Source organism: Rhizobium sp. 10N427 (assembly GCF_056394605.1).
In genome coordinates this window covers 111992-167007 of record NZ_JBFTID010000011.1, presented here as the reverse complement: position 1 = coordinate 167007, position 55016 = coordinate 111992, and the positions used below count along the sequence as shown (strand labels likewise).

The window sequence follows — 55016 nt, the reverse complement described above, 5'->3', positions numbered from 1 at the left end:
TTCGCTCGCGTCCTGATTCAGGCCGTCACCCGGCCAATCAGCATCGACGGCTTTGCCGTCGAGGTTGGCGCCAGTGTTGGCTACGAGCGCTGGATCGAGGGCAGCGAGCCGCTCGAAAACGCCGCGCACCGCGCCGATCTTGCCATGTACGAAGCAAAGTCGCGCGGCCCCAACCATGCCCTCGCCTTCGAAGCCTCGATGCAGGACAAGGTCGCCGAACGCGCGGCCCTCGAAGCCAAGCTGCGCACCGCCATCCAGCAAAAGGCCATCCGGCCCTTCTACCAGCCACTGATCGACCTGAAGACCGGTGATATCTGCGGCTTTGAGGCGCTTGCCCGCTGGACCGACGATAGCGGCACCAGCATCCCGCCGCCTGTCTTCATCGGCATTGCCGAAGAGACAGGAATGATCACCGAGCTTTTCGAAAACCTGCTGACCCAGGCCTGCAGCGATGCACTGGCCTGGCATGACCGGATCGTGCTCTCCTTCAACATCTCGCCGGTGCAGATGGAAGACAGATTGCTGGCCTCGCGCGTCCTCAAGGTGCTGGTCGCCTCCGGCCTGCCGCCGGAGCGGCTGGAGATCGAGATCACCGAAAACGCCCTGATTCAGGATCCGGCGGTGGCCGCCGTCATCCTCGACGAACTGCATGCGGCGGGCGTCCAGATCGCTCTTGACGACTTCGGCACCGGCTATTCCAGCCTTGCCCAGCTTGCCCGCTACCGCTTCGACAAGATCAAGATCGACAAGAGCTTCGTTGCCACCTACCAAGACGACGAACGCCAGGAAAAGATCGTCCGCGCCATGCTCGGCCTCGGCCACAGCCTGAACATCAAGACGACGGCCGAGGGCATCGAGGAACACAGCCAGCTCGGCTACCTCACCCGCCTCGGCTGCGATATCGGCCAGGGCTACCTGTTCGGAAAGGCGATGCCTGCAGAACAGGCCAGCGCGTTTATCGCGGAACGGATGCAGACGCTGTCTGCTGCGGGATAGCCGGGGGTATCCTGAAAGCCTACGGGCCCGAATCCGGTGAGCCGATGCAAATCACCACGCTCTCAGGAACCAAACCGCGCAGACCGCGTTGCTTTTCCAGTCTCGTCAACAGAACGTTGGAAGAAGCATGAAGAAAATAATAGTGGCCTGCCTGCTCGCCGGAGACCGTTCGCTATTGGCGTCACGGTGATCTCATTCAAAGACGTGAACGGATTTGCCGGTGATAGCCTGACAGATCGGCCTTCGGATCAACCTATGCCCGTCGCACACCATTGCGGCGGGCATTTTTGGTCAAAACGTCGAGCGCTTGGGAAATGTGGGATGAAGACGCTGAAGGCACAGAACGCATCTGACCAGAATCAAAGCAAGCAGAGCTGCCCAAAAGTCTCATCGCAAAAAGCGATCAGAAGCTTTTCCAAGCCTCACATTAGAATGCGTATTCGGTGATGAAAAATGGTAGCGGGGGGCGGAATTGAACCGCCGACCTCAGGGTTATGAATCCTGCGCTCTCACCAACTGAGCTACCCAGCCACACCATCCGGACAAGACATTCGCAAAGCGGCGGCCTGTCGGATGAGCGGGTTATTAAGAGCGTCTCGGCTTTGTGTCAAGCACGTGAAGGAGAAAAAGGGAGCGCTGCAGCATGGCTTTTCCCAACAATTTCACGCAGCCACCGGCTGGCTCAGAAGTGCTTTCAGCGAAGCTTCCGCTGCGGGCTCGCGTTCCGAGCGTTCGATGAAGCCGCCGCCGAAAACGCGGGCGTCATCGCCCGGCGCCGAATAGAGCGCGCAGGCCTGGCCCGGCGCGATACCGGCTTCGCCGACGGTCAGATCGACATAGATGCCCGATGCGTCGGCGCGCAGCACCGCCGGTTCCGGCACACGGGTGGAGCGCACCTTGGCATAGCAGGCGAAGCCTTCGCCGGCAGCAGCCTGCAACAGCGGTTCGTCGCCCAGCCAGTTGACGTCGCGCAGATAGACGCGGTGGGTTTCCAGCGCTTCCTTGGGGCCGACGATGACGCGGCGCGAGCGCGCGTCGAGATAGACGACATAGAGCGGGTCGCCAGTGGCGACGCCGATGCCGCGGCGCTGGCCGATCGTATAATGCAGGATACCGTCATGACGGCCGAGCACGCGGCCGTCGAGATGAACGATCTCGCCCGCCAGCGCCGCATTTGGCTTCAGCTTGTTGATGACATCGGAATACTTGCCCTGCGGCACGAAACAGATGTCCTGGCTGTCGGCCTTCTTGGCGACGACGAGGCCCATCTCTTCGGCAAGCTTGCGCGTTTCAGACTTCGGCAGACCGCCCAGCGGAAAGCGCAGATAATCGATCTGCTCCTGCGTCGTCGCGAACAGGAAGTAGCTCTGGTCGCGATCGGCATCGGCAGGGCGATAGAGCGCTCTGCGTCCCGGCGCGCCGCTCGCAGGATTGGGCCGCGAGCGGATGTAATGGCCGGTGGCCAAGGCATCGGCCCCGAGCTCCTTGGCGGTTTCCAGCAAATCGGCGAACTTGACGGTCTGGTTGCAGGACACGCAGGGGATCGGCGTTTCACCGGCCACATAGCTTTCCATGAACGGGTTGATCACCGTATCGCGAAAGCGCTTTTCATAATCGAGCACGTAATGCGGAATACCGAGCGTCTCGCAGACGCGGCGCGCATCGTCGATATCCTGACCGGCGCAGCACGAACCGGCGCGGTGAACGGCGGCGCCATGATCGTAAAGCTGCAGGGTGATGCCGAGAACGTCATAGCCCTGGCGTTTCAGAATCCCGGCCACGACGGAACTGTCGACGCCGCCCGACATGGCAACGACGACACGGGTGTCTTCCGGCTTCTTGTCAAAATCCAGTGTATTCACGTCCGACTGCCAAATTCTGCGCGAGTTCCACGATTGATGCCACCGGCATACTTTGCGCTGCAAATACGGCCGGTTTCAATGCGTCCGGCGGGCTCGTCCGCCGGGCTTTCCGTGCCGCTGGATATAGAAAGGATTGGCCGCCCACGCAAGGGGCAGCCGCCACAGCCGGAATTCGGCCAGCGTCGTGACGAGTGAGCGGCCTATGCCGCGCAGAATTCAGTTCTCCAGGCAGGGATCGGCAAAGAGAAAACCTTTCAGCGCGCCGGAGAGCGTCTTGCCGACCACGACCAGCCAGATCATCGCAAGCGCCGCCACCAGCACGCCGCCGAAACTTGTCAGCAGCGGAAAGTCGAGCAGCTGGCCCAGCCGCAGCGTAGTAACCGCATAGACGCCGATCGGAAAGGTGAAGGCCCACCAGCCGAGATTGAACGGCAGCCCTTCGCGCGCATGGCTGACCGTCGTCGCGATGGCGATCGCCAGCCACCAGAGGCCATAGCCCCAGAGCAGAACGGCGCCGAGCAGGCTAGCGCCAGCCATCGCCGTCGCCAGTTCGCCGAGCCCCTTTGTTTCCAGCACACTGCCGCTATTGGCGGCAAAGAGAGCCAGGCCGAAAGCACCGGTGCCGATCGGGCCGAGCGCCAGAAAGCTCGTCGCGCTCATATTGGCAGGCGGCAGCTTGTGCAGCGCCATGCGCAGGAAGAGGATCACCAGAATGCCGAGCGCCAGCGGCACGGAGCAGGCCCAGAGGACATAGCTCGCGAAGAGCATGGTGAATTGCGGCGCACCGGACGGCAGGTGCGCCATCAGCATCGCCCCGCTGCCGGCGGTCACCTCGGAGGCGACGATAGGCAGCAGCCAGACCGCGGTCATCTGATGGATCGCGTGCTCCTGCCGGGTGAACATGGCAAGTGGAATGGAAAGGCCGGCAAGGATCGCCAGCGCCGCATCGAACCACCAGAGCGATTGCGCGATATCGATCGCGAGATCCCCGATCAGCGGCTGCCCGAAGATCACGAAGCCGTTGATGATGGTGGCGAGTCCCATCGGAATGCAGCCAAAGAACATCGAAAGCACCGGATGATCGAAGATCCGGCGCGCATCGCCAGGATAGATGATCCACTTCGCCGCATAGATAAGCGAAAGAGCAATGAAGAGCAGGAGGTTCGCCACCCACAGCGTTTCGCCGAGGCTGTAGAGCGCCGGTGCCGATGGAAACTGCGCCAGGCAGACGGCGAACATCCCGGTGCCCATCGTTGCTGCAAACCAGTTGGGCGTGAAATGCCGGACAAGCCTCAGCCCTTCGCTGGGAACATCACCCGCACCGGTTTTCATCAGAATGGTCATTGCCGCTCGCCTCATCTTTCGGCGTCACCAATAGCCCCTTGAATTAATCGCTTCCAACGAATTGTAATTGTAAAAACGTTCGATAAAATCGATGAAATGACCCTTGAGCAACTCCGCATCTTCGTCGAAGTCGCCGCCCGCCAGCATGTGACCCGCGCCGCCGAATATCTGAACATGACGCAATCGGCCGTCAGCGCCGCAATAACCGCGCTGGAGACCCGCCACGGCGTGACGCTCTTCGACCGCGTCGGCCGCTCGATCGTCCTCAACCGGACGGGCCAGCTGTTTCTCAAGGAAGCACAGCAGGTGCTGGCAAGTACCAAGGCAGCGGAGGCGGCCCTGATGGATCTCTCCGGCCTGATGCATGGCGAACTGTCGATCATCGCCAGCCAGACGGCCGCCGCGCACTGGCTGGCGCCGAAGCTGGCCGCCTATCGCAAGCTCTATCCCGGCATCAAGCTCAATATCGGCATCGGCAACACCGTCGAAACGGCCGACGCCGTGATGAACGGCAAGACGGAAATCGGACTGATCGAATGGCGCGAGGATCGCCGCGGCGTTTCGGCCCGGCAGGTTGCGATCGATGAGATGATCGTCATCGTCGGCCGCGGTCACCCCTGGACGGACGGCAAGCCGCGCAGCATCGGCGACTTCCGGCAAACCCCGTGGGTGATGCGTGAGGCGGGATCGGGCACGCGGCATGCCTTCGAAAGCATGATCGAGGCAGAGGGTCTCAGTCTCGCCGAGCTTGACGTTACCCTGCAATTGCCCGCCAACGAGCCGATCATTAGCGCCGTCGAGGCTGGATTGGGAGCGACCTTGATGTCGCGGATCCTCGCCGACCCCTTACTCAAGAGCGGCACCATCGTCGAAGCGGCCATAAAGCCGCTGCCGCGGCCCTTCTTCCTGCTGCGGCATGAAGAGCGCTATCGCAGCAAGGCAGCAGATGCCTTCGACGCGATGATCTCAACGGTAGCGGGCGCGCCTTAACGGCACATCGCCTTCGATCATCCGCTCGGCGTCGGCCTGTGGCATCGGCTTGCCGAGCAGATAGCCCTGCACTTCCGCGAAGCCTTCCCGCCGTAGCCTCTGCAGCTGCTCCTCCGTCTCGATGCCTTCGGCAAGCGTCACCGCATTGAACCCTGAGCCGATGCCGGCGACGGCACGGATGATTGCCAGATTGCCGGGGTCGCTCTCCATGCCGGCGACGAAACTGCGGTCGAGCTTGATCTTGTCGAAGGGAAAGGCCCTCAGATAGCTGAAAGACGAATAGCCGGTGCCGAAATCGTCGATGGCGATGCGCAGACCGAGCTCCTTCAGGGCCCGAAGCAGCGGCAGGCTCTGTTCGACATCGGCGAGGAAAACGGACTCGGTGATTTCGATCTCCAGCCGCTGCGCCTGCAATCCGCTGTCGCCGAGCGCCGAAACGACGGTCGCGAGCAGCGTGTTGTGGCGGAACTGGCAGACCGAAAGATTGACGGCGATCTTTAGATGTTCGGGCCAGCCGGCTGCAACGCGGCAGGCTTCGCGCAGCACCCATTCGCCGATCGGCACGATCAGCCCGGTTTCTTCGGCGAGCGGAATGAATTCCATCGGCGCCACAAGTCCTCGGCTCGGGTGATGCCAGCGGATCAATGCTTCGAAACCGGCGAGTTCGCCGCTCGCCGCCTGCACGATCGGCTGGTAGTGAAGCTCGAACTGCCGCTTCTCGACGGCATCGCGCAATTCGGCGATGAGCTGATGACGCCGCTCCACTTCAAGGCGCATTTCCGTCTCGTAGAAACGGTAGGTGGAGCGGCCGCTTTCCTTGGCGGCGTAAAGCGCCAGATCGGCATGCCGCATCAGCACGTCGGCATCGCCGGCATGATCCGGCGCCAAGGCGACACCGATGCTGCAGGTCACGTGCTCGTTGCTGCCGTCGAGATCGAAAGGCGCGCTGAGCACCGCGAGCAGCTGCTCGGCAAAGCGTCCAGTCCGGCCGCAATCGCCGGATTTCAACACGATCGCAAACTCGTCGCCGCCTAGGCGCGCCACGAGATCCCCCTCCTCCAGCAGCATCTTCAGCCGCCGCGCCACCTGGCAGAGCAGCGCGTCGCCGGCCGCGTGACCCTTGCTGTCGTTGATCAGCTTGAAGTGATCGACATCGAGGTACAGCAGCGCGATCGGCGTCTGCGCCGTCGCTGCCGCGGCATGGCTCTCGATATGATCGGCAAAAGCCGCGCGGTTCGGCAGCCCGGTGAGGGCATCGTGCATGGCAAGATGCGCAAGGCGCGCTTCGAAAGCGCGCTCCTCGGTCACGTCCTGCGAGATGCCGAGAAGATAACGGCGCTGACGGCCCTCAGATGCTGGAAGCGCACGCTTCACCGTCTTCAGCAGACGGTGGCCGCCGCCTTTCTTGGCAATGACCTCCTCGAAGGTGATCGTGATGTCTTCTTCCAGCACCCGTTTGTCCTGCTCGCGGAAAAACCGCGTCTTGTCGCGAAACACTACGCGGTCGGTCTTGCCGACGATCTCGCGGCCGGGCATTTCGGCAATCGTGGCGCTCTGGCGGTTGAACAGCACATAGCGCCCGTCGTCTTCCATATCCTTGACGAAGACACCGACCGGCAGGTTATCGACGATGCTGTCAAGCAGTGAGCGAGCGTCAGTGACCTGCCGTCTGGCGGCGTTGACCTCGGTTCGGTCCTGAACGATGGCAAGAATGGCATTGCCGCCGTCGAAGCGCACCTCGCGCCCGTAGGTCAGCACTTCGAAGGGCTCGCCGCTGGCCTTCAGATGCGTCCAGCGCTCGGCCCGCTCGATATCGGTCCGGCCCTGAACGGCGCTGACCATCCGCTCCCGCTCGGTCGCGGGCCGGATGTCGAGCACCGTCATCCGCGCGAAGGCCTCGGCGGAATAGCCGTAGAGATCATGGGCCGCATCGTTGACGATCAGGAAACGCAGCGTGACGGGATCATAGACCCACATCGGCGACGGATGGGTCTCGAACAGCGAACGGAAGTCATCGTTCGGGGCGTGGAAATCATCTGGATTCGTCGTGGTGAAGGCCATGAATCTTATCGGACATTGAAATAGGACTCTTCCGTTATAAATAAAAAAGCTAAATAAAATCAGAATCATAGCACGCCTAAACTTTAGGCGAAAGCCCGATGAATAGGCATCGTCGTTCTGTAAAATCTCGGCAAGTGCTTCCCGTCAGCGCGCCGGTGACTATTCTTTTGCCACCGGCGCTGCATGGCCTAGTTCTTCAGCTTGACCTCGCCGTCCTCTTCGCCACTCCAGTAATGGATGCGATCGGCATGGACCTTGATCATCGCTACGCCCTTGGTGTCGATACCATCCTTGAACCAGTCGTCGAGGTCCTTGGTCCAATGTTCCTCAAAGGCCTTCTTGTCGCGCACGACCTCGGCTTTACCCTCGACGGCGATCGAGAAGAACTGCTTCCCCTGGAATGTCAGCGAGACCTTGGGGTTACGCTCGATATCGGAGACCATGCGCGAATCCGACCATGTGAAATAGTAGGAGTCGCCATCGTAATCGACCTCCCGGTTGTTGCTCATCGGCCGGCCGGCGATCGCGCCGCCGTCGGTATGGGTCGATAGCATCGCGACATCGATATCGCGCATCTTCTTGGAAATATCCGCAAGGCTCATCTTCGTCATGACAGGCTCCTCCATTGTCCAGTCGAAGAAACGGCCACGGCGGTTTTAAGTTCAATGATGGTCGTGCATGCATTGGCCGTGATCGGCGAGTATCTCGATGACCCGGCACTGGTCGACGCGCCCGTGGCAGCAGCCCTCCACCATGGTCTCCAGCTCCGCCTTCAGCGCCGTCAGGCTGCGGATACGCTGCTCGACCTCGATGAGACGGGCCTTGGCGATGGCATCGGCGGATGCGCAGGATTGATGCGGATCGTCCTGCAGCGTCAGCAGCGCCCGGATGGCATCGACCTCGAAACCGAGCTCGCGCGCGTGCCGCACGAAGGCCAGCCGCCGGATATCCGACACTTCATACGAGCGCTGGTTGCCCTCGCTACGGCTTGGGGCAGCCAGCAATCCGATGCTTTCGTAATAGCGGATCGTCGGCACCTTGACGCCACTCTGACGCGCGGCATCTCCAATGGTGATTTTTTTCATGATCGCCTCTTGCACCTCTAGTGACTAGAGGATGTAGGAAGAAAACCGGTAGAAGACAAGGAACCGGATCATGGCCGAAACATCCCAGGCAAAATACCGCGTCGGCGGCATGGACTGCGCCTCCTGCGCGGCAAAGATCGACACGGCGGTGCGCCGCGTGCCTGGCGTCGAGGATGTCTCGGTCTCCGTGACGGCTGGTACGATGACGGTGCGCCACAATGGCAGCAGCGATCTCGGCACAATCGAGAAACGCGTCACCGGCCTTGGCTATTCCGTCGTGCCGATGGCGGCGGGCGGCAAGGCTGCAGAAGCATCGCCGGAGAAGGCCGGTCATGATCATGCCGGACATTCGCACGATGAGGCCGAAATCCCCGGCCTGCATGGTCATGATCACACGCTGTCCACCGGTCCCTGGTGGAAAAGCAGCAAGGGCAGGCTCACCATCCTGTCGGGCGCGGCCTTCGTCATAGCCTATGCGGCGGGTCACCTTGTCCCGGCGATCGCGCCTTACGCATTCATGGTCGCGATGCTGATCGGTCTTGTACCCATCGCAAGGCGGGCGGTGATGGCGGCGCTGGCCGGCACGCCCTTTTCTATCGAGATGCTGATGACCATCGCCGCGGTCGGCGCCGTCGTCATCAATGCGGCGGAAGAAGCCGCGGCCGTCGTCTTCCTCTTCCTTGTCGGCGAGTTGCTGGAAGGCGTTGCGGCGGGTAGAGCCCGGGCAAGCATCCAGTCGCTGACCGCGCTCGTGCCGAAAAGCGCATTGCTTGAGGAAAACGGCGCAACCCGCGAAGTCCCGGCCGAGACGCTTGCCGTCGGCGCCATCATTCTGGTGCGCCCCGGCGACCGGATTTCGGCTGACGGCATCATTGTTTCCGGAGAAAGCGCAATCGACGAAGCGCCCGTTACAGGCGAGAGCGTTCCGGTTCGCAAGACGCCTGATGACATCGTCTTTGCCGGAACGGTGAATGGCGATGGCGCATTGCGCATTCGCGTCACCGCCGCATCGGCCGACAACACCATTGCCCGCGTCGTAAAGCTCGTCGAGGAAGCCCAGGAATCGAAGGCGCCGACAGAGCGTTTCATCGACCGTTTCTCGCGCTACTATACGCCCGGTGTCGTCGCAGTTGCCGCACTGGTCGCCATCCTGCCACCTCTCATTACGGGCGGCGCCTGGGACGAATGGATCTACAAGGGGCTGGCGATCCTGCTGATCGGCTGCCCCTGCGCATTGGTGATCTCGACGCCTGCCGCCATCGCCGCCTCGCTCTCGGCAGGTGCGCGCCGCGGGCTGCTGCTGAAGGGTGGCGCCGTGCTGGAAGGCCTCGGCAAGATCACCGCCGTCGCGCTGGACAAGACCGGCACGCTGACCGAAGGCAAGCCGAAGGTCATCGATATCGTCTCCTTCGGCACGTTGACCCAGGCGCAGATCCTGTCGCGCGCTGCCGTGCTCGAGCGCAACTCCAGCCACCCTCTGGCATTGGCAATCCTAAACAGGGCAACAGCCGACAAGCTGCCGGTCCCGCCTGCCCTTGAAGCCTCGGCCGTTGCAGGCAAGGGAATGAGCGGTCGTGCCGGTGGCGAGAAGCTCGACCTCTTTTCCCCCGCCGCCGTGCGCGAGCGGCTGACCGCCGAGCAGGGCGAAGCGATCCAGACACTGAACGACGACGGCAAGACCGTCTCGATCCTTCTCGTCAATGATACGATTGCCGGTCTGATCGCCATGCGCGACGAAGCGCGAGACGACGCGCGGGCCGGCCTCGACGCTCTCAAGGCCCGCGGCGTGAAGATCGTCATGCTGACGGGCGACAATGCCCGCACCGCCCAGGCGATCGGCAAGCAGCTCGGTATCGATGTGCGCGCCGAACTGATGCCCGAAGACAAGCAGCGCGTCGTCGGCGAATTGAAGCGCGAGGGCTTCACTGTTGCCAAGGTCGGTGACGGCATCAACGACGCCCCGGCGCTTGCCGCCGCCGATATCGGCATCGCGATGGGTGGCGGAACCGATGTCGCGCTCGAAACTGCGGATGCGGCGATCCTTCACGGACGTGTCGGCGATGTCGCAGAGATGATCGCACTGTCGCAGCGAACGATGCGCAACATCTTCCAGAACATCACCATCGCGCTCGGTCTCAAGGCGGTTTTCCTGGTCACGACGATCATTGGCGTCACCGGTCTGTGGCCCGCAATCCTGGCCGATACGGGTGCAACTGTGCTGGTAACGATGAACGCCCTTCGCCTGCTCAAGCCGCGCGGCTGAAAATACCGGCGCTACGGAACATTTTTCCGTCTCGTGCATTGAGGCATCCGGGCGGATTGCGCCCTGGCGATTTCAGCGGGAGGACACCATGGATCGCAGGAATCTTACGGCATTGCTGGGCATATTGGCCGTTGCGGGCTATCAGAACCGCGACAAGATTGCAGCCACGCTACGCGAACTGACCGGCGGCGCACAGCCTCAAGCCTCAGGCACCCAGCCTGGCGGAGCCGCGCCGCAAGCGGATGGTGGCGGCCTGGGCGGTCTCCTTGGTGGCATTCTCGGCGGCGGGCAAGATGGCGGCGGCGCGACACAAACCGGCGGCCTCGGCGGTTTGGGTGGCCTTCTCGGCGGTCTTGCCGGTGCAGGCGGCCTTGGCGACCTGCTGAAAGGCGGCTCGGCCGGCGGCATATTGAGCGGCGGCCTTGGCGGTCTGCTCGATCACTTCCAGCAAAACGGCTTCGGCGACACGGCAAATTCCTGGGTTTCCTCTGGCGAGAACAAGCCGATCGACAACGGCCAGCTTTCCCAAGCCCTCGGTCCCGATATTCTCGACGAGCTCGCCAAGGCGACCGGCCTCAACAAAGATGACCTTCTCGCCCGCCTCTCCAAGACCCTGCCGCAGGCGGTCGACGGGCTGACGCCGCAAGGCCGCGTGCCCGATGCCGGCAGCATCAGCGCCTGATCTGATCCCTGACGCGTAAAAAAGCCCGGCGCAGTTTCCCGCGCCGGGCTTTTCCTGTCTTCCTGGGAGGAAAATCAATCGACGGCGAAGACCAGCGGCTTGGCCTGGCGGATTGCTGCATTGGCAGTCAGCTTGGCAAGAACTTCGTCGTTCAGCGGTCCATCAACATAGAGCAGCGCGATCGCATCGCCGCCCTGCTTGTCACGGCCGAGCTGGAAGTTGGCGATATTGACGCCGGCCGAGCCGAGCGTCGTGCCGATGAAGCCGATCATGCCAGGAACGTCGGTGTTGGTGATATAGACCATGTGCGAGCCGACATCAGCGTCGAGGTTGATACCCTTGATCTGGATGAAGCGCGGCTTGCCGTCCGAGAACACTGTACCGGCGATCGAGCGGGTCATGGTGTCGGTCTTGACCGTCAGCTTGATGTAGCCGTCGTAGACACCGGTCTTGTCGCGCTTGACCTCGGAGAGGACGATGCCCTTTTCCTTGATCATAACAGGCGCCGAAACCATGTTGACGTCCGCCACCTGGCTGCGGATCAGACCGGCGAGCGTTGCCGAGGTCAGAGCGCGGGTGTTCATGCCGGCGGTCACGCCGTCATAGAGGATTTCGATTTCCTTGATCGGCTCGTCGGTGACCTGACCGACGAAGGCGCCGAGAACATCAGCCAGCTTGATGAACGGCTTCAGAAGCGGTGCTTCCTCGGCGGTGATCGACGGCATGTTGATGGCGTTGGAAACCGCACCCTTGACGAGGTAATCCGACATCTGTTCGGCAACCTGCAGAGCAACATTTTCCTGGGCTTCGGTGGTCGACGCACCCAGATGCGGTGTGCAGACGACATTCGGAAGGCCGAAGAGCGGGCTTTCCTTGGCAGGCTCGACTTCGAAGACGTCGAAACCGGCACCGGCGACATGGCCTGATTTGATGGCTTCGGCGAGTGCGGCTTCATCGACCAGACCGCCACGGGCGCAGTTGATGATACGAACGCCGGGCTTCGTCTTGGCGAGATTGTCCTTGCCGAGAATGCCGCGGGTCTTGTCGGTCATCGGCACATGCAAAGTGATGAAATCGGCCTGGGCCAGCAGCTCGTCGAGCTCGACCTTGGTGACGCCCATTTCCTGGGCGCGTTCGGCCGACAGGAAGGGATCGTAGGCCAGGACATGCATGCCGAGGCCGATCGCCTTCTTGCAGACGATGCCGCCGATATTGCCGGCACCGATGACGCCGAGCGTCTTGCCGGTGATTTCGACACCCATGAACTTCGACTTTTCCCACTTGCCGGCCTGCGTCGAGGCATCGGCCTGCGGCAGCTGGCGGGCAACGGCAAACATCAGCGCGATGGCGTGCTCGGCGGTGGTGATCGAGTTACCGAAGGGCGTGTTCATGACGATGATACCGCGGCGCGAGGCAGCCGGAATATCGACATTGTCGACGCCGATACCGGCGCGGCCGATGACCTTGAGGTTGGTCGCCGAAGCGATCAGCTTCTCGGTCGCCTTGGTGGCGGAGCGGATGGCGAGACCATCATAATTGCCGATGATTTCGGCGAGCTTGTCCTTGTCCTTGCCGAGCTGCGGCTGGAAATCGACTTCGACGCCGCGGTCGCGGAAAATCTGGACGGCGGTTTCCGACAGTTCGTCGGATACGAGAACGCGAGGTGCCATTGTGGGCTTCCTTCAAAAGTGTTCAGCGATGGATGAAATCAGGGATGCTGGGCTCCGCCATTCCGGCGGGGCCTTATGCGATCAACTCAGGCAGCAGCCTGGGAAAGCGTGGCCTTCTGCGTTTCGAACGCCCAGGAGAGCCATGGCATGAGCTTCTGCATGTCGGAAGCTTCGATGGTGGCACCTGCCCAGATGCGAAGGCCCGACGGGGCGTCGCGGTAAGCGCCGATGTCATAGGCAACGCCTTCCTTCTCGAGGAGAGCGACGAGACCCTTGGCGAAATTCGCCTGGCCATCGGCATCGAGAGCGGTGACATCCTTGTCGACGATCTTCAGGCAGATGGAGGTGTTGGAAGCCGTCTCCGCCTTGACCGCCAGGTTGGCGATCCAGTCATTGGCGGCGATGAAGTCGGCGATGACCTTGGTATTGGCATCGGCGCGCGCCATCAGCGCCTTCAGGCCACCGAGCTTCTGGGCCCAGAGCAGCGCATCGATATAGTCCTCGACGCAGAGCATCGACGGCGTGTTGATCGTCTCGCCGGTGAAGATGCCTTCGATCAGCTTGCCGCCCGAGGTCATGCGGAAGATCTTCGGCAGCGGCCAGGCCGGTGCATAATTCGTCAGGCGTTCGACGGCGCGCGGCGAAAGAATGATAACGCCGTGAGCGCCCTCACCGCCGAGAACCTTCTGCCAGGAGAAGGTGACGACATCGAGCTTCGCGAAGTCCATGTCCTGCGCAAAGGCAGAGGAAGTCGCGTCGCAGATCGTCAGGCCCTTGCGGTCAGCCGGGATGAAATCGGCGTTGGGAACGCGGACACCCGAGGTGGTGCCGTTCCAGGTGAAGACGACGTCGCGGTCGAAATCGATGGTCGAGAGATCGGGCAGCTCGCCGTAACCGGCTTCGATCTTGCGGACGTCCTTCAGCTTCAGCTGCTTGACGACGTCGGTGACCCAACCGGCGCCGAAGCTTTCCCAGGCGACCATGTCGACGCCGCGCTCGCCGAGCAGCGACCAGAGCGCCATTTCGACGGCGCCGGTATCGGAGGCRGGMACGATGCCGATGCGGTAATCCGCGGGCACTTCCAGAATTTCACGGGTAAGATCGATGGCCTGCTTCAGCTTCGTCTTCCCGACTTTCGCGCGGTGCGAACGGCCAAGCGGCGCGTCGGAGAGAGCATCGAGCGACCAACCGGGGCGCTTCGAGCAAGGGCCAGAAGAGAAATGAGTGTTGTTCGGACGGACGTCCGGCTTTGCGGTGGCAGCGGCCATATGTATACCCTTCCAGGTAATTAGCCTCTCGTTGGGGAGAGGTGTCCCGCCGCCGTAAATACAGACCTCGCCCGTCATGGTCAACGGAGAAGTGTCGCACACTGGGGATTTTTTGACGCAGGTGCGACGCGAGGCCTGAAAAGCAAAAAGCCGCCCGAAGGCGGCTTTCGCAAGATCGATAGAGATCCGATTACTTGTAGACAGGCTGCTGCAGCGGAATTTCCGGCTGCGGCTCGTAAGCGACGGGCTGCTCGCAGCCGCCGAAGAGGTAGCGTGCACCGGCGCGGACTTCGTGGACGTTGAAGCCCTTGTCGCGGCCCGGGCCGCCGTTCTCAGCGTAACCGAACATGTTGCCGCCATCGACATGCAGGAAGCGGTAACCGACATCAGCCTTGACGTTGCAGGTGACGTCGATCGATGCACCGGCCATCAGAGCGTAGCTGAAGCGCCAGTCGCCCTTGCCGTTATGCGTGACGGTATCGTCGCAACCAAAACCGCTGCCGCTGGTGTCGCAAGACGTGTTGCGCAGATCTTTCCACTTAACGTAGGAACCACCGATACCGGCACCGACATAAGGCGTGAAGACGCCGTAGGTGCCAAGATCCACATAGGCATTCGCCATCAGCGTCCATGCCGTCAAGGAAGACAGATCGGTAGAAGAGCAGGTGACCTGGCAGGCACCGAAGGCAGAACCGCCGCCGGTCGTCGAGCCGTGGAAGTCGCTCTTGCCGAGATAGTCGAGCGTCAAGTCGGTACGCAGGTAGCTGTTGACCTGATAACCAACACCGCCGCCGACGGTGAAGCTGTCGCGCAGATCGGAGGTCGTGAAGTCCACCTCGTCAGCGGAGCTTCCGCCCTGATAGAACTTGGCACCGCGCAGATCGTTGAAGCCATAACCGACATCGCCGCGCAGATACCAACCGGTCGCTTCGGTAACAGTCACTTCAGGCGGCATTTCCGGAACCGGCTCGACAGGAGCGAGATCGGCCGCCAGTGCATTCGAGGTCATAAGCAGTGCGGCGAAGATGCCGGCCAAGCCTTTTTTCATGATCCACTCCAAAGAAGTTACATTGGCCGAGCGCGAGCCTGCCAATCTGATATGCTTTGTCTGGATAATGAACGGGAAACGTTAAAACCCGCTTAACTACGAATATTTACCGTGTTTGTTCATAGAGCGGACACCATAATTCTTGCGGCAACAAAAAACCGGCGCTTGTGGAGCCGGTTCAATGCAAGACATCGGGCGGATCTTACGCCGCGCTGCGGACGTTCGAGATCGTTCCGATCAGGTCGTTGACGATGCGCTCGATCTGGGCGCGGTCGTCGCCCTCGGCCATGACGCGGATCAGCGGCTCGGTGCCCGACGGGCGAATAACGAGGCGGCCGTTCTTCGAAAGCTCGGCTTCGGCATCGGCAATCGCCTTCTGAACCTGGATATCCTCAAGCGGCTTGCCGCCGGAGATACGCACATTGCGCAGCAGCTGCGGCACGGGCTCGAAGCGGCGGCAGATTTCGCTGACGGTCTTGCCGGTGCGCTTGACGGCAGCCAGTATCTGCAGCGCCGCCACGAGGCCATCACCCGTCGTGCCGTAGTCGGACATGACGATATGGCCAGATTGTTCGCCGCCGACGTTGAAATTGTTCTGGCGCATGTGCTCGACCACATAGCGGTCGCCGACCTTGGTGCGGGCAAGTGTCATGCCCTTGTCACCGAGGAACCGTTCCAGGCCGAGGTTCGACATCACGGTTGCGACAATACCATTGCCGCGCAGCTGCTGGCTTTCGGCCCAGCTCTCGGCAATCACAGCCATGAGCTGGTCGCCATCGACGACGGCACCGTTCTCATCGACGATGATCACACGGTCTGCGTCTCCATCGAGCGCGATGCCGATATCGGCCCGGACTTCATCGACCTTCTTCTGCAGGGCAACCGGGCTGGTCGAGCCGCAATTCAGGTTAATGTTGGTGCCATTCGGCTCGTTGCCGATGGTGACAACCTCGGCGCCGAGCTCCCAGAGAGCGGCGGGCGCAACCTTGTATGCAGCGCCATTGGCGCAGTCGATGGCGATCCTCAGGCCCTGAAGCGTCACGTCGCGCGGCAGTGTGCGCTTGGCATGCTCGATATAGCGGTCATGGACGCCATCGACGCGCTTGGCGCGGCCGATATCGTCGGACTTGGCGAGCTGACTGGACAGGTCTCTTTCAAGAAGGTCCTCGATCTGTTGCTCGATATCATCGGAAAGCTTGTAGCCATCGGGGCCGAAAAGCTTGATGCCGTTGTCTTCATAAGGATTGTGCGAAGCCGAGATCATCACGCCGATATCCGCGCGCAGCGAGCGCGTCAGCATGGCGACGGCCGGTGTCGGGATCGGGCCGAGAACGAAGGCATCGACGCCGGCAGCAGTAAAACCCGCAACCATGGCGTTTTCGAGCATATAGCCGGACAGGCGTGTGTCCTTGCCGATGACCACGCGGTGGCGGTGATTGCCGCGGCGGAAGATGGTACCGACCGCGATGCCGACCCGCATCGCCAGATCCGGCGTCATCGGGAAAATGTTCGACTGGCCGCGAATGCCGTCCGTGCCGAAGTAACGTCTCTTCATATGTACCCCTATGCTTCCGGCGCGCCAAGCAGACGGCGCCATGTGCCAAGCAAATCCCGGCCGCAAGAACGAATCAACTCGTTCGATGTCTCTAACGCGGCCTGCGCATAATAGCGGCATGCCACAAAACGCAGGCGCCATCACGTCAATTACCGCGAAAACCGATTATATCGCGTTACCGATACGAGAAGGCCGGACTTCCTGGGGAAACCCGGCCTCTCTTAAGCTTAGTCTTTCGTACTTTCGGTCAATGCGGCTGCGGCTCGAGGCCACCTTCCGTTTCATCGCCCTTCGATGCCGGGCGTGCGCCCGCCTTCGGAACAGCCGAACCGCGGCTCGGCGGTGAATCGTCGCCGAGATCGCGCGCCGGCTTTTCGCCGCGGATCAGGGCCTTGATCTCTTCACCGGTCAGCGTTTCGTACTCGAGCAGACCTTCAGCAATCGCAACGAACTCGTTGTGATTGTCCGTCAGGATCTGACGTGCCTCGGCATAGGCTTCCTCGATCAGGCGGCGCACTTCGCTGTCGATCTTCTGAGCCGTCGATTCCGAAACATTCTTCGACTGCGAAACCGAATGGCCCAGGAACACTTCCTGCTGGTTCTCGCCGTAAGCGACCTGGCCAAGCACGTCGGAGAAGCCCCACTGGGTCACCATGGCGCGGGCAAGCTTGGTGGCCTGCTCGATGTCGGAGGACGCACCCGAGGTGATGTTCTCCTTGCCGAAGGTCAGCTCTTCCGCGATACGGCCGCCCATCATGATCGTCAGGCGCGAGACCATCCACTTGTAGCTCATCGAGTAGCGGTCGCCCTCGGGGAGCTGCATGACCATGCCGAGAGCACGGCCGCGCGGAATGATCGTTGCCTTGTGCAACGGATCGGCCACGGCAACCTTGAGCGCGGTGATGGCGTGACCGGCCTCATGATAGGCAGTCAGCTTCTTTTCGGCTTCGGTCATGGCGGACGAGCGGCGCTCGGCACCCATCATGATCTTGTCCTTGGCGTCTTCGAACTCCGCCATGGTGACGACGCGCTTGTTGCGACGTGCGGCCATCAGGGCAGCTTCGTTGACGAGGTTCATCAGATCCGCACCAGAGAAACCGGGCGTCCCGCGGGCCAGAACCTTGAGATCGACATTCGGTGCCAGCGGCACGTTGCGGGCGTGAACCTTGAGGATACGCTCGCGGCCGACGATGTCAGGGTTCGGAACCACGACCTGGCGGTCGAAACGGCCCGGACGCAGAAGTGCGGGGTCGAGAACGTCAGGACGGTTAGTCGCGGCAATCAGGATGATGCCTTCGTTGGCTTCGAAGCCGTCCATCTCGACGAGGAGCTGGTTCAGCGTCTGCTCGCGTTCATCGTTACCGCCGCCGAGACCGGCGCCACGATGGCGGCCGACGGCGTCGATTTCGTCGATGAAGATGATGCAGGGCGCGTTCTTCTTGGCCTGTTCGAACATGTCACGGACGCGGCTTGCGCCGACACCGACGAACATTTCGACGAAGTCGGAACCCGAGATCGTGAAGAACGGAACGTTGGCTTCGCCGGCAACCGAGCGGGCGAGCAGCGTCTTACCCGTGCCCGGAGGACCGACGAGCAGCACGCCGCGCGGGATCTTGCCGCCGAGACGCTGGAACTTCTGCGGATCGCGCAGGAATTCAACGATTTCTTCGAGGTCCTGTTTGGCTTCATCGACACCGGCGACATCTTCAAACGTCACGCGGCCATGCGCTTCGGTGAGAAGCTTGGCCTTGGATTTGCCGAAGCCCATCGCGCCCCGCGAGCCGCCCTGCATCTGCCGCATGAAGAACAGCCAGACGCCGAGGATCAGCAGCATCGGCAACAGCGTGCCGAGATAGCTCAGGAAGCCGGAAGAACCGTCGGTCTCCGGGCGGGCCGAAACCAGGACGTTCTTCTGCTGCAGGCGATCGAGCAGGTTGTCATCGATCACAGGAGAATAGGTCTGGAAGGTGGTGCCATTTTCAACATAGCTGCCCGAGACACGGTTGCCCGTGACCACGACTTCCTTCACACGGCCCGCATCAACCTCACGCAGGAACTGCGAGTAAGGGATTTCGCGCGAGCTGGTCTGTGCCGGCGTCGTCTGGAACATGCTGAAAAGAGCGATCAGCAGCAGAGCTATGATCGCCCACAAGGCGAAATTACGTAAGTTAGGGTTCATCGAACTCCCCAGCACTGGAACAGCCGCCTCATGGCGGCCGTCTTATTTGAACTCTAACATAGGGTTGCGCCGTGTCATTGCCAAGGCGATCCGGTCCGTCAGATGGTTTTTCCGTCAATAAGACCTAAAGGTGACCTTGGATAGGGGCGTGTTCCAAAAGCCGCCGCGAGGCGTTGTGCGAACTTGAAGTCGAATCGTGTCAAAAAGCGGTCGAATGGCGCAAAATACGGGATGACCTCCATGTCCCCGGAAAATGCTCCGGACACGATTGCGTCATCTCCCGCAAACACTGCCGGAGCCGCAGCCATTGCGCGCTTGAGAGCAGATCGCGGTAGGCGATCGTCAACGTCATTTTGCGCTGGCATGGCACCCTGCTTTTCGACACGGATTTCCGAGCCGGAATGGTTGGCGATCACAAACCGCCCGTCCCAGATGGCGGAGGCGCCCTGCGCAAGCGCGAGTGGCAAGATGCCGCGGTCCTCGCGCGTCAGGTAAAGACCGTCACGCCGCCAGTCGAAGACCACCCGGCCAGCCGTCACCCTCCCCGGCTCGCCGGTTCCGAGAAATGCAAGGACGCGTTCGAGCGACGAAGACGAGAGCGGAAACGCCTGCCCGCCGAAAACAGCTGCCAGACGGCCGAGCGCATAGCAAAAGGCCGGATCGCCAACATCGATCCCTTGTGGCGAAACGCGCCCGAGGCCGCGGTCGGCGAGAGAGAAATGCCGGTCGAGCCAGTCTGCAGCACTTTCCGCAAGCGCCGCTCTCGTTTCCATGGAAGGCATGTCGAGACGGTCGGCGCTTTGCGCAGCGAGGGCTGCGCGCGTTCGAACGCGCTCATATTTCATGTCCTCGTTGCTCGGATCATCCGACCAGCCGATATGGCTGGCGGTGAGCAGCGCGCGAATGTCCGCTCGGCTGGAGGCAAGCAGAGGGCGGGCGATCCAGATGCTGCGATCGAACAGCATGGCGTCGGCAATCCCGGTCTCGGCTGCGGACGTGGCGCCACGGTCGGCGCGCATCGCCAGCGTTTCGATCTGATCATCGAGCGTGTGGGCGGTAACAACAAGATCTGCGCCGAGTTTCCGCGCGGCGGCGGCGAGCAACTGATAGCGGGCCTCGCGCGCAGCGGCCATGATGCCGGTCTTCGGCTTCGGACCTGTCCAGCGGCAGATGAGATGATCTATGGAAAGAGAATGGCAGAGAGCAGCGGCAGCGCGCGCTTCATCCGCAGAGCCAGGGCGCAGATCGTGATCGACGGTGGCGGCGCAGAGCGAGAATTTCGATTGGAATTTGATGGCTTCGTTGAGGGCGACGAGAAGGCCGGTGGAATCGCTGCCCCCTGAAATCGCGACGAGAATGCGCGTGGGTTCGGCAAGCGATTGGAGAAAGCGGCTGACCGCAGCCTCGGGCGACAGGATGGCTTCCGGAGACAAACCGGAAACCCTTAGCAGGCGAGACGCTTCTGTTCGCTCGCGACCTTGCTTATGACGGCGCGCGATGCCTTCGGGTAGCGCTTCGAGACTTCCTTGAGCGTGGCGCAGGCCGTATCGGTGTTGTCGAGCGCAGCCAGCGACATGCCAAGCTTCAAGAGCATTTCCGGCGCCTTTTCCGACGAGCCGTATTTCTGATGTGCGTTCAGGAAGGTCTTGGCCGCTTCATTGAACTTGCCCTGCGAATAAAGCGCTTCACCGAGCCAGAAATTCGCATCCGCCGCCCGGGCGCTGCCCGGATACTGCGCGATGTACTGGGTGAATTCCTGCTCCGCCGTGCCGTAGTCGCCTGAGAGAACATGGCCGTAGGCAGCCTTGTACTGGTCGGCCTCGCTGCCGAGCGATGCCGTCTGCTGCGGCGAAGCGCCGGAGCCCGGAGGTGGCAGCGGCGCAGAACCGACCTCGGCGCCCGGATTGACCGTGCCGCCGATCGGATTGCCGTTCTGGTCGAAGTCCATCGAACCCAGCTGCTGCGGCGGCTGGCCAAGACCGCTGTTCGACGGCACGTCGTTGGAGGGAGCCGTTTCGGCTCCCTGCGGTGCTTCGATGATCGTCGCGACGTCATCGCCGCCCTGCCCCTGGGAACCGGCCTGCGCCTGGTTCGTCGATGCGGGGGGAACGTCGGCTTCGCTCTTCTTGGTGCCCTTGGTGCTGCCGCCGGTCGAACCGCCGCCTGCGCCGCCACCGCCCTTTTCAAGCTGCTGGAAACGGAACTCGTTGTCCTCCTGCGTCTTGCGCAGCGATTCCTGCATCTGCAGGATCTGATAGCTCATCTCTTCGATGCGGCCGTTCAGCTGGCGCAGCTGATCTTCCAGCTGCTGGACGCGCATTTCCGTGCCGCTGCTCTGCACGTTGACGACGGGAGGCTGCGCCTGCGTCTGCACCGGCTTGCCGCCAAGGTTCAGACCGAGAAACGAGGCGGAATATGCCGCTCGCTCGGTCCCCGTCACAGCCGCGAGGCAGAGCACCCCTGCCACGACATATTTCTTCATAGGTATCGTCCTGTCCCAGTGATTCTTCGCGCCCCGATGGCACGAACAGGAGATTTTGCCAATTGCTTTCAAAAAGCAACGGAGTCTGGCCAAAGTGTGTTCAAAAAGAAAAGGCGGCCCGCGAACAGACCGCCTTTCCAAAATGTAATGCGATTTCCGCGGATTACATGCCTGCGCCACCGAGAACGGTAACGGCGCGGCGGTTCTGCGACCAGCAGGAAATATCGTCGCAGACGGCAACCGGACGTTCCTTGCCGTAGGAGATCGTCTTCAGGCGCTGAGCGGGAACGCCGCGCGAAGCGAGGTAGTCCTTGGTGGCAGCCGCACGGCGTGCACCGAGAGCCAGGTTGTATTCGCGCGTGCCGCGTTCGTCGGCATGGCCTTCGACGGTGATTGCGTAGTTCGGATAGCGGGCGAGCCACTGTGCCTGACGGTCGAGCGTCTGGGCAGCGTCTGCGCGGATCGACGTGGAGTCGGTGTCGAAGAAGATGCGGTCGCCGACGTTGACGGTGAAGTCCTGAGCCGAACCCGGCGTTGCTGCACCGGCGCCAAGGCCGAGATCGCCAGCGCTGTTGGCCATGTTCTTCTTGTTGGCGCAGCCTGCGAGAGCGAGGCCAGCGACGAGCGCGATCATGACGGGGTTGCGGGCGAGGCTCTGCATGCGGCTCATTGCCGGGGTATGAATTCGGCTCATGGCCGGGTCTCCTTGCGACTTCATCAGGGTTGCCGGACTGTAACCGTACGAGGTTAATCGGCGCTCAAGAAGTATGGTTAATGATTTACTGATTTGTCCCTACATTGCCCATTTTCAGGACTTTGCGGCGACATGAAGGCGTATTCCGGGCCGTCCACTACTCCAGCAGCGGCGACCATGCCGGGTCGGAAGCGTAGTTCGGAGTCTTGATGAGCTGTTCGTTGTAGCCCGTCAGGTCGATCGAGTAGAGCTGCGGACCACCGGCACCGGCGGCCTGGCGGAAGAACATCAGCACGCGGCCGTTCGGCGCCCAGGTCGGGCCTTCGTTATGGAAGCCCGTCGTCAGGATACGCTCGCCAGAGCCATCCGGCTTCATCACGCCGATCGAGAACTTGCCGCCCGACTGCTTGGTGAAGGCGATCAGATCGCCACGCGGAGACCAGACCGGCGTCGAATAGTTGCCGTCGCCGAAGGAGATACGCGTCTGGCCGGAACCATCGGCATTCATCACGTAGATCTGCTGGTGGCCGCCACGGTCGCTTTCGAAGACGATACGGCCGCCATCGGGAGCATAGGACGGCGACGTGTCGATCGCCGCCGTCGAGGTCAGGCGCGTCGTGGTGCGCGAGCGCAGGTCCATCGTGTAGATATTGGCGTTGCCTTCCTGCTGAAGGCTCATCACCACCTTCTGGCCGTCAGGCGAGAAGCGCGGGGAGAAGGTCATGCCGGGGAAATTGCCGACCACTTCGCGCTGTCCGGTTTCCAGCTGCAACAGGTAGACGCGCGGCTGCTGGTTGGCGAAGGACATGTAGGTGACTTCCTGGCGGTTCGGCGAGAAGCGCGGCGTCAGGACGAGGTCGCTGCCGTCGGTCAGGGTACGGACGTTGAAGCCGTCCTGGTCCATGATGGCGAGTTGGCGCTTGCGCTGCTGCTTGGTGCCGGATTCCGACACGAAGACGACGCGGGTATCGAAATAGCCTTCTTCGCCGGTGATCTGCTTGTAGATCGCGTCAGCGATGATGTGGGCCACGCGGCGCCAGTTTTCCGGCTGCGTGTAGAACTGCTGACCGGTCATCTGCTGGCCGGCAAACGTATCCCAGAGGCGGAACTCGGCGCGCAGACGGCCGTCGGCCTCCTGCGTCACACGGCCGGTCACCAGCGCTTGCGCATTGATGACCTTCCAGTCCTCGAAGCGCGGAGCGGCATCGGGGTTGGAGATCTTCTCGATGAAGGCGTTCTTGTTGACGGGCGCGAAAAGGCCCGAGCGCTGCAGGTCGGCGGCAATCACCTGAGAAACCTGCGCGCCCATGTCGCCCTGCAGGAAGTCGGTGACGGCGATCGGCAGCGGCTGGACGTTACCCTTGTTGATGTTGATTTCGACGAGCGCGTTCGCAGGCGTCGTAAACGCACCCACGGTGACGAGACCCGCCACCATCATCAAGGCGCGGAGAAGGGAAGACTTTCTCATATGACAAAGGCCTTTCAGCATTTAAATCCCTAGATCGCTGGGATCGAAGTTCACGACGACTTCGTTCCAGGCATCGTATTTATCTTTTGGAAGCGTGGAGAACGGCGCGGACTTCATGATCGCGCGATAGGCACCGCCGGCAAGCGCGCGGCGGGTCGAATCGTTATCGCCGCCGGTTGCTTCGACTTCGGGCTGGCCGATGATGTTGCCGTCTTCATCGAGCTTCATGTGCACCTTGATGCGCACGTCGCCCATGCCTTCCATGCCCGGAATGACGTTCCAGTTGCCGGCGATCGCGCTCTTCAGCGCATCCATCTCGCTCATCGACAGCTTTGAAGCACCTTGCGTCGCCTTCTTGGCGCCGAGCGAGGCTTCCTGGGTCGAACGCTTGGTGCCGCCGGCAGAAGGATCGGTCTTGTTCAGGAGTGCAGCAATGTCGTCGGCGTTGAAGTCGCTCTTCATCGAAGATGCGGATTTCGCCACGTCGCGCTTCTGATCGTCCTTCTTCTTGTCGGTCGGCTTTTCAGCGGTCTTGGGCTGGTCCTGGGGCTTTTCCGGCGGCTTCTCGGCCTGCTTTTCCTCAGGCGGCTTCACCTGTGGCTTGGCGACAGGAGTCGGGACCTTGTCCGGCAGCGCTTCGGCGTCGGGCTTCGGCGCCTCTTCGGGCTTGGCTTCCTCGACCGGCTTCTCCTCCGGCTTCGGCGGGGTCGGCGCGACGTCGGGCTTGGTCTGCGGAATGGAAGCGACTTCCTTCGGCTGCTCGACCTCGGTCTCTTCCTTGTTGACTTCCTTCACCTCGTTCGGGATCGGATCGATCTTCTGCGCCGGCTTCTCGCTCGAATTGGCAGCCGCCGCATCCGTATTGCTCGGCTTGGCGTTCGGCACCGGCGGTGTCTTGAGATCAACCTTGTTGTCGCCGGCATTTTCGCCCTGATCAGGGGTCGGCGGACGCGTCGTCGGCTTCGGCGCCGACGTTTCCTTCATCGGCGCCTTCTTGTCGCCCTGCTGCATCTGGGTGATCGATTCGACCGGCACCAGATCAACCGGCATCGCTTCGAAATCATCAACCTTGAAATGCTCGGGCGAGCCAATGGTCACCAGCGCTGCAGCGAGCACCAGTCCATGCAGAACAGCAGATGTGACGACGCTGGTCTTCATCTTGCTTTCTACTGGTCCTTCTTCTGCTGCGTGACTAGGCCGATATTCTTGAAGCCCGCACCCTGGATGCGCGCCATCACATCAGCGATCACGCCGTAAGGCGCCGTCGCGTCGCCGCGAACGAAGATGCGTTCGTTGTAACCCGTCGTCGCAATCGCCTCGAGCTTCGCGGCAATCTCTTCAGCCGGGATCGTCGTTTCCTGCAGATACACCTGGCCGTCGTTCTTGACCGAGATCGTGATCGGCTGGGTCTCGGAATTCAGCGCCTTGGCCTGCGTTTCCGGCAGGTCGATCGGCACGCCGACCGTCATCATCGGTGCTGCGACCATGAAGATGATCAACAACACCAGCATGACGTCGACAAGCGGCGTCACGTTGATTTCGGAAATTACGTTCTTGTTCCGGCCACCGCGGCGGCGGCGTCCGCCACCGCTCCCGGAATTGCCTCCAACAGCCATACCCATGGTCGTACTCCCGCCGTTCCGTTACTGCGCGGCCTGGCGCGGCTGCAGCTTTTCATCGATCTGGCGCGAAAGGATGGCGGAGAATTCATCCGCGAAGCCTTCCATGCGAGCCGAAAGCTTGCCGGCATCGGCGGAGAACTTGTTATAGGCGATAACCGCCGGAATAGCGGCGACGAGGCCGATAGCCGTCGCAAGAAGCGCTTCGGCGATACCCGGCGCCACAACCGCGAGGTTGGTCGACTTCGAACCGGCGATAGCCTGGAACGAGGTCATGATACCGACAACCGTGCCGAAGAGACCGATGAACGGACCGGCCGAACCGATCGTTGCAAGCGAGCCCAAGCGGGACGAAAGTGTTTCAGATTCACGCGACAGCGTCACGTCCATGGCACGGTCGATACGCATCTGCAGACCGATCGGCGAGCGCGCACCGCGCTCGAAGGACTTTTTCCATTCGCGCATCGCCGCAACGAAGATCGCCGCGAGGCCGGTGTTGTTGCGCTCGGAGAGCGTCCTGTAGAGTTCTTCCAGCGACTGGCCCGACCAGAACACCTGTTCGAACTTGTCGAACTGGCGCCGCGCACGGCCATAAGCCAGATACTTGTCGATGACGATCGCCCACGTCCAGACAGAGGCCGCGAGAAGCCCGAGCATGACGAGCTTGACGACGATGCCTGCCTGCATGAACAGCGACCAGAGGCTGACGTCGGCCGTTGCTGCTGCCAATCCTGCTTGTTCCATTGATCCAAAATCCCCGAATCCAAACGCCCGGTGCTTGACCGGGCGGCACAAAAGTGATCTCGCAAGAAATGTCTGGCGACCGCCGCCCTAAGCCCTGGTCAAGCTTGAAGCTTTTCTTCCGCCTTCCTTGCCGTCAAATTTGGTCAAAGGAAGGCGTGCACCGCACAAACTCTGACATTCAGAGTAAGACACCATTATGGTTAACACATCGTTAGTGTCAGAGTGCGACTGAGTTAGTGTCAGAGTGCGACTGAAAGCTTTAATTCAGCTGGGTTTTTCTAGCCGGTCAGAACTGATCTGAGCTGGTCCGGCGGCGGAACACCGCACATTTCCTGCAGCGCGGAAATTCCTTCACATGAAACTCATGTTTTTGCAAGAGCCGGTTTACAGCCGTTCTACAGCATAAAACGCTTCCTTTTAGCCTGCGTCAGCCGCAATCAGCATCTGCTTCGCCAAGCCCTCCGGCAGGCGGCGCGGCCGGCCCTTGGCGTTGATGACAGCGATGATGACCTTTGCCGCGATCAGCGGCGTTTCGCCGCGGCGGATTTCCTGCGACAGAATCATCTTGGCGCCGCCCGCCTTTTCGGTCCGCGTGACGATTGTCAGGATATCGTCCATCCGCGCCGGGCTCTTGAAGTCGATCTCCATGCGGTGGACGACGAAAACCAGCCCTTCATCATCGGCGGTGATAAGCTCGCGCTGTTCGACACCGAGGCAACGCAGGTAGTCGGTGCGTCCGCGCTCGAGGAAATGCAGGTAGCGGGCGTGATAGACGAGGCCGGAGAAATCGGTGTCTTCATAGTAGACGCGCTGGACCAGCTTGTGGCCCTCGTCCGTCAGCTTGCCCGAAATCGAAAAACTCTCATCCACCATAGCCGTCTCCAGATGGGCATGCCTGCCAAGTCGTCATCGTTCTCCGTCTCCCCCGATAGTGGATGAGCAAGCCGGAGGCAATGCGGCGAGGATTGCAGAGAGGGCTGAATCCGTCACCCTGCCGCGCTGCATCGTTGCGAGACACAAAAGACGCTCGCCCGGCGTTTGCTGCCAAGGCCCGCGCAAGCCTGAAGTTGCAGAAATCATCTCTGACGATATCGGGGGATATGATGCAGGTCGCACAGTCGAATGCGCTGAACATACTGCGCAGCACACCACAACAGTCGATTGCGGCCTACGCAACACCTAGCAGCGATCCGCAGGTCCGGCTGGCCGAGCGCGCCGATCAGGCCCTCGCCGCCCTGCAGCAGGACAAGAAATCGTCTTCCGATATCGCCAAGGAACGCGCCGCGCGCAAACTTGCAGAACTGCAGCAGCAGGTGGAGATGCTGAAGAGCGGCGGGCTCTCGCCCGAAGCCACGGCGCGGCTCGCCGCACAGCTGTCACAGAAGATTGCCTCGGCCGCAGCGCAATTTGCCTCTTCCATCGCTGGTGTGGGCGCAACGCCCGGCGCCGTCACGGCTGCATCTGCCGAGGCGGGCACAGGCGGAGCAGCGGTCGCATCCAGCAGCGCGGATGCGGCACAAGCCGAAGGACCGGCGGATGCTACCGCCGCGGAAAGTGAGCCTGTCGATACCGTTCAGGCCCGCAAGGCCTATGAGGAAACCGCCGCCGATGGCGAACACCAGACATCCGGCATTTCCGATGAGGATCGGAAGACGCTGGAAAAGCTGCAGTCGCTTCTGCGCGAGGTCCGTCAGATCCTCGAAAAGGCGATGGATGAAGTGAGAAACGGCAAGACCGGCGGCGACTACACGCAGGCCATGCCGCTTCCAACCGGTTCGTCGGGCATTCCGTCAAGCATCGTCATCTAGCCGATCAGCAAAGCGAACGCCGCTTTCACGCATTGCATTGGCCCGTCAGCGGTTTATGGTTTGCGGCATGCTCACCGATTTCAAGCAACTTAAGGCGGACCTGCGAACCGAACGGCTCGCCCTTCGCGATGCGATCGCCCCGGAAGCGCGCATCGAGATGGCCCTTGCCATGGCCGACCACGCAGGCGATGCCGTTCGCTTCGATCCCGGCACCGTCATTTCAGGCTTTCTGCCGATCCGCTCGGAGGCCGATCTGCGGCCGCTGATGGCGCGGTTTCAGGCCCGCGGCGCCCGCCTTTGCGTGCCCGCCATTCTCAACAAGCAGACGATCGTGTTTCGCGAACTGGTGCGCGGCGCACCATTGATCGCGACCGGCTTCGGCACGTCGGGCCCAGGGCCGGATGCGCCCGTTCTCGACCCCGACATCATGCTGGTACCGCTCTCGGCCTTCGACGCCCGTGGCCACCGGATCGGCTATGGCGCCGGCTATTATGACCGTGCCATTAGCCTTTTGCGGCAAAAAGGCCGCAAACCGAAGCTCATCGGCATTGCATTCGACTGCCAGGAAGTGGCACATGTGCCCGACGAGCCGCATGATATAAGCCTGGATGCCATCCTGACAGAAAGCGGCCTTCGCTTTTTTGCCTCTTGGATTGGATAGTGAATGCGACTGCTTTTTCTGGGTGACATGGTCGGCAAGACGGGACGCACCGCGGTTTGGGATCGCCTGCCCGGTCTCGTATCCGACCTGAAACTCGATTTCGTCATCGTCAACGGCGAGAACGCCGCCGGCGGCTTCGGCATCACCGAAGACATTTTCCTCGAGACGATCAACGCCGGCGCCGATGTCGTCACCACGGGCAATCACGTCTGGGACCAGAAGGACGCCGTCGCCTTTGCCGGCCGCCACGATCAGTTCCTGCGCCCGGCCAATTATCCGCAGGGCACGCCCGGCCGCGGCTCTGGTCTCTTCTATGCCCGCAACGGCGCCCGCGTGCTGGTCGCCAACATCATGGGCCGCGTCTTCATGCATCCCGAGCTCGACGATCCCTTCAAGGCCGCCGAGGCGATCCTCGCCGCCGCGCCTCTGAAGGAGCAGGCCGACGCCATCATCTTCGACTTCCACGCCGAGGCGACCAGCGAGAAACAGTGCTTCGGCCATTTCGTCGACGGCCGCGCCAGCTTCGTCGTCGGCACCCACACGCATGTGCCGACCGCCGACCACCAGATCCTGAACGGTGGCACCGCCTATATGTCTGACGCCGGGATGTGCGGCGACTACGACTCCTCGCTCGGCATGGACAAGGAGGAGCCGCTCAACCGGTTCATCTCCAAGATGCCGAAGGGGCGGATGGAGGCGGCGACCGGGCCGGCGACGATCTGCGGGGTCGGGGTTGAGATTTCGGACGCGACGGGCTTGGCGGAGAAGATTGCACCGTTGCGGCTGGGGCCGAGACTGGCGGAGACGATACCGGAGTTTTGGCGGTAGTATCGAGACGTCGCGGGTGTCAGCCCCCTCTGCCCTGCCGGGCATCTCCCCCACAGGTGGGGAGATCACAAGTGGCAAGCTCCCCGCTTTGAAATGAAGGCTGCGGCTCGTAGGACGATCTTGGTGGGGCGAGCGGGTGCGCCCAGCCAATCTCCCCACCCGTGGGGGAGATGCCCGGCAGGGCAGAGGGGGGCGGCACCCACCGGCGCAAATGCAGACAACCCCCAACACGCATTTGTGAGCACCCCGCATCTGGACCCCTGCGGCGCCTTGCCGCATCCTCCCGGCTTCATGAAAGCGCCGGAGGGGTGGCATGAAGCCGCAATTGCTTGTCCTCGCTATCGCAGGCGTTGTTTCCCTCGCCCTGCCACAGGCCGCGAGCGCGCAGGAGCAGCGCAAGAACGTCAGCCAGTGCCAGGCAATTGCCCAAGGCATTCCGAAGGCGCAGTTCGCCAGCTTCTCGACCACCGCACCCGTCATCCCCGCGGTATCGGAAGGCGAGGACGTCACCTTCACCTTTCTCGGCCACTCCACTTTCGAGATCGACACACCCGGCGGCATCGTCATCGCCACCGATTACAACGGCATCTACCAGCCCTCGGTGACGCCTGACGTCGTGACCATGAACAAGGCGCACCAGACGCATTACACACTGACGCCGGATCCGGCGATCAAGCACGTGCTGCACGGCTGGAGCGACATCCCCGGTGAAAGGGCGAAGGTCGATCTCGTCGTCGGCGACGCCTATATCCGCAACGTCACGACCGACATCCGCTTCAGCTACGGTCTCGGCGGATCGCAGCAGGATGGCAACTCGATCTTCATCTTCGAGATCGCCGGCCTCTGTATCGGCCACCTCGGCCACCTGCATTACGAGCTGACGGATGCGCATTACACCGAGATCGGCCGTCTCGACGTGGTGATGGTGCCCGTCGACGGCGGGCTGACGATGGGCCCGGACAGCATGGGCCGGGTGATCAAGCGCCTGCGCGCCTCCATCGTCCTGCCGATGCACCGCCGCGGACCGCCGGTGGAGCGCTTCCTGTCGATGATCGGCAAGGAATTCGATATCCAGATGGCGCAGGACAACACGTTGACGGTATCGCTGCGGACGCTGCCGAGGAAGCCGCAGATTTATGTGATGCGGGATGTGCAGTAGGGACTCGCAAAGCCCGCAGCCCCTCACCCTACCCACCGGGGCCGAGCCAACGGTCTCGGCCCGTCCTTCGGACCCCCGAGGGGAGAGGGGAAGTGGACGCTGCGGCTATGGCGTCCCTTCTCCCCAGCGGGGAGAAGGTGGCCCAACGGGCCGGATGAGGGGGCCGCGCGATAAAACGGGAATTTGTTCAAGCAAACTGCAAATGCCGCTTGATCCCCACATCCGGCATCTTGTCATCGTCGAGGTTGGCCTTGGCGATCTCCCAGCCGAATTTGAGCTTGCTGCCGGTCGAGACCCAGATTTCGGCATCGTCCACATGCATGGCGAGCATCGTCAGTTTCGGGTCCTTCTTGCCGTTCTCGTACCAGGCGGCAACGACAGAGTTCCAGTATTCCTCGATCTTCGACGGATCGGCTTTCAGTTCGATCTTGCCTGCCAGGCAGGCGTGATAGTCGTGATCCTTGCCGACCACGCAGAAATGCGCGCGTGTTCCCGGTTTCACGGCACGAACGATATCCGCGTCCGATTTGGTGTAGAACCAGATCGTATTGGTCTTCGGATCGGCATGCGGCGCCATGGGCTGCATATGCATGTCTGCGCCGTCGACACCGAGCATGCCGGCATGAATGCCGTTCACCTGATCCCAGAGCTGCTGCGCCGGATGTTCGCGGGCTTCGCTGAAGCTTGCCATGGCCATTCCCTTCCGTTTTCAGTTTCCGGTTCAAAACGTCAGGTCTGCCGCCTTTGTTCCCCCGCGCTGCACAAGCCAACCGCCTGCGTGAAAAGGCGCTTTCCGCTTGAATACGGCCCGTTTCGCTCTTATAAGGCGGCCCATTCCGAATAATGAGACGTGAACAGGGGTGCCATGGCTGGCCATTCACAGTTTAAAAACATCATGCATCGCAAGGGCCGTCAGGACGCTGTGCGATCGAAAATGTTCTCCAAGCTCGCGCGCGAAATCACTGTCGCCGCCAAGGCCGGTCTGCCCGACCCGTCGATGAATGCGAGCCTGCGCCTGGCCATCCAGAACGCCAAGGCCCAGTCCATGCCGAAGGACAATATCGACCGCGCCATCAAGAAGGCAGCCGGCAGCGATGGCGAGAACTACGAGCAGATCCGCTACGAAGGCTACGGCCCGGGCGGCACCGCCGTCATTGTCGAGGCGCTGACTGACAACCGCAACCGCACCGCCTCGAATGTCCGCTCGATCTTCACAAAGGCAGGCGGTGCACTGGGCGAAACCGGCTCGGTATCCTTCTCCTTCGATCACGTCGGAGAAATCACCTACAAGCTCGCAGCCGGCGATGCCGACAAGATGATGGAAGCCGCGATCGAAGCCGGTGCCGACGATGTCGAGACCGACGAGGAAGGCCACTACGTCACCTGCGCTTTTGAAGCTCTCGGCGAAGTCGCCAAGGCGCTCGAAGCGACGCTCGGCGAAGCCGAAACCGTCAAGGCAGTCTGGCGCGCCCAGAACAACGTGCCAGTGGACGAGGAAAAGGCTCAGTCGCTGCTGAAGATGATCGACAACCTCGAAGACGATGACGACGTCCAGAACGTCTATTCGAACTTCGAAGTCTCCGAAGAAGTGATGGCCAAGCTTTCGGCCTGATCGCCTCTTGGCCGAAGACATTTCAAAGGCGGGCTTTTGCCCGCCTTTTTTGTCGTTTCAGCCCCCGGCTGCCCGGATGAAGCTGTCGCGGAAGGCAGCGAGATCGCCCGCGCTGACATCGGAGACCGCCCAGAACACCAGTCCATCGGACGACCAGTCCGTCATGTTGTAGCCGTCATGCTCCCGCGTCGCCTGCCCGCCTTTCGCCTGCGGCCAGATGAACAGGTTGATGACGTGACCGTTGCGCCGGTAGACGAGTGCCGCCACCACCCGGCCGCCGATATAATCGACCCGGCCGCCGACCAGCGGGAAACCATCCTTGGCGAGATCGTTGACGGGCGGCGAGAAATCGATGCGGCCGTTGAACCAGGGCTTGACCGTATGCTGGTTCGAGGTCTGCACATCGACGAGGTGATCGGCGAGCATCGAATGGACATGGCTCGCCAGCAGCTGGTCCTCGATGCCGAGATCCGGCACCGGCGCGTTGACGAACAGCATTGCGCTCGCCGCCAGCGCCGCCAGTGACGGCACGAAGCTCCAGTCGCGAATGAAACGAAAGAAACGGTCCCACCACGAAGCAGGTTTCTGGCGCGGCTGAAGAGCGGATGAGGAGATGGCCTGCTCGCGCGACAGCGCGGCAAGAACCTGCGACCGGACCTCGTCCGGAAGCTTGAAGCGCACGCCGTCCCGTCCGATCCGTTGCCGCACCCCGCGCACCCTTTCAATCTCCGCCCGGCAATCCGGGCACCCCGCCAGATGACTTTCCAGCTCTGCGGCACGCACCAGATCCAACTCGCCGTCGATGAAAGCGTGCACCACCGGCCCCCACTGGTCGCAGCCCTGCTTCGGCGCCTCGCTCATGCCCGCACCCCGCCATTCTCAAACGCATCCCAGGCCTCGCCGAATTCGCGCCGCGCCCGGGCGATGCGCGACATCACGGTACCGATTGGCACATCGATGACCTCGGCGATCTGCTTATAGGAAAGCTCCTCGAGTTCGCGCAGCACCAGAATTTCCCGCATCGCCTCCGGAAGCAGGCCGATGACATGGCGCACGCGCGACGTCTCGCTCTCGCGGATCATCGCTGTCTCTGCCGTCTCGTCATTCGATGCGATCTCATGCGCCGGGCTGTCGCTTCCGGCATCGGCATCCAGCGGCGTTTCGAAACGTGCCTTCCGCCTTCCCTGCTGCTGCCAGGCGAGGAAGCAGTTGCGGACGATGGCGAAAATCCAGGCCCGTGAATCACCGCCGCGATAGGTCTCGAAACTGCGATAGGCGCGCAGGAAGGCGTCCTGGACGATATCCTGCGCGGCATCCTGGTCGCGGCTGAGAAAGCGCGCGAAATTGTAGGCTGCATCCATGTGCGGAAGGATGTTCTGCTGGAAACGCAATGTGTGATCGGGCTGCGCGGCGGCAGCAGCGGTCTGCCGTCCGCCCCTCGCCTGTGCCATTTCCATATAGCCGACGAGGACCGACGCTGCCTCGACGAGAAAGCAGCTTGCGAGCTGCGAAAACGAACGCGAGCGGCGGCGCCAGCGCAGCAGAGCCATGGCCAGCTGATCGTCGAACGATGTGGGGAAAGCAAGACAGGCTTCGGTCATCACACCCTCTGCGGCTGCAGCGCAGCCGACTCTAGTCCTCGGGCCGCCCTCAGCACAATGCGACCCTTTATTGCCTAGATCGCCAAGCACCCGGTTTTATTCCCTGCCGACTGAGATTTTTTGACCGCTTTGCCGGGGTGAAAAAATTAGCCGTTCATTCTCAATGACTTGCATGGAAAATTACGCCAGGCTCGGAATAAGCAGCAGGCCTCTCCGGTCTAGTTCTTCAGCGGCGGCGTCGAACCCATCCCGTCTCCGCTGAGACACAGGACAAGCCAGAGGAGGCATCCCAATGTTTGAAATGTCACGCCGTACACTGCTTGGTTCGGCCGCCGCGGCAGCCGCATTCGGCCTCGCATCGAAGCTCGAATTCGTACCCCCGGCCTTCGCCGCATCGCCGGACGAACCGGCAACCGGCTTCTACCGCTACAATGTCGGCGATATCGAAGTGACAGCCATCTATGACGGCATCTGGCGCAAGCCGCACGATCCCGCCTTCATCAAGAACGCCACGGTCGACGAGACCAAGGATGCGCTCGCCAAGGCGCATCTGCCGACCGATTTCATGCCGATCCCGCTGACGGTGGTCGTCCTGAAGGTCGGCGGACGGCTGATCATGATGGATGCCGGCTCCGGCGTCGGTCAGTGGCAGGCCAATGCCACCAACCTTCCCGGCAACATGGCAGCCGCCGGCATCGACTACCGCAAGATCGACACGGTCATGATCTCGCATTTCCACCCTGACCACGTCTGGGGCCTGATGGAAAAGGGCACCAATGCGCCTGTCTTCCCGAATGCCGAACTTATCGTCCATTCGGCCGAATATAACTGGTGGACCGATCCCGGCCGCCTCTCGAAACTCGCGGAGGGACGCAAGCCTGCCGGAAAGCGCATCGCCGAAGTCTTCCCGAAATGGAAGAACTGGAAACTGGTGGAGGACGGTGCGCAGGTGGCGCCCGGCATCGAGCTGATTTCGGCGCCAGGCCATACGCCGGGTCATTCGACCTATCTGGTCAACTCCGGAAACAGCCAGCTGCTGGTTTCGGCCGACATCATGTACGTCCCGGCGCTGCTGGCGCCGCACCCGGAATGGCAGGGCAGCTACGATCAGGACGGACCTCTTGCCATCACCAGCCGCCGCAAGCTGATCGATCGCGTCATATCGGACAAGATCGCCATCTGCGGCTCGCACTTCCCCTTCCCCGGCTCCGGCAGCTTCGTCAAGGACGGAAATGCCTATGCCTTCACGCCTACCAGCCAGGCCTGACGCCTGAGGAGACTATCGTCATGAAAAGATCATTCACCCGCTACGCCGTTCTCGGCGTCATCAGCTTCTGCGCGTTGTCGGCAGGCGGCTCGGCCATCTCGGCATTGACGGCGATGCCCGCCTTTGCCGTCGACAACATGGAAGCCGGCGACGGTCCGGACCTCACTTCCGTCCGCGCCAAGATCGCTGCCAAGGACTATCAGGGCGCACTCGAGGAATTGCGCGGCCTCGCCGAGGATAACCAGCAGGCCGATGTCTATAACCTGCTCGGCTACACACTGCGCATGACCGGCGACTACGACACGTCGCTGACCTACTACACCAAGGCTCTCGAACTGCAGCCCGATCATAAGGCAGCACACGAATATCTTGGCGAGCTCTATCTGCAGACCGGCAAGCCCGACAAGGCAAACGAGCAGCTCGCTTCGCTGAAGCAGCTGTGCCCCGCAGGCTGCGAGGAGCTGGAAGACCTACAAGAGGCGATCGCCGCACGGGGCGGCAACTGACGGTGATTGCCCCGGGGCGGGCGGCAGATGCCGCTCGCCCTGCTCACCCTTTGGAGATGATCATGGACCATTCCCCTAGCCGATCCGCCGGCAGCAATGCAGCACTCCTCGCCGGACGTCTGCTGCTCTCGGCCATCTTCCTGCATGAAGGCGCAACGCTGGCGCTGAACTTCAACGCCACAGCAGCGGCTTTCGAAAGGCTCGGTCTCGAACTGCCGGTCGCTATCGGCGTCATCCTGCTGCAGCTTGCGGCGGGCTTCTCGGTCGCGGCAGGCATGGCCACACGGCTGGGCGCTGTTGCACTCGGCATCTTTTGCCTGATGACGGCCCTGCTCTTCCACACCGATTTCACCAGCCAGAACGAACTGCTGCATTTCGAGAAGGACCTTGCGATCGCCGGCGGCATGTTTGTGCTGGCGATCTCGGGCGCCGGATCGCTGTCTGTCGATGCGGTCCTGAAGCGCATCGTCCCGGCGCCGGTGGCTGCCTTCTTCTGACCTTCGCGATGATCTGGATCAAAGCGGTTCACAGCTCCGTGAGCCGCAGCCTGATTTTAAGAAAGCGGTAACGCTGCAACCCTTCAATGCCCCTGCCTCCAGCCGGTCTGTCTCAGGCCAGCGTCTCTCACACCATCGGCGGGGAAAATGCCATGAAGAAACTTGCTCTCACTCTCTCCATTTCGCTGCTCTGCGCCTTCGCCGCGCAAGCACAGCCCACAATGGTCAAGCGCTTCAACGATTGGGGCGTCTATTCCTACAAGGCCGATGGCCAGACGGTCTGCTATCTGCTGACCGTACCGACCGGCCAGACGCCAGCCAGCGTCGATCACGGCAAGAACTTCTTCATGGTCGGCCCCGGAGCTTCGGCGAAATACGAGCCGCAGGCACGAATGGGCTACGAGTTGAAGCAGGGATCGCGCGTCAAGGTGCGCATCGGCGACCAGACATTCTGGATGTTCACCCGCGAGAACGCCGCCTGGATGCAGCATGAGGAGCGTGAACCGGAAATGATCCGCGCCATGCGCGGCGGCAGCGAGATGGTGATCGAGGCGACCTCCAGCCGGGGGACGGACACCAGCTACACTTATTCGCTCGATGGCATCACGGCCGCCTTAAAACAGGTGACCAGCTGTAGCTGACATGCGCCGGTTTTCTCTTCTGCGCCGCACGATGGGGCTGCTTGCCCTCTGCGGCCTGTTTGCCGCCTGCCTGGCCAGCCAGGCATCGGCAATCCCGGTTGAGACAAGCGCGCCAAAAGGCCGGGAAACCGGTCTGCCGGTTCCCCGTTTCGTCTCGCTCAAATCGGCCAACGCGCGCATGCGCATCGGCCCGTCGCTGGATTACGGGACCAAGTGGATCTACGTGAAATCAGGCCTGCCGCTGGAGATCACCGCCGAATACGACAATTGGTGTCAGGTGCGCGATAGCGATGGCATCACCGGCTGGATGCATCGCGCCCTGCTCTCCTCGCGCCGGACCGCGGTGATCGGCCCCTGGCTGAAACAGCCTGCCGCACTTCACACCGGAGCCCGGGAAAGTGCGGCTGTATCGGCGGCGTTGATCGCCCGCGTCCTCGTCCATGTCGGACGCTGCGACGGAGCGTGGTGCAGCATCGGCCTGCCACACCAGAATCTCACCGGCTTCGTCGAGCAATCGGCCCTTTGGGGCGTCTACCCCGGCGAGACAATCGCCGATTAGGCGGCGGCGCTCATAAAGCTACCGAGGCCCGCGAAGAGCTCGACCGACTTCAGCCGTGCCTCGATATCGTGGATCGGCATCGAAATGATCAGCTCGTCGGCCTCCGTCTCTTTCAGAAAGTCCTTGAGCTTGGCTTCGGCCGTCTGCGGCGAACCAACGACGGCATAGCGCAGCGTATGCTCGACATTGAGCTTTTCCATCGGCGACCAGAAGCTCTCCATATCCTTCACAGGCTTCGGGAACTGGCCGCGCACATTGCGCCGGAGATTGACGAACTGCTGCTGCGCCGAAGTGAAGTGATACTCGGCCTCTTCATCGGTCGGCGCCACCGACCCCATCACGCCGGCCATCACATAGGGCTGATCGAGGACGGCGGAGGGCTGGAACTTGCTGCGATAGATATCGATGGCATCGAGCAGCGAATCCGGCGCGAAATGCGAGGCGAAGGCATAGGGCAGACCAAGCATGGCGGCGAGCTGGGCGCTGTAGAGGCTGGAGCCGAGCAGCCAGATCGGCACATGCGTCCGGTTGCCGGGCACCGCGAGGATCGCCTGGTTCTCGACCGGCTCTCCGAGCAGCTGCTGCAGCTCGACGACATCATGCGGGAAGCTTTGGGCGCCGGCATCGAGGTTACGGCGCAGGGCCTGCGCCGTGCGCATATCCGTTCCTGGCGCGCGGCCAAGTCCAAGATCGACGCGGCCGGGGAAGAGTGCCGCCAAGGTGCCGAACTGCTCGGCGATGACAAGCGGCGAATGGTTCGGCAGCATGATGCCGCCCGATCCGATGCGGATCCGCTTCGTCGCCGCACCGACATGACCGATGACGACGGCAGTCGCGGCGCTGGCAATCCCCGGCATGCCGTGATGTTCGGCAAGCCAGAAGCGCTTGTAGCCATATTCTTCCGCCTTCTGCGCCATCCGCGCGGAACCCGCGAGAGATTGGCTGACAGTCGTGCCCTCCGGAACGGGCGAAAGATCGAGGATGGAAAAGGGAATCATGAAAACCTGCCGTCGGGAATGTGGGGCTACCGGCTATGTAGGTGGTGAGAGCGCCGCATCCAAACCCTGCGGCGAAGAAAAAGGGCCAGTCGCTTGGTCGCCAATAAGCGCTGATGCCGAAGCAAGGTCAGTGTCCCACATGTCAACCATGGCGGCTGGCGACCCTAAGCGGACCTCTGACGTGTTCTATATGTCATTTGGCTTAATCCGCCACGGCGGATCGGTGCGGTTACTTCCAGCGAGGTACAGTAGGATACGGTTTCCGCCTGGATCAAAAAGCTCGGCTTCTCGCCAAAGCCAACTCTGATCTTGCGGCAGAGCTGAGAACACGATTCCTGCAGCAACTAGCCTTTGATATTTTTCATCTAAATCATCGCATTCGAAATAAACGGTGGTGCCAGTGGCTACATCGTCGCCCTTGTGTAACGAGAACGTGCTGGTACCGTCAGGGCAGACAAAGCGCACATAGTCAGGTCGTGCATCCACAATTGGCACCAAGCCGAGAGCGCAATAGAATGTCCAGCCCGCGTCAAGATTGGGCATTGTCACAGTGACTTGGTTCAGGTTCATCCCACTATTCTCGGTTTCTGCAACACCAACACCTGAGAGTTTACCGGATTTGTCATTCGGTTCAATGACCCCTTGTGGCGCAAGGTGGCCCATTGCCGGTGTCGGTTGCGCCCCTAATCGGCATTCCGCGAACCCGCGGATCAGCCCAAGTAAGCACCACCTACTATTACATATCTGCATTGCATAATCGGAAGTAGGCGCTTGCCCGCGATGGGATCATAAGGAGCGCAGCTTATGCATACGAGAGTGTTTTAGATGGATTGGGTCCCTGTAGTCTTCGTTACATTCAAGGTTCTTGCCTTGGGAATAGCGATGTTCTTCGCCATCAAGTGGCATTATGACCGTGCGGAGAAAAGCGACAGGCGAGCGCTACTGCGATCGGGCGGCATGATGGCCGCCGTCTTCGCGCTGGCGGTACTCGGCGTGGGGCTCGCCGCCTTCCTGCTCAGCAGGAAGCTCGGCTTGGACCTGAGCCTCTGATGAGGCCGCTGTTTCAAGCGACTCCAGATCCAACTGATGGCTGGAGTCGCCTGCTCCTCTGAGGGCGTTAAGACGCGCGGCGGTGCCGGAGCACATGCACTTCAGCGCTTTGGTGGTGATGGCCCTGCGGCAGTGTGAAATTGCCGAGCTGGCGGTCCATTTCCAGCGCCTCGCTGGCGAGACGGTGGATCGCTGCCGTGCTTTCCTCGACCATCGCCGCATTCTGCTGCGTCATCGAATCCAGTTCGGAGACCGCGCTGTTGATCTGGCGCAGCGTATCGGCCTCTTCACGGGTCGATTCCATGATCTCGTGGATCTGGCCGTTGATCGCCTCGACACGGCTGCCGATACCGGTCAGCGCAACCCCTGCCCGCTCAACCAGCGATACGCCGCTTTCGACCTCATGTGTCGACTTCTGCAGCAGGCTGGCGATTTCCTTGGCGGCGCTCGAGGAGCGCTGTGCCAGTTCGCGGACTTCCATGGCGACGACAGCAAAGCCCTTGCCGGATTCACCGGCACGCGCTGCCTCGACACCGGCATTCAGCGCCAGCAGGTTCGTCTGGAAGGCGATTTCGTCGATGACAGAGATGATCGAGTTGATCTGGCGCGAGGACGACTGGATCGCCTCCATCGCCGCGATCGTCTCGCGCATGATATCGCTCGAACCCGCCGTTTCCTTCTTGGCGTCGCGGGCGATCCGCTCGGCCTGCTCGGCGCGTTCGATCTGGATACGGACCGACTGGGTGATGGCATCGATCGCATTGGCGGTCTCGGTGATCGAGGCAGCCTGACGCTCGGTGCGGCCGGCCAGATCGTCGGCCCCGTTGCGCATCTCTTCCGAGCCTGAACGAACTGCCATCGAATTTCCGCCGATCGCCGTCATCGTTTCGCTGAGCGTTGCCAGCGCCTCGTTGAAGTTGACGCGCAGGCCCTCAAGCTCGGTCGGGAAGCGCGCCTCGATCTGATAGGCGAGATTGCCGCTGGCCAGATGATGCAGACCCTCGTCGAGCGCCTGCACGACATCCTGCAGGCTCTTCGCCTCGGCTTCGCGCAGCGCCAAGTTTTCCTGGCGGTCGCGCTCGGCGCGGGTGCGGGTCTCGGCACTTGCGGCTTCGAGCTCGCGGCTTTCGAGCAACGACTGCTTGAAGCGCGCCAGCGCCTTTGCCATCGTGCCGATTTCGTCGTGGCGGTTCTGGCTGCCGATCTCGGTATCGAGCTTGCCGTCCGCGACATCGCGGGTGTTGCCGGCAAGGCGGGCGAGCGGCGAGAACAAGAGCTTGGTGATCAGGCCGGTGGCGATCGCCATGACGACGAGCGCACCCAGGCCGATCATCGTCAGCAGCGTGGCGATCTCGATCGAGCCGGCATTCAGCTCGCTGAGACGGACGCTTTCGACCACCAGGAAGCGGTCGCCGTGATAATCGATGCCGCGGACATAGGCACGGGCCGAGCCGTCGGCGCGGTCGAAGTCATCGACCGTCATGCCCTGATTGTTGGCGAGCGCGTCCGGGATAAAGGTGAAGGGCGCAGTATCGAGCGTCGCCAGCTTGCCGTCTGCAAGACCGACAGCCGAACCATCGCTGGAAATGATCGCCGCCTGCGCCGTGCTGCCGGACACGATGCCCTTCGACAGGATGCCGGTGACGATATCATCGCGAACCTTGAAGAGGATGATGCCCTTCGCGAGGCCCAGCTTGACGATCGGAACGGCATAGAAGATCCCCGACTTTCCCGCATCGACGCGCAGACCCGAGAAGCCTGTCGGCGCGGAATCGTCGGTCGCCTTTGCCGTGTTCTCGACAGCCTTCGCGTAGGCGAGACCGGCACCGGTCGCCTTCCAGGCATCGGCTTTCAGGTTTTCGGCGAAATTGTCGTCCTTCTTGTAGGAATAGAGGACGGAACCGTCCATGTCGGCAATCAGCAGATCGCTGAAGGCCGTGTTTTCGAGGTCGCGGGCGACTTCGCCCTGCGTCTTCTCATGGTTGGAATAGTAGAAGCCGCTCGGCCCCTCCGGCTTCATCAGCTTTTCGCGCTGATCGGCCGGGTTCGGATTGTTGGTGATGAAGATCTTCTTCAGTTCCGCGCGGGCATCGCCCGAGGACTTCTCGATGGTCTTCCAGCCGCTCTTCAGGCTGGTGATCGACATCTGCAGCGCTTCGATACGCGCGATCGAGTTCGCCTGGTTTTCAAGCTGCTCCAGCTGATCCTGCAGCATGTCGCCGCGGAAGATGAGCACGCTCTCCTTCGCCTTCAGCGCCTGCTCGTCGGAAATGCGGCTGCTGGCGAAATAGCCGAGCACGCTGATGGTGCTGACGGCAAGCGCCGTGAGCAGAATGAAAGTCGCAATGACTTTAAATGATAGAGACTGAAATCTCTGAGCCATAAACTAGAACCCTTCCGGAGCGGCTTGCCTGGCTTTTCGCAGCTGGCTTGACCGAAAACAGAACACTGGGGGCCTTAACCTTCCGAAAAAGGAGCCCCTCTCACATTTGATGGATTAGATTTCAGACAACTGATTTAATTCGCAGTAAACGGCGCGACATAAAAACAAGGGATGTTTTTGTTTTGTTCACATATCAATGGCAGTTATTTTGCAACTGCAATATGGTGAGCCATGCAAAACACGATTCGCATCATCGGCATCGATCCCGGCCTGCGCCGCACGGGATGGGGCGTCATCGACACGCTGGGCAATTCGCTGCGCTTCGTAGCCTCCGGCACGGTCACGTCGGACGGCGACATGGACTTGGCCTCCCGCCTCTGCCAGCTGCATGACGGGCTTGCCGAGATCGTCCACAGCTACACACCCGATGAAGCCGCCGTCGAACAGACCTTCGTCAACAAGGATGCCGTCGCCACGCTGAAGCTCGGCCAGGCCCGCGGCATTGCCATGCTGGTGCCGGCCCGTGCCGGGCTGCAGGTTTCCGAATATGCTCCGAACGCCGTCAAGAAAGCCGTCATCGGCGTTGGCCATGGGGAAAAGAAGCAGATCCACATGATGCTGAAGATCCTGATGCCGAAGGTGGAATTCAAGGGCGACGACGCCGCCGATGCGCTGGCGATCGCCATCTGCCATGCCCACAATCGCGGCAGCAACCGCATGCGCCTGGCAGCCTTGGCCGGATAGTTTGTTCTTGACTTGTTCTCTAAGTAAGGATTATTCTTACTTTGAAGGAGCAAGTCATGCGCGTTACCTCGAAAGGTCAGGTCACGATTCCCCGCGATCTCCGCGAGCTGGCCGGCATAGAGCCAAACAGCGAAGTCGTGTTCTCCATGGAAGGCGGCAAGCTGGTTGTCTCCCCGAAGACTGGTCGTCGCGCCATCGAAGATCGAAACCGCCTTGATCAAGTCCTCAAAGCGATCTCCAAGCTTGAAGGCACTGGTGATCAGGCGATCGATGCCGACGCGCTCATGTCCATGACGCGTGACCGCTGACATGGCGACCTTGATTGACACCAACGTGCTGGTCGATCTCGCCGTCCCGTCGTCCAATTGGCATGGCTGGTCAAGGCAACGGACGATCGAGGCTTTCGATCAGGGGCCGGTGCTCATCAACCCGATCATTTATGCCGAGTTTTCGGTACGCTACCGCGATATCGATGAAGTCGATAACGCACTGCCGGAAGATGCCTTCCGCAGAGAAAATCTCCCCTGGCCAGCGGCTTTTGCGGCCGCAGCCGCATTCCGCATCTATCGCAAGGCCGGCGGCCAGCGCGAACGTGTGCTACCGGATTTTCTGATCGGTGCGCATGCCGCCATACGCGGCTATTCACTGCTGACACGCGATGTGAAGGGCTACCGCGCCTACTTCCCGTCGCTCGACCTCATCACTCCCGAAACCCATCCCTGACGGACATATCATGATCGGCAAGCTCAAAGGCACCATCGAAGAAATCGGCGAAGACTATGTGCTCGTCGATGTGCATGGTGTCTGTTACGTCGCCCATTGCTCGGGCCGCACCCTGTCGAAGCTCGGCTCCGTCGGAGAGGCCTGCGTCCTCTTCATCGAGACCTATGTCCGCGAGGACCAGCTGAAGCTTTTCGGCTTCACGAGTGTGCTTGAGCGCGAGTGGTTCAACCTGCTGCAGAGCGTTCAGGGCGTCGGCGCCAAGGTGGCGCTCGCCGTGCTCTCGACGCTGACGCCGCCGGAACTCGCCAATGCCATTGCCCTTCAGGACAAGACCGCCGTCTCCCGCGCTCAAGGGGTTGGGCCGAAGGTCGCGGTCCGTATCGTCACCGAACTGAAGAACAAGGCACCCGCCTATGCCGGCGAGGCGATGAATATCGGCCTCAAGCAGGAACTCGGCGAAGGCGTGGCCTCGGCCCCGGTCGCCGACGCCGTCTCGGCGCTGACCAATCTCGGCTATTCGCGTGATCAAGCGGCGAATGCCGTCGCTGCCGCCATGAAGACTGCCGGCGAAGATGCCGACAGCGCCAAGCTGATCCGGCTGGGGCTGAAGGAACTGGCGCGATGATTTCCTTGCGAAATCAGTTATTCCTTACTATATTTAAAACGTAAGGAGGTTTAGATGAATATCTATTATGGTACATTGACATCAAAGGGCCAGACAACTGTTCCCGCAGAAGTTCGCGAACTCTTGCACCTGAAGCCTGGCGATAAAATTCGCTACATCCACAGCGATGGTAAGGTCTTCATCAAGGCGAAGAACAAGCGCGCGATCGATCTCGCGGGAAAATTTCACGATCCATATCGCCCGACCTTCTCGCTCGATGACATGGATCAGGCTGTCGGAGACTCTATCGCGCAAAGGGTCGCCGCGGCAAAATGATCGGCCTCGACACAAATATTTTGCTGCGCCTTTTTCTCAAGGATGATGCAGAGCAGGCTAAGAAGGTCGAGCTTCTTTTCGCGTCGCTTCCTGAGGCAGGGCCGGGCTATATAAGCTGTATTACCCTGATGGAGGTGACTTGGTTTCTGCGACAGCGCATCAAGCTAAAGCGTGAAGAGATCATGGAAGCAGTTTCCGATCTGCTGGATGCCGCCGACCTCATTCTGGAGGACGAAAACATCGTTGAAGAGACGCTTGATGTGATGGCGCAAACGACAGCCGAATTTGCCGATGTCTTCATAGCTCTTAGGAATCGAGATGCCGGCTGCTCTGTTACGAAAACTTTCGATCAGCGAGCTGCCAGAGGCGTCCCTGGAATGGAACTACTGACATGAGCGACCCCGCCCGCCTGATATCGCCGGAAAAGAAGGGCGAAGATTTTGACGCGACGCTGCGTCCACAGTCGCTGGATGAATTCACCGGCCAGGCCGAAGCGCGCGCCAACCTGAAAATCTTCATCGAGGCCGCCAAGAACCGTGGCGAGGCGCTGGATCATGTGCTGTTCGTCGGCCCGCCCGGTCTCGGCAAGACAACGCTGGCGCAGATCATGGCGAAGGAACTCGGCGTCAACTTCCGCTCCACATCTGGCCCTGTTATCGCCAAGGCCGGCGATCTTGCGGCGCTGCTCACCAATCTCGAAGAGCGTGACGTGCTCTTCATCGACGAAATCCACCGCCTGAGCCCGGCCGTCGAAGAAATCCTCTATCCGGCGATGGAAGATTTCCAGCTCGACCTGATCATCGGCGAAGGCCCGGCCGCCCGTTCTGTGAAGATCGATCTGTCGAAATTCACCCTCGTCGCCGCCACCACCCGTCTTGGCCTGCTGACGACGCCGCTGCGCGACCGCTTCGGCATTCCGGTGCGTCTCTCTTTCTACACCGTCGAGGAACTGGAGCTGATCGTCCGCCGCGGCGCGCGCCTGATGAACCTGCCGATGACCGACGAGGGTGCCAAGGAAATCGCCCGCCGCGCCCGCGGCACGCCACGCATCGCCGGGCGCTTGCTGCGCCGCGTCCGTGATTTTGCCGAAGTCGCCAGAGCCGAAGCCGTCACCCGCGAGATCGCCGACGAGGCGCTGACCCGGCTGCTCGTCGACAATATGGGTCTCGATCAGCTCGACAAGCGCTACCTCAACATGATCGCCGTCAATTTCGGCGGCGGCCCTGTCGGTATCGAAACCATCGCCGCCGGCCTTTCCGAGCCGCGCGATGCGATCGAGGACATCATCGAGCCCTACATGATCCAGCAGGGCTTCATCCAGCGCACGCCGCGCGGCCGTGTACTCACCGCAACCGCCTGGAAGCACCTCGGCATGCAGCCGCCGAAGGACCTGGAAGCCGCGCAGTTCCGGCTCTTCCAGCAAGACGACTGAGCGCGCCGATGCCGAAGAGAACGATGATCCGGCTGGATGGCAGTGCCGGACGCTTCAACTACCGCATTGCCGGGCTCGGCTTCCGCGATGGCCATGTCCTCGTTCACCGGGCCGTCCATGAGCCTTTCTGGACATTCCCGGGTGGCCGCGCCGAGATTGGCGAGACCTCGGAAGAAACGCTGCGGCGCGAGATGGTGGAAGAGCTCGGTGTGACGGTTGAGGTCGGCCGCCTGCTCTGGATCGTCGAGAATTTCTTCCATTTCGAGAAGCGCGACTGGCACGAACTCGGGCTCTATTATCTGATGGAAGTCCCCGAAAGCTTCCCCTTCCGGCCAAACGAGATCGTCCATCAGATCGAGGACGGCAAGAGCATTCTGGAGTTCAAATGGGTGCCCGCCACCCGCGAAGCGCTGAAGGCTCTCGATATCCCGCCCTATTTCATTGCCGACGAGATCGAGACGCTTCCTCCGGCACCGCGCCACGTCGTCTGGCGAGACGGCGATCTCGACCGGGACGATTGAGGGAACTGTCCCTTTCTCCGCGCATTGCATTCTGAACAAGGAGCATCGCCATGCAGCAATACAGGACGGGCACGAGCGTCGAGTGGACATGGGGCAAAGGCAAGGGAACGGGCAGGATCGCTGAAAGCTTCACCGAAGACGTCGAGCGCACCATTGAGGGCGCCGACATCAAGCGGAAGGCGACCAGCGACGAACCCGCCTATCTGATCGAGCAGGAAGATGGCGGCAAGGTCTTGAAGAGCCACTCGGAAATCAGGAAGGTTCATTGACGGGCGATGACCGGTCCGACAGGAGATGACATGACAGTTTTCGATCCCTGCCGGGTTTTCCGCAAGCTCGCCTATAACAATGCGCTCGCCAATGTCAGATTGCTCGACGCCTGCCTCCGGCTGCAGCCGGGCGAGTTCGAAGCGCATCGCACCAGCTTCTTCCCTTCGATCAAGATGACGCTGAATCACATCATCACCGTCGACTGGTTCTACGTGGATGGGCTGGAAGGCGGCAGCCTCGGACCCGATGCATGGAAGATCGAAGAGCCGTTCGATACGCTCGAAGTGCTGATCCCCGAGCAGCGGACTGTCAATGCGCGCCTCGTTGCGCTATGCGAAGCGCTGACGCCGGAGACCTTGGCGGCCACCATCCGGCTGGATCGCGGCGGCCGGTTTCAGGAGGAGCGTGCGGACGATATCCTCAGCCACCTTTTCCAGCACCAGACTCATCACCGCGGCCAGGTGCATGCGATGCTGGCGGAATCCAGTGTCCGCCCACCGCAGCTCGACGAATTCATCGTCAACGATGATGCCCGTTTCCGGGGCGGCGAGATTGCCGCCCTCGGCTGGAGCGAGGAAAAGCTGATGCGTTGACCGCCAGACTCAGTCGTTCAGGCGCGACTTCAGCGCATCGACGATGGTCTTGGTCAGCAGATCGTAGTTTTCGTCGAAGTGGTGGTCGCCCGCGAGCTCGACGACGGCAGCGCCGCTCTGCTTTATATCCGGGCAGGCGACTTCGTCATCGTCTTCCTTGCCGTAGATGCACTGGATCAGCTTGGGATCGACGTCCTTCAGATCGGCGACCGGATCGCCACCGGCCCCGTCGGTCTTCTGGCCAAGCCAACCCATGACGGAGATCACGTAGTCAACCTCGTGCGACAGCGACAGCAGCGAGATCTGGACGATCGACGCCTTCTCGGCCGGTTTCAGCAGCTTGTATGTCGCCGGCACCACGTCAGCGCCGAACGAGTAGCCGATCAGAAGCACATGCTTGACCTTCCACTGCTTCCGGTAGAGGTCGATGATCTTGCCGAGATCGTCGGCGGTCTCCTGCGGCTTCCGTTCCGACCAGAAGTAATGCAGCGAGTCGATGCCGACGACGGGAATCCCCTCCTTCTGCAGCTTGCTGCCGACTTCTTTGTCGATATCGCGCCAGCCGCCATCGCCGGAATAGACGATCGCCATCGTATCCATCGCCGGCTTGGCATCGAGAACCGCAAGCGGCAGGCCGAGCGGATTGTCGGCATTGCCTGATGCGTCGATCATGTCGTCAAGCGTATCGGACAGCGTCGTCTGCGCGTCGTCATCGGCGTCGCGCACATCGATCGCCGGATGCGTCTTCTTCAGCTCCGCGACATGCTCGCGCCCATCCTTCGGTGCATTCGACGTCAAGGCCACCACGACGGGATCCGGCAGATTGCCCTCGGTCAGGCCGTAGATCATCCGGTCGCCGACGGTCTTCTTGCTGGCCGGCGTGCAGAGTTGCTGCGTCAGCGGAATGCCTGCCGTGGGATCGATCGCCAGCGTCTGGCCGATCGTCGCATCGGGGGTCTGCGCCGCGATCGCCAGCGCCAGAGCGCCGCCCTCGCCGACACCGGCGATGATAGGCAGATGATAGGCGCTGTTGCCGGCGGCGCGCTGAACCTGCTGGCTGAGCGCCTCGATGTCGGAGACCAGATAGATGCAACCGTCATTATCGCTCGCATCGTATTTGCGCAGCGCATCCATGTAGGACGGAAAGTCGACGCCGATCACCACCGCACCAGCATCCACCAGCTTGTCTGTCTCGGCCTTCTCGTTGTCGCCCCAGCCGGCGGCGTCCGAGATCAGCATCACGGCGCCTTTCACATCGCCCTTCGGCAGAAAGATGTGCGGCGACGGGATGAGCCCGGTTTCGAAGTCCTGCGTGCTCTCGTCGGCGGCATAGGCCGGAAACGCAAGCGCCGTGGCGCATGCTGCGGCGAGGATATATTTTCTGATCATTTCCTGACGACTCCCTTCAATCCGCCACCGATGAGAAAGGTCGCGTCCATCAACGCGATCATCGGATTGCCCCCTCCGGAAACCGCAAGATAGCGCGGTTGCCAGTGCGGATGAAACTTTGATTTGAATGCCCGAAGGCCTTTGAAATTGTAGAAGCGCTCGCCGTGTTCGAACACGGTGCTTCCGATCCGGTCCCATACGGGGGCCGTTTCGCGCTTCGACATGCCCGAAAGCGGTGCCATGCCGAGGTTGAAATGGCTGTATCCCTCCTCGCGCAGATATTCCATGATCTGCACGAAGAGAAAGTCCATCGACCCCTTCGGCGCCTCGGGCGAGAAACGCATGAGGTCGATCGTGCCTTCCGATTTGGTTTCGGTGACGAGGATATTGGCGAAGGCGACGATCTTGCCGTCCTTCTTCAACACGCCGACCGGCTGCGAATTGACATAGTCAGGCTCGAAGGCGCCGAGCGAGAAACCCTTCTCCTTGGCATTGTGGTCTTCCAGCCAGGAGCTGGAGACCGCAGCCAGATCGGCGAGAATGGCGGGCACCTCTTCCGCCGGTATGACCTCGAAGCTCAGGCCATCGCGCTGGGCGCGGCTGGCCGTCTGGCGCAGGTTTGCCCACTTGCCGCCCTTCATTTCGAAGGCGCCGAGATCGGCAACGGCGAGCTCGCCGAGCTTGAATGCACGCAGACCCGCATCGGCACAATGGGATAGCAGCGCAGGCGAGATCTGATAGAAGACCGCGCGGCATCCCGCAGCCCGCGCCGCCTCGACGAAGCTCCAGACGAGTTCCGGAATGGCATGCCGCTCGCCGACCGGATCGAACAGCGCGATCCATGAGCGCCCCTGGCGGCCATACATGATGAAGGCATCGCCCTTTTCGGAGAACATGATGCTCTTGTCGGCCATACGCACCAGATTGGCGTCGGCATAGTCCTGCGCCTTGACGATATCGACGGCGCGCTGCAGCGCCTCGTCGCTCGCCGGTTCCGGCCGGAAGGCCGCGGGACGCAGCAGGCTAAAGATGGCGATCGCCGAGGAAATGATGGTGATCCCGAGCACGGCACGCAGACCGCGCGGCGCTTCAGCCGCGAATTCGAACTGCCACCAGAGCTCGTTACTATATTCGACATCGCGATAGACGAAGAGCAGGATGACGACTGCGCCGACGCAGATGACCGCAATCGCCATGAGCCAGGCGGCAGTCAGCGTCTGGTTCAGCAGCGAGGCGTGGCGCGTGAAAAGGCGGCGGCTGACGAACAGGCTGAAGATCAGGATCGCGAGGAAGATCGCTTCAACCAGCGCAATCGCCTTCAGCAGCGACAGGGTGAGCGCCAGAACGGCAGAGACCACCGATACCAGCCATGCGCCATCGAGACGCTGGCCAAGACCACGCGCGGCAACCACGAGCGCCAGACCGAGCAGGCTCGACAGGAAATGGGCACCCTCGACGATCGGCAGAGGCAGATAATTGGCGAGGAATTCGAGATTTTCATCCGGCGTCGGCGTGACGCTCGAGAAGATCAGCATGACGCCGAGGATCAGCGCGAAGGCCGACAGCAGCTGCGGTGTCAGGCGCCCGCCGATGCGGCGGATGCTGGAAGCGGCCGGATGATCGACGAAGCGGCGAAGCTCTGTCAGCGACACCGCGAGCACTGCGATCAGCAGCGGCAGCACATGATAGATCAGGCGGTAGAGAACCAGCGATCCGAGAACCGCGTCGATATTCACCGCGCTGCCGAGCGAGGCGATGATGACAGTCTCAAAGACGCCGAGACCGGCCGGCACGTGGCTGAGCACGCCGAGGCCGACGGCAATCGCATACACCGCCAGGAACACCGGCCAGCTGATCGCTGTCTGCGGCAGCAGCACATAGAGCACGGTGGCCGACGCGGCGATATCGAAGGCGGTAACGAGGAACTGCCGCGACCAGGTACGCGAATCCGGCAGGCGGACGGCGATCGGGCCGAGAGCGACCGCCCGGCCATCACGCCCGAGATAGACCATGACGCCGAGGCCCGCCAGGATCGCCCCGGCGATGATCCGCAGCAGCAGCGCATTGGTATTGATCAACGGCCCGATTTCATCGGCGATGATCATCAGCGCGATCGCCGCGACGCTGGCAAGACCGAGACCGAAGGACAGCGTCACGAAGGCGATGACGCGGCCGATATCCTCGGGCGTCAAGCCGAGGCGCGAATAGGCGCGGTAGCGGATCGCACCGCCGCTGAGCGCGCCGAAGCCCGCCGTATTGCCGACCGCATAGGCGCTGAATGCTGTGAGCGCCACATGCGGAAAGGGCAGCTTCTTGCCAATGTATTCGATCGCATTGAGATCGTAGAAGATCAGCGCGAAGAAGCTGAGGCCAGTAAACAGCAAAGCCAGCAAAATGGAACTGAAGCGCGTGTCGGCAAGCGCTTGGACGACGTCGTCATAGCGGACTTCATTGGTGAGCTGCATGATCGCATAACCGACCATGCAAAACAGGATAAGCGTCGCTGCCGCGACAAGCTGCGTACGGTAACGCCGGATAAAGCCCCGAAAGCCACCGGCTTCCTCGCTTTCCATTTCTTCCAGACTGCCTTGATTCGCCATCTTACCCCTGCCGACTGCCAGCTTGGCGTGAGTCGTTCGGCAAAGAACTAGCATATGCTGCAGGCAAGCTCTATCGGCCCCCGACAGCGCTACCCCGCTACCGCCAAGCGCGCCTCATCGGCCTGAATTGGGGCAAAATTAGCGCTGGGTGACATAGTCCTCCACAGCGCTTTTGTAGCATTCCGTCGCACCCGCTCCACCCTCAGGCGGCAGGTTCGCCGCCTGCCCGTGCCTGGGCCGCATAGCGTGCGGCAGCTGCCATCGCCTCGTGGTCCCGCCCGTCGCCGGAAACCTGCACCGTCGGCACCGCGAACTCGATGCCGTTTTCCTTGAAGGCGTTGCGGATGATCGCCAGCGCGTTGCGCCGGATGACGAACTGCTCCCCGGGCTTGGTCATCATCGACAGCCGGATCTCGATGGCGAATTCTCCGAATTGCTCGACGCCCTTCATCTTCAGCGTCTCGATGATATGCGGGCCGAAATCGGGGTTGTCGAGCAGCTGCTGGCCGATCTGCTTGACGACCTTCTTAGCCTTCACGAGATCGGTGTCGTAGGTGACGTTCAGGCTGATCTTGTCGATCGTCCAGTCGCGGTTGAGGTTCTTGACCGCGCCGAGCTCGCCGAAGGGAACGGTCGTCAGCGGTCCGCGATGATGGCGTAGCTTCACAGAGCGTAGGCTGAAGGCCTCGACCACCCCCTTGTGGCTGCCGCTTTCGATGTACTCGCCGACCCGGAAGGCGTCGTCCCAGAGGTAGAACATGCCGCTGATCACGTCCTTGACGATCGTCTGCGCGCCAAAGCCGACCGCGACACCGACGACACCGGCGCCGGCAATCAGCGGCCCGATCTCGATACCCAGGCCCGAGAGCACCATCAAAACGGCAATAACGGCGATGACCACAGCGAAGATATTGCGGAAGATCGGCAGCAAGGTCTGCAGGCGGGCGCGCCTGGCTTTCTCTTCATCCGAGGCCGAAGCATCGAGCGGCGAATCGATAAGCTTGCCGTTGATATAGGCTTTGACGATATGCCAGAGCAGATCGGCCGCAAGCAGGATGACGATGCCGCCAATGGCGCCGCGAGTGATGCGATCAACCATGGTGTCGCCGGCCGCCATCCTGTCTGCCGCAAAGCCCATGATCCGCCCCATCCAGACCGCCGCTGCCGCGATGATGATGGCGCGAACGCCGCGGTCCAGCAACACGGTCGCCATCCGGCGATTGGCGAGGAAGCCCGCTTCCGCCTGATGCAGCGAACGGACCGCGGCCGTCGCAACGCGGAGAACCTTCGGCAGAAGCAGGGCATAGATGCCGAGCCAGAGCAGCAGCATGAAGCCGGTAACCCACAGGAGCCAAAGCGCGAGGAAGTAGATCGTCAGAAACCAGGCTGTTGCCGTGCTGTGCCTGACGCCATCGCTGGGGCGCGACCAGACCGCTTCGACGGCAATCAGGAAAAGCCCGATTCCGAGGATGTAGGCGACAAACAAGCGGGAGCCGACTGAAAAGCCGAGCGGCTCCATGATCTGGATCACCACCCAGCCGAAGGCGAAGTAGATGGCGAATATGGCCGAGCGCCGGAACCAATACAGCGCCTTCGCACGGGAAATATCGCGCTCGCCGTCGGCGCGCGGCAGCGTCACCAGCACGACCAGCATCCGGCCGATGGAAATTGTGAAGCGGGTCGCGATCAGCGCGATCGCAACGGCAATCGCGATCGCCTGGCTCACCGGCGGCCAGCTGAACGCAACCAGCGGCACGATCGTCGCCATGGCGAAGACGATAGCCGGGATGACGCGATAGAAGAGATTGGCGCCAGCGTGATGCAGCGCGGCAGGCTCCTCAACATCGGATCGGCGGACGCGCGGCCGCGGCGTCGCGGCACGAAACAACAGCTCAGCCAAAGTGCCGATCAGCAGCAGCGCCAGGCCCTGAACGGCGATCCAGCCCGGCCCCGTTGGCTCGACCTCGCGATCGACGATGCCATCGGCCGCCTCGACTTCTTCCGGCAAGTCCATGGCCGCGTCCGAGACCATTTCGACATGATGGCGTGCATGGGCAAGCAGATCCGACAGGACGGACATCTGTCCGCCGTCATCGGCCGCCGCCGCGGGCGCCGTCTTCATCTGCGATGCCATCCATGTCTGCACCTCGGGCGCCTGCATCAGCTGCATCATCTGCCGCACCTTGTCGGGCGGCGTGGCGGCATCGGCTGCGGGTGGCGCCGGCGCGGTCTGCGCGATTGCGCCGCCGGAAGCGCCGAGAAAAATCGTCAACGAAAACAGGCAAGCCCAGAGGCTCCCCCTCACGAACCTTGAACCCAACACCCGACGCCCTCCGGTATGACTGGAATCAACCATATCGCTTGCGATGCCATAGGCAATGGGCACGAAAAAACCCGCGCTCGGAAAGCGCGGGTCTTCAAGAATATATGAGCACCTGTTGGGCTTTACGCCTTCGGCTTCTCGACGTGACCGCCGAAGCCGGCACGCATCGCCGAGAGCACCTTGTTGGCGAACTCGTCCTGGTCGCGCGACGAAAAGCGGCCGTAGAGCGCAGCACTCAGCACCGGCGTCGGAACACTTTCGTCGATGGCCGCCATGATCGTCCAGCGCCCCTCGCCGGAATCGGAGACCCGGCCGGCATATTTCGCCAGAGCCGGATCGGCATGTAGCGCATCCGAGGTGAGGTCGAGCAGCCAGGAGGTGATGACGCTGCCGCGGCGCCAGACTTCCGAAACATCCTGCAGATTGAAGTCGTAGCGGTAATGTTCCGGATGCGCGAGCGGCGCCGTCTCGGCATCGGCTTCATGCGTCGCCGCGCCGATATTGGCATTCTTCAGAATGTTGAAGCCTTCGGCATAGGCGGCCATCAGGCCGTATTCGATGCCGTTATGAACCATCTTGACGAAGTGACCGGCGCCATGCGGACCGCAATGCAGATAGCCCTGCTCGGCGGTGCTGTGTTCGCCGGCGGTGCGGTTTTCCGACGGCTTCACGTCGCCGACGCCGGGCGCGAGCGAAGCGAAGATTGGCGACAGCGACTGGACGATGCCCTTTTCGCCGCCGATCATAAGGCAATAACCGCGCTCGAGGCCGAAGACGCCGCCGCTGGTACCGACATCCACATAATGGATGCCCTTGGTGATCAGTTCCGCGCCGCGGCGGATATCGTCATGATAATAGGAGTTGCCGCCGTCGATGATGATGTCGTCATCATGCAGCAGCGGCAGAAGCTGGGCGATCACCTTGTCCGTGATGGCAGCCGGCAGCATCAGCCAGATGGCGCGCGGACGCGACAGTTTCGAAACGAACTCCTCCAGCGAGCTGGCTCCGGTGGCGCCCTTGCCCGTCAGGTCCGCAACACTTTCCGGCTTCGCGTCATAGACCACGCATTCATGGCCATCCCGCATCAAGCGCTGGACCATGTAGTTGCCCATACGGCCCAAACCTACCATGCCAAGCTGCATTTTATATTCTCCTGGGAATCTAATCGATATGATTCCGGAAATTAGCACTCATGCCGCCGCAGGCAAGCGAAGTCTCTGTCACATTCGGGAGATGAGATCCTCGCCACCTTGCTTTCATGCCGCAAAACGTTTCGCGCAAAGGGTGTGGCCCTGTTAAAATCGGAGTGAAAAACTCAGTAAAAGAGCCGCCCGGAGCCCGGCGGCAAAGACGTATGGCAGTTGCATTGCAGTATGGCGCAGTTACCGGCGGCTGCTTTCAAACGGCCAATCAAAGCAGTCACGAAAATTTTCTATGCCCGAAATAAAGCTGATTAATCCGTTTCTTTTCATATTCTTAACTTATCACTCATCTTCGTCACAACACTGTTCCGCAAAATTTTGCACTTGGTGAGCAGTTGCCTTGGCGAAATCTCGATGGTAATTTTTGATTAACAACTAAATAAAAAAACAACGGGGGAAGTGCCCTTCAATTTCGATCTATGATTTGTCAGTTCAGGATTGAAGACTATGAAGGCCACACCAATTAATATTCATCCAAAAGACGTACGAATACTGTCCGCTTCGCGGATTGCCGGGTATTTGTTCGCATTCCTGCTGCTCTTCACCATCGGCATGTCGATGGTACCCAACCAGTTCTTCGTCGTTTCGCCGAAGGCGGTGATCAACGCCCCCGTGCAGATGATCGCCTCGCCGATCTACGGCCGCGTCGACAAGATTTCCTTGCAGGTCGGTCAGGTGGTAAATCTCGGCGACGTGACG

The 55016-nt window shown here is 61.4% G+C and carries 54 protein-coding genes and 1 tRNA gene (2 of these 55 running past the window's edge); 26 read left to right on the top strand and 29 right to left on the bottom strand.

Annotated features, from left to right (window positions below; translation table 11 throughout):
• A protein-coding gene (locus tag AC1DIJ_RS21905) for a bifunctional diguanylate cyclase/phosphodiesterase (protein WP_112385701.1) crosses the window boundary here: on the top strand, positions 1–996 show its 3' portion. 576 nt of this gene lie to the left of the window's left edge; the window shows 996 of its 1572 coding nt (coding positions 577–1572); its start codon lies off the left edge, out of view; its stop codon occupies positions 994–996.
• 454 nt (positions 997–1450) lie between these two features.
• Here the strand turns inward: AC1DIJ_RS21905 and AC1DIJ_RS21900 are convergent.
• The 3 genes from AC1DIJ_RS21900 to AC1DIJ_RS21890 all read right to left on the bottom strand — a co-directional run bounded on the left by AC1DIJ_RS21900 (position 1451) and on the right by AC1DIJ_RS21890 (position 4202).
• A tRNA-Met gene (locus tag AC1DIJ_RS21900) sits at positions 1451–1527 on the bottom strand.
• A gap of 131 nt (positions 1528–1658) precedes the next feature.
• On the bottom strand, positions 1659–2858 hold the full coding sequence (gene mnmA, locus AC1DIJ_RS21895) for a tRNA 2-thiouridine(34) synthase MnmA (RefSeq protein WP_112385415.1): 1200 nt from the start codon (positions 2856–2858) through the stop codon (positions 1659–1661).
• 216 nt (positions 2859–3074) lie between these two features.
• Complete coding sequence (locus AC1DIJ_RS21890; protein WP_112385416.1) at positions 3075–4202, bottom strand: TDT family transporter; 1128 nt, start codon at positions 4200–4202, stop codon at positions 3075–3077.
• 96 nt (positions 4203–4298) lie between these two features.
• Between AC1DIJ_RS21890 and AC1DIJ_RS21885 the strand changes: the two genes are divergently transcribed.
• The gene (locus AC1DIJ_RS21885) at positions 4299–5192 is read left to right on the top strand and encodes a LysR family transcriptional regulator (RefSeq protein ID WP_112385417.1); all 894 of its coding nucleotides are present in this window, start codon (positions 4299–4301) and stop codon (positions 5190–5192) included.
• Here the strand turns inward: AC1DIJ_RS21885 and AC1DIJ_RS21880 are convergent.
• From AC1DIJ_RS21880 to AC1DIJ_RS21870, 3 genes are all read right to left on the bottom strand, one after another.
• Positions 5169–7253, bottom strand: a complete 2085-nt coding sequence (locus AC1DIJ_RS21880) for a bifunctional diguanylate cyclase/phosphodiesterase (RefSeq protein ID WP_112385418.1) — start codon at positions 7251–7253, stop codon at positions 5169–5171. The genes AC1DIJ_RS21885 and AC1DIJ_RS21880 overlap by 24 nt on opposite strands.
• A gap of 188 nt (positions 7254–7441) precedes the next feature.
• Complete coding sequence (locus AC1DIJ_RS21875) at positions 7442–7864, bottom strand: pyridoxamine 5'-phosphate oxidase family protein (RefSeq protein ID WP_112385419.1); 423 nt, start codon at positions 7862–7864, stop codon at positions 7442–7444.
• Positions 7865–7915: 51 nt separating this feature from the next.
• On the bottom strand, positions 7916–8338 hold the full coding sequence (locus AC1DIJ_RS21870; RefSeq protein ID WP_112385420.1) for a MerR family transcriptional regulator: 423 nt from the start codon (positions 8336–8338) through the stop codon (positions 7916–7918).
• 70 nt (positions 8339–8408) lie between these two features.
• Between AC1DIJ_RS21870 and AC1DIJ_RS21865 the strand changes: the two genes are divergently transcribed.
• Both AC1DIJ_RS21865 and AC1DIJ_RS21860 read left to right on the top strand, forming a co-directional pair.
• Positions 8409–10601, top strand: coding sequence for a heavy metal translocating P-type ATPase (locus AC1DIJ_RS21865; RefSeq protein WP_112385421.1), 2193 nt, complete (start codon positions 8409–8411; stop codon positions 10599–10601).
• Positions 10602–10689: 88 nt separating this feature from the next.
• Positions 10690–11283, top strand: coding sequence for a YidB family protein (locus tag AC1DIJ_RS21860; RefSeq protein WP_112385422.1), 594 nt, complete (start codon positions 10690–10692; stop codon positions 11281–11283).
• Positions 11284–11357: 74 nt separating this feature from the next.
• Here AC1DIJ_RS21860 and serA read toward each other — a convergent pair whose 3' ends face one another.
• From serA to ybgC, 13 genes are all read right to left on the bottom strand, one after another.
• Complete coding sequence (serA, locus tag AC1DIJ_RS21855) at positions 11358–12953, bottom strand: phosphoglycerate dehydrogenase (protein WP_112385423.1); 1596 nt, start codon at positions 12951–12953, stop codon at positions 11358–11360.
• A gap of 86 nt (positions 12954–13039) precedes the next feature.
• A complete protein-coding gene (locus tag AC1DIJ_RS21850) occupies positions 13040–14221 on the bottom strand; it encodes a phosphoserine transaminase (RefSeq protein ID WP_112385424.1) in 1182 nt (393 codons plus the stop codon).
• 190 nt (positions 14222–14411) lie between these two features.
• Positions 14412–15269, bottom strand: coding sequence for an outer membrane protein (locus AC1DIJ_RS21845; RefSeq protein WP_112385425.1), 858 nt, complete (start codon positions 15267–15269; stop codon positions 14412–14414).
• A 202-nt stretch (positions 15270–15471) separates the two neighbouring features.
• Entirely contained in the window at positions 15472–16824 is a 1353-nt protein-coding gene (glmM, locus tag AC1DIJ_RS21840; RefSeq protein WP_112385426.1) for a phosphoglucosamine mutase, read from the bottom strand.
• Between the two features lie 247 nt (positions 16825–17071).
• On the bottom strand, positions 17072–19003 hold the full coding sequence (ftsH, locus tag AC1DIJ_RS21835) for an ATP-dependent zinc metalloprotease FtsH (RefSeq protein ID WP_112385427.1): 1932 nt from the start codon (positions 19001–19003) through the stop codon (positions 17072–17074).
• A gap of 98 nt (positions 19004–19101) precedes the next feature.
• Positions 19102–20436, bottom strand: coding sequence for a tRNA lysidine(34) synthetase TilS (tilS, locus tag AC1DIJ_RS21830; RefSeq protein ID WP_112385428.1), 1335 nt, complete (start codon positions 20434–20436; stop codon positions 19102–19104).
• An 11-nt stretch (positions 20437–20447) separates the two neighbouring features.
• Complete coding sequence (gene ybgF, locus AC1DIJ_RS21825) at positions 20448–21485, bottom strand: tol-pal system protein YbgF (protein ID WP_112385429.1); 1038 nt, start codon at positions 21483–21485, stop codon at positions 20448–20450.
• A 163-nt stretch (positions 21486–21648) separates the two neighbouring features.
• On the bottom strand, positions 21649–22179 hold the full coding sequence (pal, locus tag AC1DIJ_RS21820; RefSeq protein ID WP_112385430.1) for a peptidoglycan-associated lipoprotein Pal: 531 nt from the start codon (positions 22177–22179) through the stop codon (positions 21649–21651).
• A 157-nt stretch (positions 22180–22336) separates the two neighbouring features.
• Positions 22337–23647: a Tol-Pal system beta propeller repeat protein TolB gene (gene tolB / locus AC1DIJ_RS21815; RefSeq protein WP_112385431.1), complete on the bottom strand. Its 1311-nt coding sequence runs from the start codon at positions 23645–23647 to the stop codon at positions 22337–22339.
• A gap of 21 nt (positions 23648–23668) precedes the next feature.
• Positions 23669–24805, bottom strand: coding sequence for a ribonuclease E domain-containing protein (locus AC1DIJ_RS21810; protein ID WP_112385432.1), 1137 nt, complete (start codon positions 24803–24805; stop codon positions 23669–23671).
• Positions 24806–24813: 8 nt separating this feature from the next.
• The gene (gene tolR, locus AC1DIJ_RS21805; RefSeq protein ID WP_112385433.1) at positions 24814–25269 is read right to left on the bottom strand and encodes a protein TolR; all 456 of its coding nucleotides are present in this window, start codon (positions 25267–25269) and stop codon (positions 24814–24816) included.
• A 21-nt stretch (positions 25270–25290) separates the two neighbouring features.
• On the bottom strand, positions 25291–26010 hold the full coding sequence (gene tolQ / locus AC1DIJ_RS21800; protein ID WP_112385434.1) for a protein TolQ: 720 nt from the start codon (positions 26008–26010) through the stop codon (positions 25291–25293).
• Between the two features lie 417 nt (positions 26011–26427).
• Positions 26428–26883: a tol-pal system-associated acyl-CoA thioesterase gene (gene ybgC, locus AC1DIJ_RS21795; protein ID WP_112385435.1), complete on the bottom strand. Its 456-nt coding sequence runs from the start codon at positions 26881–26883 to the stop codon at positions 26428–26430.
• Positions 26884–27113: 230 nt separating this feature from the next.
• On the opposite strand from ybgC, the gene AC1DIJ_RS21790 reads away from it, so the two are divergent.
• From AC1DIJ_RS21790 to AC1DIJ_RS21775, 4 genes are all read left to right on the top strand, one after another.
• Entirely contained in the window at positions 27114–27818 is a 705-nt protein-coding gene (locus AC1DIJ_RS21790) for a hypothetical protein (RefSeq protein ID WP_148654879.1), read from the top strand.
• Positions 27819–27885: 67 nt separating this feature from the next.
• On the top strand, positions 27886–28479 hold the full coding sequence (locus AC1DIJ_RS21785; RefSeq protein ID WP_112385702.1) for a 5-formyltetrahydrofolate cyclo-ligase: 594 nt from the start codon (positions 27886–27888) through the stop codon (positions 28477–28479).
• A 3-nt stretch (positions 28480–28482) separates the two neighbouring features.
• Positions 28483–29307, top strand: a complete 825-nt coding sequence (locus AC1DIJ_RS21780; protein ID WP_112385437.1) for a TIGR00282 family metallophosphoesterase — start codon at positions 28483–28485, stop codon at positions 29305–29307.
• 313 nt (positions 29308–29620) lie between these two features.
• Positions 29621–30466 carry an MBL fold metallo-hydrolase gene (locus AC1DIJ_RS21775; protein WP_112385438.1) on the top strand — a complete coding sequence of 282 codons (846 nt, stop codon included), beginning with the start codon at positions 29621–29623 and terminating at the stop codon, positions 30464–30466.
• Between the two features lie 187 nt (positions 30467–30653).
• Here the strand turns inward: AC1DIJ_RS21775 and AC1DIJ_RS21770 are convergent, their stop codons facing one another.
• Positions 30654–31157 carry a pyridoxamine 5'-phosphate oxidase family protein gene (locus tag AC1DIJ_RS21770; RefSeq protein ID WP_112385703.1) on the bottom strand — a complete coding sequence of 168 codons (504 nt, stop codon included), beginning with the start codon at positions 31155–31157 and terminating at the stop codon, positions 30654–30656.
• Between the two features lie 174 nt (positions 31158–31331).
• Here AC1DIJ_RS21770 and AC1DIJ_RS21765 point away from each other — a divergent pair, with 174 nt between their 5' ends.
• On the top strand, positions 31332–32078 hold the full coding sequence (locus tag AC1DIJ_RS21765) for a YebC/PmpR family DNA-binding transcriptional regulator (RefSeq protein WP_112385439.1): 747 nt from the start codon (positions 31332–31334) through the stop codon (positions 32076–32078).
• A 57-nt stretch (positions 32079–32135) separates the two neighbouring features.
• Here the strand turns inward: AC1DIJ_RS21765 and AC1DIJ_RS21760 are convergent, their stop codons facing one another.
• Both AC1DIJ_RS21760 and AC1DIJ_RS21755 read right to left on the bottom strand, forming a co-directional pair.
• On the bottom strand, positions 32136–32939 hold the full coding sequence (locus tag AC1DIJ_RS21760; RefSeq protein WP_112385440.1) for an anti-sigma factor family protein: 804 nt from the start codon (positions 32937–32939) through the stop codon (positions 32136–32138).
• Entirely contained in the window at positions 32936–33679 is a 744-nt protein-coding gene (locus AC1DIJ_RS21755) for a sigma-70 family RNA polymerase sigma factor (RefSeq protein WP_477831548.1), read from the bottom strand. The genes AC1DIJ_RS21760 and AC1DIJ_RS21755 overlap by 4 nt, the downstream gene beginning before the upstream one ends.
• 292 nt (positions 33680–33971) lie before the next feature.
• Between AC1DIJ_RS21755 and AC1DIJ_RS21750 the strand changes: the two genes are divergently transcribed.
• From AC1DIJ_RS21750 to AC1DIJ_RS21730, 5 genes are all read left to right on the top strand, one after another.
• A complete protein-coding gene (locus tag AC1DIJ_RS21750; protein WP_112385441.1) occupies positions 33972–34946 on the top strand; it encodes an MBL fold metallo-hydrolase in 975 nt (324 codons plus the stop codon).
• A 20-nt stretch (positions 34947–34966) separates the two neighbouring features.
• Positions 34967–35452 carry a tetratricopeptide repeat protein gene (locus tag AC1DIJ_RS21745; protein ID WP_112385442.1) on the top strand — a complete coding sequence of 162 codons (486 nt, stop codon included), beginning with the start codon at positions 34967–34969 and terminating at the stop codon, positions 35450–35452.
• Between the two features lie 62 nt (positions 35453–35514).
• Complete coding sequence (locus AC1DIJ_RS21740; RefSeq protein WP_477831547.1) at positions 35515–35949, top strand: DoxX family protein; 435 nt, start codon at positions 35515–35517, stop codon at positions 35947–35949.
• A 152-nt stretch (positions 35950–36101) separates the two neighbouring features.
• A complete protein-coding gene (locus AC1DIJ_RS21735) occupies positions 36102–36590 on the top strand; it encodes an invasion associated locus B family protein (RefSeq protein ID WP_112385443.1) in 489 nt (162 codons plus the stop codon).
• A 1-nt stretch (position 36591) separates the two neighbouring features.
• Positions 36592–37149, top strand: coding sequence for an SH3 domain-containing protein (locus tag AC1DIJ_RS21730; RefSeq protein ID WP_112385444.1), 558 nt, complete (start codon positions 36592–36594; stop codon positions 37147–37149).
• On the opposite strand, the gene AC1DIJ_RS21725 is transcribed toward AC1DIJ_RS21730, so the two are convergent.
• Complete coding sequence (locus tag AC1DIJ_RS21725) at positions 37146–38147, bottom strand: LLM class flavin-dependent oxidoreductase (protein ID WP_112385445.1); 1002 nt, start codon at positions 38145–38147, stop codon at positions 37146–37148. The two genes, AC1DIJ_RS21730 and AC1DIJ_RS21725, sit on opposite strands and share 4 nt — an antisense overlap.
• Positions 38148–38333: 186 nt before the next feature.
• Positions 38334–38717: a VOC family protein gene (locus AC1DIJ_RS21720; protein WP_112385446.1), complete on the bottom strand. Its 384-nt coding sequence runs from the start codon at positions 38715–38717 to the stop codon at positions 38334–38336.
• Positions 38718–38972: 255 nt separating this feature from the next.
• Here AC1DIJ_RS21720 and AC1DIJ_RS21715 point away from each other — a divergent pair, with 255 nt between their 5' ends.
• Entirely contained in the window at positions 38973–39197 is a 225-nt protein-coding gene (locus AC1DIJ_RS21715; RefSeq protein ID WP_112385447.1) for a hypothetical protein, read from the top strand.
• A gap of 67 nt (positions 39198–39264) precedes the next feature.
• Here the strand turns inward: AC1DIJ_RS21715 and AC1DIJ_RS21710 are convergent, their stop codons facing one another.
• Complete coding sequence (locus tag AC1DIJ_RS21710) at positions 39265–41580, bottom strand: methyl-accepting chemotaxis protein (protein WP_112385448.1); 2316 nt, start codon at positions 41578–41580, stop codon at positions 39265–39267.
• 231 nt (positions 41581–41811) lie between these two features.
• On the opposite strand from AC1DIJ_RS21710, the gene ruvC reads away from it, so the two are divergent.
• Genes ruvC through AC1DIJ_RS21660 form a run of 10 tightly spaced genes read left to right on the top strand, consistent with a single transcriptional unit; the run spans position 41812 to position 46803 of the window.
• Positions 41812–42324, top strand: a complete 513-nt coding sequence (gene ruvC / locus AC1DIJ_RS21705; protein ID WP_112385449.1) for a crossover junction endodeoxyribonuclease RuvC — start codon at positions 41812–41814, stop codon at positions 42322–42324.
• Positions 42325–42380: 56 nt separating this feature from the next.
• A complete protein-coding gene (locus tag AC1DIJ_RS21700) occupies positions 42381–42632 on the top strand; it encodes an AbrB/MazE/SpoVT family DNA-binding domain-containing protein (RefSeq protein ID WP_112385450.1) in 252 nt (83 codons plus the stop codon).
• Position 42633: 1 nt separating this feature from the next.
• Positions 42634–43047: a type II toxin-antitoxin system VapC family toxin gene (locus tag AC1DIJ_RS21695; RefSeq protein ID WP_112385451.1), complete on the top strand. Its 414-nt coding sequence runs from the start codon at positions 42634–42636 to the stop codon at positions 43045–43047.
• A gap of 10 nt (positions 43048–43057) precedes the next feature.
• Entirely contained in the window at positions 43058–43672 is a 615-nt protein-coding gene (gene ruvA, locus AC1DIJ_RS21690; RefSeq protein ID WP_112385452.1) for a Holliday junction branch migration protein RuvA, read from the top strand.
• 54 nt (positions 43673–43726) lie between these two features.
• Entirely contained in the window at positions 43727–43987 is a 261-nt protein-coding gene (locus tag AC1DIJ_RS21685) for an AbrB/MazE/SpoVT family DNA-binding domain-containing protein (RefSeq protein ID WP_112385453.1), read from the top strand.
• Positions 43984–44382, top strand: coding sequence for a type II toxin-antitoxin system VapC family toxin (locus AC1DIJ_RS21680; protein ID WP_112385454.1), 399 nt, complete (start codon positions 43984–43986; stop codon positions 44380–44382). The genes AC1DIJ_RS21685 and AC1DIJ_RS21680 overlap by 4 nt, the downstream gene beginning before the upstream one ends.
• Positions 44379–45419 carry a Holliday junction branch migration DNA helicase RuvB gene (ruvB, locus tag AC1DIJ_RS21675; RefSeq protein WP_112385455.1) on the top strand — a complete coding sequence of 347 codons (1041 nt, stop codon included), beginning with the start codon at positions 44379–44381 and terminating at the stop codon, positions 45417–45419. Before AC1DIJ_RS21680 ends, ruvB begins: the two co-directional genes overlap by 4 nt.
• A gap of 8 nt (positions 45420–45427) precedes the next feature.
• Positions 45428–45940 carry an NUDIX hydrolase gene (locus AC1DIJ_RS21670; RefSeq protein ID WP_112385456.1) on the top strand — a complete coding sequence of 171 codons (513 nt, stop codon included), beginning with the start codon at positions 45428–45430 and terminating at the stop codon, positions 45938–45940.
• A 50-nt stretch (positions 45941–45990) separates the two neighbouring features.
• Positions 45991–46209, top strand: a complete 219-nt coding sequence (locus AC1DIJ_RS21665) for a hypervirulence associated TUDOR domain-containing protein (RefSeq protein WP_112385457.1) — start codon at positions 45991–45993, stop codon at positions 46207–46209.
• 30 nt (positions 46210–46239) lie between these two features.
• The gene (locus AC1DIJ_RS21660; RefSeq protein ID WP_112385706.1) at positions 46240–46803 is read left to right on the top strand and encodes a DinB family protein; all 564 of its coding nucleotides are present in this window, start codon (positions 46240–46242) and stop codon (positions 46801–46803) included.
• Between the two features lie 9 nt (positions 46804–46812).
• Here the strand turns inward: AC1DIJ_RS21660 and AC1DIJ_RS21655 are convergent, their stop codons facing one another.
• From AC1DIJ_RS21655 to gnd, 4 genes are all read right to left on the bottom strand, one after another.
• On the bottom strand, positions 46813–48192 hold the full coding sequence (locus AC1DIJ_RS21655) for a virulence factor family protein (RefSeq protein WP_112385458.1): 1380 nt from the start codon (positions 48190–48192) through the stop codon (positions 46813–46815).
• Positions 48189–50792 (bottom strand): bifunctional lysylphosphatidylglycerol flippase/synthetase MprF, encoded by a 2604-nt coding sequence (gene mprF, locus AC1DIJ_RS21650; protein WP_112385459.1) that lies wholly within the window; start codon positions 50790–50792, stop codon positions 48189–48191. Before mprF ends, AC1DIJ_RS21655 begins: the two co-directional genes overlap by 4 nt.
• A gap of 202 nt (positions 50793–50994) precedes the next feature.
• Positions 50995–53148, bottom strand: a complete 2154-nt coding sequence (locus AC1DIJ_RS21645; RefSeq protein WP_112385707.1) for a mechanosensitive ion channel family protein — start codon at positions 53146–53148, stop codon at positions 50995–50997.
• 89 nt (positions 53149–53237) lie between these two features.
• Positions 53238–54257 carry a phosphogluconate dehydrogenase (NAD(+)-dependent, decarboxylating) gene (gene gnd, locus AC1DIJ_RS21640; RefSeq protein WP_112385460.1) on the bottom strand — a complete coding sequence of 340 codons (1020 nt, stop codon included), beginning with the start codon at positions 54255–54257 and terminating at the stop codon, positions 53238–53240.
• A gap of 579 nt (positions 54258–54836) precedes the next feature.
• On the opposite strand from gnd, the gene AC1DIJ_RS21635 reads away from it, so the two are divergent.
• Positions 54837–55016, top strand: partial view of an HlyD family secretion protein gene (locus AC1DIJ_RS21635; RefSeq protein WP_442210124.1) — the start only. 1119 nt of this gene lie beyond the right edge of the window; only the first 180 of its 1299 coding nucleotides appear in the window; its start codon is at positions 54837–54839; its stop codon lies beyond the right edge, outside the window.

Excerpts from the sequence above, each read along its gene's own strand:
- AC1DIJ_RS21890 (WP_112385416.1), bottom strand. The coding sequence starts at position 4,202 with ATGACCATTCTGATGAAAACCGGTGCGGGTGATGTTCCCAGCGAAGGG.
- AC1DIJ_RS21885 (WP_112385417.1), top strand. The coding sequence starts at position 4,299 with ATGACCCTTGAGCAACTCCGCATCTTCGTCGAAGTCGCCGCCCGCCAG.
- AC1DIJ_RS21880 (WP_112385418.1), bottom strand. The coding sequence starts at position 7,253 with ATGGCCTTCACCACGACGAATCCAGATGATTTCCACGCCCCGAACGAT.
- AC1DIJ_RS21875 (WP_112385419.1), bottom strand. The coding sequence starts at position 7,864 with ATGACGAAGATGAGCCTTGCGGATATTTCCAAGAAGATGCGCGATATC.
- AC1DIJ_RS21870 (WP_112385420.1), bottom strand. The coding sequence starts at position 8,338 with ATGAAAAAAATCACCATTGGAGATGCCGCGCGTCAGAGTGGCGTCAAG.
- AC1DIJ_RS21865 (WP_112385421.1), top strand. The coding sequence starts at position 8,409 with ATGGCCGAAACATCCCAGGCAAAATACCGCGTCGGCGGCATGGACTGC.
- AC1DIJ_RS21860 (WP_112385422.1), top strand. The coding sequence starts at position 10,690 with ATGGATCGCAGGAATCTTACGGCATTGCTGGGCATATTGGCCGTTGCG.
- serA (WP_112385423.1), bottom strand. The coding sequence starts at position 12,953 with ATGGCACCTCGCGTTCTCGTATCCGACGAACTGTCGGAAACCGCCGTC.
- AC1DIJ_RS21845 (WP_112385425.1), bottom strand. The coding sequence starts at position 15,269 with ATGAAAAAAGGCTTGGCCGGCATCTTCGCCGCACTGCTTATGACCTCG.
- glmM (WP_112385426.1), bottom strand. The coding sequence starts at position 16,824 with ATGAAGAGACGTTACTTCGGCACGGACGGCATTCGCGGCCAGTCGAAC.
- ftsH (WP_112385427.1), bottom strand. The coding sequence starts at position 19,003 with ATGAACCCTAACTTACGTAATTTCGCCTTGTGGGCGATCATAGCTCTG.
- ybgF (WP_112385429.1), bottom strand. The coding sequence starts at position 21,485 with ATGAAGAAATATGTCGTGGCAGGGGTGCTCTGCCTCGCGGCTGTGACG.
- pal (WP_112385430.1), bottom strand. The coding sequence starts at position 22,179 with ATGAGCCGAATTCATACCCCGGCAATGAGCCGCATGCAGAGCCTCGCC.
- tolB (WP_112385431.1), bottom strand. The coding sequence starts at position 23,647 with ATGAGAAAGTCTTCCCTTCTCCGCGCCTTGATGATGGTGGCGGGTCTC.
- AC1DIJ_RS21810 (WP_112385432.1), bottom strand. The coding sequence starts at position 24,805 with ATGAAGACCAGCGTCGTCACATCTGCTGTTCTGCATGGACTGGTGCTC.
- tolR (WP_112385433.1), bottom strand. The coding sequence starts at position 25,269 with ATGGGTATGGCTGTTGGAGGCAATTCCGGGAGCGGTGGCGGACGCCGC.
- tolQ (WP_112385434.1), bottom strand. The coding sequence starts at position 26,010 with ATGGAACAAGCAGGATTGGCAGCAGCAACGGCCGACGTCAGCCTCTGG.
- ybgC (WP_112385435.1), bottom strand. The coding sequence starts at position 26,883 with ATGGTGGATGAGAGTTTTTCGATTTCGGGCAAGCTGACGGACGAGGGC.
- AC1DIJ_RS21790 (WP_148654879.1), top strand. The coding sequence starts at position 27,114 with ATGCAGGTCGCACAGTCGAATGCGCTGAACATACTGCGCAGCACACCA.
- AC1DIJ_RS21785 (WP_112385702.1), top strand. The coding sequence starts at position 27,886 with ATGCTCACCGATTTCAAGCAACTTAAGGCGGACCTGCGAACCGAACGG.
- AC1DIJ_RS21780 (WP_112385437.1), top strand. The coding sequence starts at position 28,483 with ATGCGACTGCTTTTTCTGGGTGACATGGTCGGCAAGACGGGACGCACC.
- AC1DIJ_RS21775 (WP_112385438.1), top strand. The coding sequence starts at position 29,621 with ATGAAGCCGCAATTGCTTGTCCTCGCTATCGCAGGCGTTGTTTCCCTC.
- AC1DIJ_RS21770 (WP_112385703.1), bottom strand. The coding sequence starts at position 31,157 with ATGGCAAGCTTCAGCGAAGCCCGCGAACATCCGGCGCAGCAGCTCTGG.
- AC1DIJ_RS21765 (WP_112385439.1), top strand. The coding sequence starts at position 31,332 with ATGGCTGGCCATTCACAGTTTAAAAACATCATGCATCGCAAGGGCCGT.
- AC1DIJ_RS21760 (WP_112385440.1), bottom strand. The coding sequence starts at position 32,939 with ATGAGCGAGGCGCCGAAGCAGGGCTGCGACCAGTGGGGGCCGGTGGTG.
- AC1DIJ_RS21755 (WP_477831548.1), bottom strand. The coding sequence starts at position 33,679 with ATGACCGAAGCCTGTCTTGCTTTCCCCACATCGTTCGACGATCAGCTG.
- AC1DIJ_RS21750 (WP_112385441.1), top strand. The coding sequence starts at position 33,972 with ATGTTTGAAATGTCACGCCGTACACTGCTTGGTTCGGCCGCCGCGGCA.
- AC1DIJ_RS21745 (WP_112385442.1), top strand. The coding sequence starts at position 34,967 with ATGAAAAGATCATTCACCCGCTACGCCGTTCTCGGCGTCATCAGCTTC.
- AC1DIJ_RS21740 (WP_477831547.1), top strand. The coding sequence starts at position 35,515 with ATGGACCATTCCCCTAGCCGATCCGCCGGCAGCAATGCAGCACTCCTC.
- AC1DIJ_RS21735 (WP_112385443.1), top strand. The coding sequence starts at position 36,102 with ATGAAGAAACTTGCTCTCACTCTCTCCATTTCGCTGCTCTGCGCCTTC.
- AC1DIJ_RS21730 (WP_112385444.1), top strand. The coding sequence starts at position 36,592 with ATGCGCCGGTTTTCTCTTCTGCGCCGCACGATGGGGCTGCTTGCCCTC.
- AC1DIJ_RS21725 (WP_112385445.1), bottom strand. The coding sequence starts at position 38,147 with ATGATTCCCTTTTCCATCCTCGATCTTTCGCCCGTTCCGGAGGGCACG.
- AC1DIJ_RS21720 (WP_112385446.1), bottom strand. The coding sequence starts at position 38,717 with ATGAACCTGAACCAAGTCACTGTGACAATGCCCAATCTTGACGCGGGC.
- AC1DIJ_RS21715 (WP_112385447.1), top strand. The coding sequence starts at position 38,973 with ATGGATTGGGTCCCTGTAGTCTTCGTTACATTCAAGGTTCTTGCCTTG.
- AC1DIJ_RS21710 (WP_112385448.1), bottom strand. The coding sequence starts at position 41,580 with ATGGCTCAGAGATTTCAGTCTCTATCATTTAAAGTCATTGCGACTTTC.
- ruvC (WP_112385449.1), top strand. The coding sequence starts at position 41,812 with ATGCAAAACACGATTCGCATCATCGGCATCGATCCCGGCCTGCGCCGC.
- AC1DIJ_RS21700 (WP_112385450.1), top strand. The coding sequence starts at position 42,381 with ATGCGCGTTACCTCGAAAGGTCAGGTCACGATTCCCCGCGATCTCCGC.
- AC1DIJ_RS21695 (WP_112385451.1), top strand. The coding sequence starts at position 42,634 with ATGGCGACCTTGATTGACACCAACGTGCTGGTCGATCTCGCCGTCCCG.
- ruvA (WP_112385452.1), top strand. The coding sequence starts at position 43,058 with ATGATCGGCAAGCTCAAAGGCACCATCGAAGAAATCGGCGAAGACTAT.
- AC1DIJ_RS21685 (WP_112385453.1), top strand. The coding sequence starts at position 43,727 with ATGAATATCTATTATGGTACATTGACATCAAAGGGCCAGACAACTGTT.
- AC1DIJ_RS21680 (WP_112385454.1), top strand. The coding sequence starts at position 43,984 with ATGATCGGCCTCGACACAAATATTTTGCTGCGCCTTTTTCTCAAGGAT.
- ruvB (WP_112385455.1), top strand. The coding sequence starts at position 44,379 with ATGAGCGACCCCGCCCGCCTGATATCGCCGGAAAAGAAGGGCGAAGAT.
- AC1DIJ_RS21670 (WP_112385456.1), top strand. The coding sequence starts at position 45,428 with ATGCCGAAGAGAACGATGATCCGGCTGGATGGCAGTGCCGGACGCTTC.
- AC1DIJ_RS21665 (WP_112385457.1), top strand. The coding sequence starts at position 45,991 with ATGCAGCAATACAGGACGGGCACGAGCGTCGAGTGGACATGGGGCAAA.
- AC1DIJ_RS21660 (WP_112385706.1), top strand. The coding sequence starts at position 46,240 with ATGACAGTTTTCGATCCCTGCCGGGTTTTCCGCAAGCTCGCCTATAAC.
- AC1DIJ_RS21655 (WP_112385458.1), bottom strand. The coding sequence starts at position 48,192 with ATGATCAGAAAATATATCCTCGCCGCAGCATGCGCCACGGCGCTTGCG.
- mprF (WP_112385459.1), bottom strand. The coding sequence starts at position 50,792 with ATGGCGAATCAAGGCAGTCTGGAAGAAATGGAAAGCGAGGAAGCCGGT.
- AC1DIJ_RS21645 (WP_112385707.1), bottom strand. The coding sequence starts at position 53,148 with ATGGTTGATTCCAGTCATACCGGAGGGCGTCGGGTGTTGGGTTCAAGG.
- gnd (WP_112385460.1), bottom strand. The coding sequence starts at position 54,257 with ATGCAGCTTGGCATGGTAGGTTTGGGCCGTATGGGCAACTACATGGTC.